Annotated in this window: 53 protein-coding genes, 1 pseudogene and 1 riboswitch (2 of these 55 only partly in view); of the genes and pseudogenes, 36 read left to right on the top strand and 18 right to left on the bottom strand. The window is 73.9% G+C overall.

Annotation, left to right across the window (positions count from 1 at the left end; genetic code table 11):
- The 5 genes from AB0L29_RS19715 to sucD form a co-directional block, all read left to right on the top strand.
- Positions 1-52, top strand: the 3' end of a protein-coding gene (locus AB0L29_RS19715) for a VWA domain-containing protein (protein ID WP_365828791.1). Its footprint begins 1,112 nt before the window's first position; only the last 52 of its 1,164 coding nucleotides appear in the window; its start codon lies off the left edge, out of view; its stop codon occupies positions 50-52.
- 253 nt (positions 53-305) lie between these two features.
- Positions 306-1,433, top strand: coding sequence for a hypothetical protein (locus tag AB0L29_RS19720; RefSeq protein ID WP_365828793.1), 1,128 nt, complete (start codon positions 306-308; stop codon positions 1,431-1,433).
- Between the two features lie 688 nt (positions 1,434-2,121).
- A complete protein-coding gene (locus tag AB0L29_RS19725; RefSeq protein WP_365828795.1) occupies positions 2,122-2,274 on the top strand; it encodes a hypothetical protein in 153 nt (50 codons plus the stop codon).
- Between the two features lie 655 nt (positions 2,275-2,929).
- The gene (gene sucC, locus AB0L29_RS19730; RefSeq protein WP_365828796.1) at positions 2,930-4,111 is read left to right on the top strand and encodes an ADP-forming succinate--CoA ligase subunit beta; all 1,182 of its coding nucleotides are present in this window, start codon (positions 2,930-2,932) and stop codon (positions 4,109-4,111) included.
- Positions 4,112-4,131: 20 nt separating this feature from the next.
- Complete coding sequence (gene sucD / locus AB0L29_RS19735) at positions 4,132-5,016, top strand: succinate--CoA ligase subunit alpha (RefSeq protein ID WP_365828798.1); 885 nt, start codon at positions 4,132-4,134, stop codon at positions 5,014-5,016.
- An 81-nt stretch (positions 5,017-5,097) separates the two neighbouring features.
- On the opposite strand, the gene AB0L29_RS19740 is transcribed toward sucD, so the two are convergent.
- Complete coding sequence (locus tag AB0L29_RS19740) at positions 5,098-6,261, bottom strand: helix-turn-helix domain-containing protein (RefSeq protein ID WP_365828800.1); 1,164 nt, start codon at positions 6,259-6,261, stop codon at positions 5,098-5,100.
- Between the two features lie 120 nt (positions 6,262-6,381).
- Here AB0L29_RS19740 and AB0L29_RS19745 point away from each other — a divergent pair, with 120 nt between their 5' ends.
- Positions 6,382-8,166, top strand: coding sequence for a DUF6350 family protein (locus tag AB0L29_RS19745; RefSeq protein ID WP_365828806.1), 1,785 nt, complete (start codon positions 6,382-6,384; stop codon positions 8,164-8,166).
- Positions 8,167-8,202: 36 nt separating this feature from the next.
- Here the strand turns inward: AB0L29_RS19745 and AB0L29_RS19750 are convergent, their stop codons facing one another.
- The gene (locus AB0L29_RS19750; RefSeq protein ID WP_365828808.1) at positions 8,203-8,967 is read right to left on the bottom strand and encodes a hypothetical protein; all 765 of its coding nucleotides are present in this window, start codon (positions 8,965-8,967) and stop codon (positions 8,203-8,205) included.
- 346 nt (positions 8,968-9,313) lie between these two features.
- Here AB0L29_RS19750 and purN point away from each other — a divergent pair, with 346 nt between their 5' ends.
- The 6 genes from purN to AB0L29_RS19780 all read left to right on the top strand — a co-directional run bounded on the left by purN (position 9,314) and on the right by AB0L29_RS19780 (position 16,390).
- Complete coding sequence (gene purN, locus AB0L29_RS19755; protein ID WP_365828810.1) at positions 9,314-9,952, top strand: phosphoribosylglycinamide formyltransferase; 639 nt, start codon at positions 9,314-9,316, stop codon at positions 9,950-9,952.
- Positions 9,949-11,535 carry a bifunctional phosphoribosylaminoimidazolecarboxamide formyltransferase/IMP cyclohydrolase gene (gene purH / locus AB0L29_RS19760; RefSeq protein ID WP_365828812.1) on the top strand — a complete coding sequence of 529 codons (1,587 nt, stop codon included), beginning with the start codon at positions 9,949-9,951 and terminating at the stop codon, positions 11,533-11,535. Before purN ends, purH begins: the two co-directional genes overlap by 4 nt.
- Positions 11,536-11,698: 163 nt before the next feature.
- Complete coding sequence (locus AB0L29_RS19765; protein WP_365828814.1) at positions 11,699-12,553, top strand: bifunctional methylenetetrahydrofolate dehydrogenase/methenyltetrahydrofolate cyclohydrolase; 855 nt, start codon at positions 11,699-11,701, stop codon at positions 12,551-12,553.
- Complete coding sequence (locus AB0L29_RS19770; RefSeq protein ID WP_365828816.1) at positions 12,543-13,154, top strand: DUF3017 domain-containing protein; 612 nt, start codon at positions 12,543-12,545, stop codon at positions 13,152-13,154. Before AB0L29_RS19765 ends, AB0L29_RS19770 begins: the two co-directional genes overlap by 11 nt.
- Before the next feature lie 576 nt (positions 13,155-13,730).
- The gene (locus tag AB0L29_RS19775) at positions 13,731-14,933 is read left to right on the top strand and encodes a DUF2690 domain-containing protein (RefSeq protein WP_365828818.1); all 1,203 of its coding nucleotides are present in this window, start codon (positions 13,731-13,733) and stop codon (positions 14,931-14,933) included.
- Between the two features lie 467 nt (positions 14,934-15,400).
- Positions 15,401-16,390, top strand: a complete 990-nt coding sequence (locus AB0L29_RS19780) for a malate dehydrogenase (RefSeq protein ID WP_365828819.1) — start codon at positions 15,401-15,403, stop codon at positions 16,388-16,390.
- Between the two features lie 99 nt (positions 16,391-16,489).
- Here the strand turns inward: AB0L29_RS19780 and AB0L29_RS19785 are convergent, their stop codons facing one another.
- Positions 16,490-17,398, bottom strand: coding sequence for a bifunctional helix-turn-helix transcriptional regulator/GNAT family N-acetyltransferase (locus AB0L29_RS19785; protein ID WP_365828821.1), 909 nt, complete (start codon positions 17,396-17,398; stop codon positions 16,490-16,492).
- Between the two features lie 262 nt (positions 17,399-17,660).
- Here AB0L29_RS19785 and AB0L29_RS19790 point away from each other — a divergent pair, with 262 nt between their 5' ends.
- From AB0L29_RS19790 to AB0L29_RS19825, 8 genes are all read left to right on the top strand, one after another.
- Positions 17,661-19,421: a hypothetical protein gene (locus tag AB0L29_RS19790; protein WP_365828823.1), complete on the top strand. Its 1,761-nt coding sequence runs from the start codon at positions 17,661-17,663 to the stop codon at positions 19,419-19,421.
- A 2-nt stretch (positions 19,422-19,423) separates the two neighbouring features.
- Complete coding sequence (locus AB0L29_RS19795; protein ID WP_365828825.1) at positions 19,424-19,780, top strand: hypothetical protein; 357 nt, start codon at positions 19,424-19,426, stop codon at positions 19,778-19,780.
- Between the two features lie 40 nt (positions 19,781-19,820).
- Entirely contained in the window at positions 19,821-20,816 is a 996-nt protein-coding gene (locus AB0L29_RS19800) for a hypothetical protein (protein WP_365828827.1), read from the top strand.
- A 192-nt stretch (positions 20,817-21,008) separates the two neighbouring features.
- Positions 21,009-22,529 carry an aldehyde dehydrogenase family protein gene (locus tag AB0L29_RS19805; protein ID WP_365828829.1) on the top strand — a complete coding sequence of 507 codons (1,521 nt, stop codon included), beginning with the start codon at positions 21,009-21,011 and terminating at the stop codon, positions 22,527-22,529.
- A gap of 134 nt (positions 22,530-22,663) precedes the next feature.
- Positions 22,664-24,193: a GMC oxidoreductase gene (locus tag AB0L29_RS19810; protein ID WP_365828831.1), complete on the top strand. Its 1,530-nt coding sequence runs from the start codon at positions 22,664-22,666 to the stop codon at positions 24,191-24,193.
- Positions 24,190-25,368, top strand: a complete 1,179-nt coding sequence (locus AB0L29_RS19815; protein WP_365828832.1) for a glycine betaine/L-proline ABC transporter ATP-binding protein — start codon at positions 24,190-24,192, stop codon at positions 25,366-25,368. The genes AB0L29_RS19810 and AB0L29_RS19815 overlap by 4 nt, the downstream gene beginning before the upstream one ends.
- Positions 25,368-27,311 (top strand): ABC transporter permease subunit, encoded by a 1,944-nt coding sequence (locus AB0L29_RS19820; RefSeq protein ID WP_365828834.1) that lies wholly within the window; start codon positions 25,368-25,370, stop codon positions 27,309-27,311. Before AB0L29_RS19815 ends, AB0L29_RS19820 begins: the two co-directional genes overlap by 1 nt.
- Position 27,312: 1 nt before the next feature.
- Positions 27,313-28,263: an ABC transporter substrate-binding protein gene (locus AB0L29_RS19825; RefSeq protein WP_365828836.1), complete on the top strand. Its 951-nt coding sequence runs from the start codon at positions 27,313-27,315 to the stop codon at positions 28,261-28,263.
- Positions 28,264-28,296: 33 nt separating this feature from the next.
- On the opposite strand, the gene AB0L29_RS19830 is transcribed toward AB0L29_RS19825, so the two are convergent.
- Genes AB0L29_RS19830 through AB0L29_RS19840 form a run of 3 tightly spaced genes read right to left on the bottom strand, consistent with a single transcriptional unit; the run spans position 28,297 to position 30,013 of the window.
- Positions 28,297-29,034, bottom strand: a complete 738-nt coding sequence (locus AB0L29_RS19830; RefSeq protein WP_365828838.1) for an isocitrate lyase/phosphoenolpyruvate mutase family protein — start codon at positions 29,032-29,034, stop codon at positions 28,297-28,299.
- The gene (locus AB0L29_RS19835; RefSeq protein WP_365828840.1) at positions 29,031-29,507 is read right to left on the bottom strand and encodes a carboxymuconolactone decarboxylase family protein; all 477 of its coding nucleotides are present in this window, start codon (positions 29,505-29,507) and stop codon (positions 29,031-29,033) included. The genes AB0L29_RS19830 and AB0L29_RS19835 overlap by 4 nt, the downstream gene beginning before the upstream one ends.
- Positions 29,504-30,013: a carboxymuconolactone decarboxylase family protein gene (locus AB0L29_RS19840; RefSeq protein ID WP_365828842.1), complete on the bottom strand. Its 510-nt coding sequence runs from the start codon at positions 30,011-30,013 to the stop codon at positions 29,504-29,506. Before AB0L29_RS19840 ends, AB0L29_RS19835 begins: the two co-directional genes overlap by 4 nt.
- A 47-nt stretch (positions 30,014-30,060) precedes the next feature.
- On the opposite strand from AB0L29_RS19840, the gene AB0L29_RS19845 reads away from it, so the two are divergent.
- The 6 genes from AB0L29_RS19845 to AB0L29_RS19870 all read left to right on the top strand — a co-directional run bounded on the left by AB0L29_RS19845 (position 30,061) and on the right by AB0L29_RS19870 (position 36,841).
- A complete protein-coding gene (locus AB0L29_RS19845; RefSeq protein ID WP_365828844.1) occupies positions 30,061-31,446 on the top strand; it encodes a PLP-dependent aminotransferase family protein in 1,386 nt (461 codons plus the stop codon).
- 160 nt (positions 31,447-31,606) lie between these two features.
- A complete protein-coding gene (locus AB0L29_RS19850; protein WP_365828846.1) occupies positions 31,607-31,951 on the top strand; it encodes a hypothetical protein in 345 nt (114 codons plus the stop codon).
- A gap of 45 nt (positions 31,952-31,996) precedes the next feature.
- On the top strand, positions 31,997-33,181 hold the full coding sequence (locus AB0L29_RS19855) for a glutathionylspermidine synthase family protein (RefSeq protein ID WP_365828848.1): 1,185 nt from the start codon (positions 31,997-31,999) through the stop codon (positions 33,179-33,181).
- 232 nt (positions 33,182-33,413) lie between these two features.
- A riboswitch (ZMP/ZTP riboswitch) is annotated at positions 33,414-33,500 on the top strand.
- A 31-nt stretch (positions 33,501-33,531) separates the two neighbouring features.
- Positions 33,532-34,980: a glycine hydroxymethyltransferase gene (locus AB0L29_RS19860; protein ID WP_365828850.1), complete on the top strand. Its 1,449-nt coding sequence runs from the start codon at positions 33,532-33,534 to the stop codon at positions 34,978-34,980.
- 97 nt (positions 34,981-35,077) lie between these two features.
- Positions 35,078-36,091: a tryptophan--tRNA ligase gene (gene trpS, locus AB0L29_RS19865; protein WP_365828852.1), complete on the top strand. Its 1,014-nt coding sequence runs from the start codon at positions 35,078-35,080 to the stop codon at positions 36,089-36,091.
- A gap of 168 nt (positions 36,092-36,259) precedes the next feature.
- Positions 36,260-36,841 carry a 2'-5' RNA ligase family protein gene (locus AB0L29_RS19870; protein WP_365828854.1) on the top strand — a complete coding sequence of 194 codons (582 nt, stop codon included), beginning with the start codon at positions 36,260-36,262 and terminating at the stop codon, positions 36,839-36,841.
- 44 nt (positions 36,842-36,885) lie between these two features.
- Here AB0L29_RS19870 and AB0L29_RS19875 read toward each other — a convergent pair whose 3' ends face one another.
- Positions 36,886-37,641, bottom strand: a complete 756-nt coding sequence (locus tag AB0L29_RS19875; RefSeq protein ID WP_365828856.1) for a decaprenylphospho-beta-D-erythro-pentofuranosid-2-ulose 2-reductase — start codon at positions 37,639-37,641, stop codon at positions 36,886-36,888.
- Between the two features lie 19 nt (positions 37,642-37,660).
- A complete protein-coding gene (locus AB0L29_RS19880) occupies positions 37,661-39,040 on the bottom strand; it encodes an FAD-binding oxidoreductase (protein WP_365828858.1) in 1,380 nt (459 codons plus the stop codon).
- 133 nt (positions 39,041-39,173) lie between these two features.
- On the opposite strand from AB0L29_RS19880, the gene AB0L29_RS19885 reads away from it, so the two are divergent.
- Genes AB0L29_RS19885 through AB0L29_RS19900 form a run of 4 tightly spaced genes read left to right on the top strand, consistent with a single transcriptional unit; the run spans position 39,174 to position 42,016 of the window.
- The gene (locus AB0L29_RS19885; RefSeq protein ID WP_365828860.1) at positions 39,174-39,710 is read left to right on the top strand and encodes a phosphatase PAP2 family protein; all 537 of its coding nucleotides are present in this window, start codon (positions 39,174-39,176) and stop codon (positions 39,708-39,710) included.
- A gap of 10 nt (positions 39,711-39,720) precedes the next feature.
- Positions 39,721-40,677 (top strand): decaprenyl-phosphate phosphoribosyltransferase, encoded by a 957-nt coding sequence (locus tag AB0L29_RS19890; RefSeq protein ID WP_365828983.1) that lies wholly within the window; start codon positions 39,721-39,723, stop codon positions 40,675-40,677.
- A complete protein-coding gene (locus tag AB0L29_RS19895; RefSeq protein WP_365828862.1) occupies positions 40,674-41,111 on the top strand; it encodes a GtrA family protein in 438 nt (145 codons plus the stop codon). The genes AB0L29_RS19890 and AB0L29_RS19895 overlap by 4 nt, the downstream gene beginning before the upstream one ends.
- Positions 41,099-42,016, top strand: a complete 918-nt coding sequence (locus AB0L29_RS19900; RefSeq protein WP_365828864.1) for a YihY/virulence factor BrkB family protein — start codon at positions 41,099-41,101, stop codon at positions 42,014-42,016. Before AB0L29_RS19895 ends, AB0L29_RS19900 begins: the two co-directional genes overlap by 13 nt.
- Here AB0L29_RS19900 and AB0L29_RS19905 read toward each other — a convergent pair.
- On the bottom strand, positions 41,964-43,268 hold the full coding sequence (locus tag AB0L29_RS19905) for a D-alanyl-D-alanine carboxypeptidase (protein WP_365828866.1): 1,305 nt from the start codon (positions 43,266-43,268) through the stop codon (positions 41,964-41,966). The two genes, AB0L29_RS19900 and AB0L29_RS19905, sit on opposite strands and share 53 nt — an antisense overlap.
- Positions 43,269-43,359: 91 nt before the next feature.
- Between AB0L29_RS19905 and AB0L29_RS19910 the strand changes: the two genes are divergently transcribed.
- A complete protein-coding gene (locus AB0L29_RS19910; protein WP_344602617.1) occupies positions 43,360-43,599 on the top strand; it encodes an SCO4848 family membrane protein in 240 nt (79 codons plus the stop codon).
- A 113-nt stretch (positions 43,600-43,712) separates the two neighbouring features.
- Positions 43,713-45,050, top strand: a complete 1,338-nt coding sequence (locus AB0L29_RS19915) for a metallophosphoesterase (RefSeq protein ID WP_365828868.1) — start codon at positions 43,713-43,715, stop codon at positions 45,048-45,050.
- Between the two features lie 200 nt (positions 45,051-45,250).
- On the opposite strand, the gene AB0L29_RS19920 is transcribed toward AB0L29_RS19915, so the two are convergent.
- The 8 genes and pseudogenes from AB0L29_RS19920 to AB0L29_RS19955 form a co-directional block, all read right to left on the bottom strand.
- Complete coding sequence (locus tag AB0L29_RS19920; protein WP_365828870.1) at positions 45,251-45,988, bottom strand: TetR family transcriptional regulator; 738 nt, start codon at positions 45,986-45,988, stop codon at positions 45,251-45,253.
- A gap of 82 nt (positions 45,989-46,070) precedes the next feature.
- Positions 46,071-46,481 carry a VOC family protein gene (locus AB0L29_RS19925; RefSeq protein WP_365828872.1) on the bottom strand — a complete coding sequence of 137 codons (411 nt, stop codon included), beginning with the start codon at positions 46,479-46,481 and terminating at the stop codon, positions 46,071-46,073.
- A gap of 279 nt (positions 46,482-46,760) precedes the next feature.
- Positions 46,761-47,385 (bottom strand): annotated as a pseudogene (locus AB0L29_RS19930) (Uma2 family endonuclease).
- A 146-nt stretch (positions 47,386-47,531) separates the two neighbouring features.
- Positions 47,532-48,293 carry a succinate dehydrogenase iron-sulfur subunit gene (locus tag AB0L29_RS19935; RefSeq protein ID WP_365828874.1) on the bottom strand — a complete coding sequence of 254 codons (762 nt, stop codon included), beginning with the start codon at positions 48,291-48,293 and terminating at the stop codon, positions 47,532-47,534.
- Positions 48,293-50,047, bottom strand: coding sequence for a succinate dehydrogenase flavoprotein subunit (sdhA, locus tag AB0L29_RS19940; RefSeq protein WP_365828876.1), 1,755 nt, complete (start codon positions 50,045-50,047; stop codon positions 48,293-48,295). Before sdhA ends, AB0L29_RS19935 begins: the two co-directional genes overlap by 1 nt.
- Positions 50,048-50,066: 19 nt before the next feature.
- A complete protein-coding gene (locus AB0L29_RS19945) occupies positions 50,067-50,549 on the bottom strand; it encodes a succinate dehydrogenase hydrophobic membrane anchor subunit (RefSeq protein ID WP_365828878.1) in 483 nt (160 codons plus the stop codon).
- Positions 50,550-50,554: 5 nt separating this feature from the next.
- Entirely contained in the window at positions 50,555-50,935 is a 381-nt protein-coding gene (sdhC, locus tag AB0L29_RS19950) for a succinate dehydrogenase, cytochrome b556 subunit (protein WP_365828880.1), read from the bottom strand.
- A 221-nt stretch (positions 50,936-51,156) separates the two neighbouring features.
- A complete protein-coding gene (locus AB0L29_RS19955; protein ID WP_365828882.1) occupies positions 51,157-51,630 on the bottom strand; it encodes a 2-oxo-4-hydroxy-4-carboxy-5-ureidoimidazoline decarboxylase in 474 nt (157 codons plus the stop codon).
- Between the two features lie 274 nt (positions 51,631-51,904).
- Here AB0L29_RS19955 and AB0L29_RS19960 point away from each other — a divergent pair, with 274 nt between their 5' ends.
- The 4 genes from AB0L29_RS19960 (at position 51,905) to AB0L29_RS19975 (ending at position 55,418) form a co-directional block, all read left to right on the top strand.
- Entirely contained in the window at positions 51,905-53,497 is a 1,593-nt protein-coding gene (locus AB0L29_RS19960) for a glycoside hydrolase family 20 protein (RefSeq protein WP_365828985.1), read from the top strand.
- Positions 53,498-53,592: 95 nt separating this feature from the next.
- On the top strand, positions 53,593-54,096 hold the full coding sequence (locus AB0L29_RS19965; protein WP_365828884.1) for a hypothetical protein: 504 nt from the start codon (positions 53,593-53,595) through the stop codon (positions 54,094-54,096).
- 96 nt (positions 54,097-54,192) lie between these two features.
- On the top strand, positions 54,193-54,777 hold the full coding sequence (locus AB0L29_RS19970) for a hypothetical protein (RefSeq protein WP_365828886.1): 585 nt from the start codon (positions 54,193-54,195) through the stop codon (positions 54,775-54,777).
- A gap of 245 nt (positions 54,778-55,022) precedes the next feature.
- Positions 55,023-55,418 (top strand): hypothetical protein, encoded by a 396-nt coding sequence (locus AB0L29_RS19975; protein ID WP_365828887.1) that lies wholly within the window; start codon positions 55,023-55,025, stop codon positions 55,416-55,418.
- A 67-nt stretch (positions 55,419-55,485) separates the two neighbouring features.
- On the opposite strand, the gene AB0L29_RS19980 is transcribed toward AB0L29_RS19975, so the two are convergent.
- Positions 55,486-56,512 carry the 3' portion of an N-acetylmuramoyl-L-alanine amidase gene (locus AB0L29_RS19980; RefSeq protein ID WP_365828889.1) on the bottom strand. It continues 170 nt past the right edge of the window, so only the last 1,027 of its 1,197 coding nucleotides appear in the window; its start codon lies off the right edge, out of view — the gene reads right to left on this strand; its stop codon occupies positions 55,486-55,488.

The following is a 56,512-nucleotide window of genomic DNA, read 5'->3' on the forward strand; positions in this document are numbered from 1 at the left end:
GATGGCGGCGGCGATCGAGAAGCGGCCGCTTCCGATACCGGACACGGCGTGACGGGACGGGCGGGCGCCGCGCGGCGACGGCCGTCGGACGGCGGCATGCCGACCCGTCGCCGTCCGACTTCGGCCAGCGGGACAGCCGGCGGGACGAGCAGCGGGACGATCGGTGAACGACCGGTGAAAAGGGACATGAGTACCCATCGGTAATACGGGGCTTGCGCAACCTCGGGAGTCCCGTGCAAGGATCAGCGCTCGTCCATGGGTGGCAACACGTCGATCGTCCCGCCGCACGGAGGAAGCTCCCTCTCTTGACCTGGTCGGCAGCTCTGTCCGGTGCCGCTCTGCGCAGGATGCGCACGGCGGCCGGGCGGCGTGCGCTCCAGGTGGCGCTGCTGGTGGGCGGAGTTCTCGCGCTCGGGCTGCTCTGCGGGGAGCGGGCGCACGCGGCGGACGGTGCGCCGCCGGCGGTCCCGGCCGAAGCCGTTCCGCCGGCCCCGGCGTCCGAGGCGTACAGGACGTACGGGGCCCGGCCGGTGACGCGGGGTGCGGCCGGGGAGCTGGTCGCCGCTCCGGCTCCCGTCGGGTCCGAGGGCGCCGGGCCGACGGCTCCGGGGGCGGGCGCGGTTCCGGGCGGTGCCCAGGGCGGCACCGTCTCCTCCGGTCCCGTCCTCCGGCCGGTGACCGAGCGCATGGTGCGGTCGATCGACGATCGTGTCGGGCGGCCGGTGGGTGAGGCCGTGGGCACGGCGACCGACGGGTTCGGCCGGCTGGGCGAGAAGGTGCCGCCGCTGGGCTCGCTGCCCTCGCCGCCGGTGCCACCCGACACCCCGTCACTGCCGGGCCTCCCGGGCCTTCCGGGTCTGCCCGGTGACTCTGGCCTCCCCGGTCTGCCCGGCGGCCCTGGCCTTCCCAGCCTGCCTGGCGATCCGGGCCTCCCCGGTCTGCCCGACGCCCCGGGTCTCCCCGGTCCGCCCGGTGAGCCCGGCCTTCCGGGCAGCCCCGCGCTCCCGGGCAGCCCCACGCTGCCGGAGCGCGCGTTGCCCGCGCCCGTCCCCGAGATCCCGCAGCAGGGCTCGACGACCAGGCCGTCGGCCGGCGAGACCACCTCCGGCGGGCGGACCGGTGCCGTCGCGGACGGCGTGCACGGGTCGAGGACGGTACTTGCCGCCACCGGCCGCGCCACGCACGGCGCACCGCACCTGCACCCCGCCGGCCACCACGTTCCCGCCGGTCACGGGCCCGCGCCCGCCGGTGCCCCGGGCGGTGCGACGGGTCAGGGTTCGGCGGCCGACAACGCAGGCCCGCGGCACGGTGACGCGCACGCCGTCACCCTGAACCACCGGGCGCCGCTGCGGCTCGTGCCCGGTGCCGTCGCGCGTACCGACGCGGCCGAGACCCGGGACCGCTACCGGGACATTCCCGTATCCCCCGCCTAGGGCCTGTCGTCGAACTCCCGCCTGCCCGCGACGCCCTGCACGCCCTCTCGCCGCACCGGGCGCAGACCCGAGTACATCCAGTACGAGGGTCCGCGCCCGGCACGCCGGGAGCACGCACCCGACGCCGCGGGGCCCGCCCTCCGGGCGGACGACGGGAATGTGACGACAGGCCCTGGAGCAGCCCTTCCCCCGCCGCAGACCTGCCGCGCGGGGGGCGGAACAGGACTGCCCGCCTGTCCGGACACCCCTGTCGTCCGGACGCAAGCGGCCGGGGCCGTACCGCCTCCGAATCCGCGTCCCTCACGTCCGCGTCCCTGCACATCGGCGTCCACTTCCGTGCCAGTGCCAGTGCCCGTGTCCGTCAGTTCCGGCTCCCCGGACACCGGCGGATCGCCACGGCCCTGGCCCGAAACGTCCCCAGCCCCACCGAGTCCCGGAACACCACGGATCCCGCGGCGCCCCACGGCAGTCCACGGCATTCCGGAACTCCGAGATCCAAGGATCGACGCACGCATGAACAAGAACACCCGCCGCTCCGTCGTGGGAGCCGCCGGTACCACCGGCGCCTGGGCGCCGGGCTCCGGCGTGGCCGGCGCCGCCGGGCAGGCCCGCCGGTACGCCGGGGCGGAAGTCGCCGTGCCGGACGCCGCCGAGGTCCGCGGAGCGGGCGGCGCCCTTCGCGTGGGGCGTGACCGGGACGGTCCGGGACGTGGCCGGGACGGTCCGGGGCGCGGCCGGACGGCTCGCCGGGTGCGCCGACTCCGGCGGCGGTGGCGTCGCCGGCCCGGTCGTCCCGGGCTACGTCCAGGACGTCCGGCACGGTTCCCCGCGCGACCCGTGACCGAGGTCGGGCCACCCGTACGGCGGCCCGCCGACGGCCCCGGGCCGTCGTACGCCCTCCGTCGTCGGCACACCGCTCACCGAGGCCCCGGCACACCGCTCACCGGTGGGCCGAGGCACTGCTCGCCGATGCGCCGAGGCGCCGGCGCACCGCTCACACGGCCGGCGCCGCCCGTCGGGCATCCGCCGCCGGCGCACCGCTCGCCGGGCCGTCGGTGAAGAACCGCACAGGCGCCGCGGGGACACCAGGTCCCGAACGGCCGAAAGCCGTCGGCCCGTCCGGCCGAGGCCCCCGCGGAAGGGGCCGGCCGGTCCCCATCGGGGTGGGGACCGGCCGCCCCGCACCCCGCAGGACAGGGCGTTTGCGTCCTCCGGGGTGTCCGACGGGCCTCACCGGGCCGACCCCAGCCCGGTGAGGCCTCTCACCCCCGGCACGCGGTGCCAGAGAAGGCGGCATCATGTGACAGGTATCACCGCTCACGTGTGACCCCTGATTTAGAGACCCTCCGCAAGCGGCGATAACCTGCGAGACGGACATGCCGCGCGCTCGGACACCGTGTGCGCCTCCCTTGTGACACATGCGGTCGTCACGTTGCCCTTCGCGGCACGCCCACGCATCCAACGAACCGCTAGATCACTGATAGGGACGGAAGCGCGTGGACCTGTTCGAGTACCAGGCGAGGGACCTCTTCGCCAAGCACGGTGTACCGGTGCTGGCCGGTGAAGTCATCGACACGCCTGAGGCGGCGCGCGAGATCACCGAGCGGCTGGGCGGCAAGTCGGTCGTCAAGGCCCAGGTGAAGGTCGGTGGTCGCGGCAAGGCCGGCGGTGTCAAGCTGGCCGCCACCCCGGACGAGGCCGTCGCCCGCGCGACGGACATCCTCGGCATGGACATCAAGGGCCACACGGTCCACAAGGTGATGATCGCCGAGACGGCTCCGGAGATCGTCGAGGAGTACTACGTCTCCTTCCTCCTCGACCGCGCCAACCGCACCTTCCTCTCCATCGCCTCCGTCGAGGGCGGCATGGAGATCGAGGAGGTCGCGGCCACCCGCCCCGAGGCCGTCGCCAAGATCGCGATCGACGCGATCGACGGTGTGGACGAGGCCAAGGCCCGCGAGATCGTCGAGGCCGCCAAGTTCCCGGCCGAGGTCGCCGACCAGGTCGTCAACGTCCTCGTCAAGCTGTGGGAGGTCTTCGTCAAGGAGGACGCCCTCCTCGTCGAGGTCAACCCGCTCGCCAAGGTCGCCTCCGGTGACGTCATCGCCCTCGACGGCAAGGTGTCCCTCGACGACAACGCCGAGTTCCGCCACCCCGACTTCGAGGAGCTCCACGACAAGGCCGCGGCCAACCCGCTCGAGGCCGCCGCCAAGGAGAAGAACCTCAACTACGTCAAGCTCGACGGCGAGGTCGGCATCATCGGCAACGGTGCCGGCCTGGTCATGTCCACCCTGGACGTCGTCGCCTACGCCGGTGAGAAGCACTCCGGCGTCAAGCCGGCCAACTTCCTCGACATCGGCGGCGGCGCCTCCGCCGAGGTCATGGCGAACGGCCTGGAGATCATCCTCGGCGACCCGGACGTCAAGTCCGTCTTCGTCAACGTCTTCGGCGGTATCACCGCCTGCGACGCCGTCGCCAACGGCATCGTGCAGGCCCTGGAACTTCTGGAGTCCAAGGGCGAAGAGGTCACCAAGCCGCTGGTCGTCCGTCTCGACGGCAACAACGCCGAGCTGGGCCGCAAGATCCTCGACGACCGCAACCACCCGCTCGTGCAGCGCGTGGACACCATGGACGGCGCGGCCGACAAGGCCGCCGAGCTGGCTGCTGCCGCGAAGTAAGGGACGAGGTACCAACAACCATGGCTATCTTCCTCACCAAGGAATCCAAGGTCATCGTCCAGGGCATGACCGGCTCGGAGGGTCAGAAGCACACCCGCCGCATGCTGGCGTCCGGCACGAACATCGTCGGCGGCGTGAACCCCCGCAAGGCGGGCACCAGCGTCGACTTCGACGGCACCGAGGTACCCGTCTTCGGCACCGTCAAGGAGGCCATCGAGAAGACCGGCGCCGACGTCACGGTCATCTTCGTCCCGGAGAAGTTCACCAAGGACGCCGTCGTCGAGGCCATCGACGCCGAGATCCCGCTCGCGGTCGTCATCACCGAGGGCATCGCCGTGCACGACACGGCGTCCTTCTGGGCGTACGCCGGCAAGAAGGGCAACAAGACCCGCATCATCGGCCCGAACTGCCCCGGTCTGATCACCCCGGGCCAGTCGAACGCCGGCATCATCCCGGCCGACATCACCAAGCCGGGCCGCATCGGCCTGGTGTCGAAGTCCGGCACGCTGACGTACCAGATGATGTACGAGCTGCGCGACATCGGCTTCTCCACCTGCGTCGGCATCGGCGGTGACCCGATCATCGGCACCACCCACATCGACGCGCTGAAGGCGTTCCAGGACGACCCCGACACCGACCTGATCGTCATGATCGGCGAGATCGGCGGCGACGCCGAGGAGCGGGCCGCGGCCTTCATCAAGGAGAACGTGACCAAGCCGGTCGTCGGCTACGTCGCGGGCTTCACCGCGCCCGAGGGCAAGACCATGGGCCACGCCGGCGCCATCGTCTCCGGCTCCTCCGGCACCGCCCAGGCCAAGAAGGAGGCCCTGGAGGCCGCCGGCGTCAAGGTCGGCAAGACGCCGACCGAGACGGCGAGGCTGGCGCGCGAGATCCTGGCCGGCTGACCCCCGGCCACGTACCGGTGGGCCCGGCCCCGTGACGGGGCCGGGCCCACCGGCCTGTCCGGGGCCGTGCGGGCCACCGGCCTATCCGGGATGGGGCACCAGCCGTTCCGGACCGTGCTGCCACTCCTGCCGCAGCTTGGCCCGCAGCTCCCGCTCCTGCTCCGACAGCGGCCCCGGCGCCACCGGCGGCGGCACCCCCTGGACCTTCTCGCCGGGCGGCACGGGCGGCTCGTACTTCGTCGGAGCCGTGTGGAGCGTGAGGGCCGTCGCGCCGATGAGGGCGACCGTGAAGGCGACGGCGGCCCGGGTCCAGAAGCGGGCGTGGCGCTCGCTGCCCGTCCGGACCGCCGACGGCCTGGCGGCCCGCAGCCGCTCGGCGGAGGCCAGTTCGGCCAGTCGCCGGTGGAGTACGGCCGGGTCCGCGAGCTCGGGCAGCCGCTCGGCGACGGCCCGGCGCGCGCGCAGCAGCCGGGCGGCGGTCGCCGGAGTGCTGGCCTCCGTCTCCGCCGCGGTCTCCGGCAGGTCGAGGCCGACGCCGTCGTACAGCACGAGGGTGCGGCGGCACGGCGGCGGGAGCCGCAGCAGGGCGTCCAGCAGGGCGCGGTCGCAGGCGTCGGAGGGCGGCGGCTCGGGGTGCCGGTGACGGGGGCGGAACCGGTGCCAGGGCGAGAGCGCGCAGTCGTACGCCGCCGCCCGCACCCAGCTCGCCGGGTCGCGGTCGCACGCCACCTCGGGCCAGCGCTGCCAGGCGAGCAGGAAGGCCCGCTCGACCGACTCGCGCGCCAGCTCGCGGCGCCCGGTCAGCAGGTACGCCTGCCGGACGAGGGCGGGGGCGCAGAACTCGTACAGCTCGTCGAAGGCCTGAGCGGGCGTCAGCGGGCGGGCCGGTGCCGGCCTCCGCTCCCGCTCCCGCTCCCGTCGCGGTACGGACCCGTACCCCGGAACCGCCGTCGGCATCGCCATCGCTTCGGACGGGGCGGGCTCGGCGGACGCCGTCCCGGGCGCGATCCCCCCGGTCCGCCCCGGCGGCCCTTGACGGGCCGACTCGGCGAGCGAGGCCAGGAGCCGCGCGTACGCCTCCCGTTTCCGGCCCTGCGGGGTGGCCCGGCCGGTCTCCCACGCGCGCACCCTCTCGCGGGAGACGCCCACCCGGCGGGCCACCTGAGCCTGCGTCAGCGCACCGGCCTCACGCAGGCGTCGGCGCTCCCCGGGCGGGGGAAGCGGGATCGCCGGACTCTCCGTCACAGGGCACTCCTCCGTCTGCGTCACCGGACGCCCCTCCGTACGAGAAAGTACATAAACGTATATTGGGCGACACAGCGGTGATTCGCCTGTTACGACCGTGCGGCGCGTGTCGTTGGGAGCATGGCGGGCGTGAGCCAGACGACCGTTCGCCGACCGTCCCTGTGGCCCCTGCCGACCCGGCTGCGCGACCGGGCGCCCGGACTGACCGCCGGCCTTCTCGCCGGTGCGGTCGCGGCGGGCCTGGGCCTCGCTTCGTCCGCCCTGCTCGCCACCCTGCTGTGGATCAGTTCGCCCTACCCCGACAGCGGGCCGGGCGGTGTGCTGCACGTCGCGGCGGCGCTGTGGCTGCTGGCGCACGGTGCCGAGCTGATCCGCGCCGACACGCTCTCCGGCCTCCCCGCGCCCGTGGGGGTCCCGCCGCTGCTGCTGCTCGCGCTGCCGGTGTGGCTGGTGCACCGGGCGGCACGGGACGTCGCGGACGGGGACGCCGCGGCGGACGGCGAGGACACCGGGCACCGGCGCGCGCCGGCGCCGGCTTCCGTCTCCGGCCGTACGGCGTGGCTGGGTGTCGTGCTCGGCTACCTCGCCGTCGGCGCGCTCGCCGCCCTGTACGCGGCGGGCGGTCCGCTGCGGCCGTCGTGGACGTCGGCGGGGGTGTGCGTGCCGCTGGTCGCCGCCGGCGCGGCGGGGGCCGGCGTGTGGACGGCGTACGGCCGTCCGGGCGGGCCGCTGGAACGGGTGCTGGGGACGCTGGTGCCCAGAGGGCTGCGGCACCTCCTCCTCGGCCCGGACGCGCACCTGGGCGGCGCGGCGCGCGCGGCCGGTGCGGGGGTGCTGGTGCTGGTCGGGGGCGGGGCGTGCCTGCTGGCGGCGTCGCTGGTGTGGCACGGCGGGGCGGCCCGGACGTCGCTGCTGCAGCTGACGGAGGTCTGGTCGGGGCGGTTCGCGGTGCTGCTGCTGTGCGTGGCGCTGGTGCCGAACGCGGCGGTGTGGGCGGCGGCGTACGCCCTCGGGCCCGGCTTCGCCCTCGGCGCCGGTCATCCCGTGACCCCGCTGGCCTCCGCCCCGGCCCCGCTGCTGCCCTCGTTCCCGCTGCTGGCGGCGGTGCCGGAGCCGGGGCCGGGGACGCCGGTGACCTGGGCGGCGGGGGTGCTCCCGGTGGTGGCCGGGGCGGTGGTGGGGTGCTGCGTGGGCAGGGACGCCTCCGAAAGCGCGCCTGGGGGGCCCGGGGTGCCCGGAGCGGGGGACGGGCGGGGCGGGGGTGCCGGGTGGTCCCGGTGGCGGACCGCCGGGGCGGCCGGGGTGGCGGCCGTGCTGTGCGCGGGCGCCCTGGCGGGGCTCGCGGAACTGGCGGGCGGGCCGCTCGGGACGGCCGCGCTGGCGCGGTTCGGCCCGATGTGGTGGCAGGTGGGGGGTGCCGCGCTGCTGTGGATCGGGGCGGTGGCGGTGCCCGTGGCGCTGTGGGTCCGTGCCGGGCGGCTGCGGGGGCGGGGGTGCCGCGAGTGGGTGGTGCGGATCGGACCGCCGCGCGCGGAGGCGGCGGGGGCCGGCGGCCCGGACGGGCGACGGCCGCGGAGGGCGTGGCGTCCGGGGAGCGGCTGGTTCTCGCGGGCGGGGGAGAAGGGGCGTGAGGGGGGAGGGGCGGTTCCCGGCGTTCCGGAGATCCCCGGTGCCCCGGAGACCCGCGACGCCGCTACCGCGTCCGGGACCGGACCGGAGCCCCGGGACTCCCGCGGTTCCTACGACTCGTACGACACCTACGACACCTACGATCACGACCTCTACGACTCGTACGACTTCCTGCCCGCCGGCCCCGCCTCCCCGGGAACGCGTGAGTCCCGCTCGCCGGAGCCGGAGCCGGAGCCGGAACCAGAGCCGCGGGAGGCGCCGGACGCCGGTGCGTGAACCCTGGCCGGCCGGCCCTCTGCCGGCCGGCCCCGGTCAGCCGTTCGTGCCCAGCAGGCCGCGCAGCTCCTTCGGCAGAAGGTCGGTGCAGGCCTGCCTCGCCTCGTTGGTGAGGGCGTCGTTGGCGCAGGTGTAGTAGTCGCGGTAGACCAGCTGCGCGGTGAAGGACATGGCGACCAGGACGAGGGCCAGGGACGCCGTGACCAGACCGCTCACCGCCGCCGTGGTCTGGGGGCGGCCGGTCTGCCCGGGGGCCGGGCCGTCCGGGTCGGGGGTGCGGGGCTTGGCGCGCAGGGAGCTGATGCCCCAGTACAGGGCGAGGGCACCCAGCAGCAGGGCCGCGTACGCCCAGCTGAAGAGGGCAAAGAAGAAGGCCCACATGCCGCACAGCAGGGCGTAGCGGGCGCGGCGCTGGGCCGGGTCCGCCGGGTCCCAGCGCGGGCCCGGGGGCTGGCCGCCGCCCGGGGTCTCGGGGCTGCGGGGACGCTCGCCGAAGCCGTCGGGGGAGCGGCCGGGCTGGCGGTCGCTCCACTGCCGGCCCCAGGGCGAGCGGCCGCCGCCCTCCTGGGAGCCGCCCTCGTCGCCCGACGGGTGCCGCGGCTGCCAGGGGCGGTCCGGCGTGCCCTCAGGCGGCGGGGCGAAGGGGTTGTCCTCCTGGGAGCCGCGGCCGCGCGCGTCGCCGTCGCCCGAGGGGGCGTCGGGCGGGGAGGCGGGGCGCTCCCGCAGCAACACGGCGCCGCGCTCCCCTCCCTGCGCCGACTGCTGGGGGAACGTGAGGAGTCGCAGGCTGCGGTCCGGCATCAAGTGAGCGTCTTCCCCTTGGTGAATCACGACGTGTCGACGACGACCGGGCCGAACGTCCCGGCGGCTTGCGGCCCGGATCCGGCCCGGGCCCGTCCTTCCGTGAACGCGCGGTGCGCGCACGACGTTCCCGAGCCTTCCCGGCCCGGTTCCTTCCAGACGCTACCTTCCGGCCACGCCCCCGTCCCGTGGGGGCCGCCAGGTGTGCCGGTATCGTTGCTGACGGTCGACCGCTTCGTAGGCTTCCCCGTATCGGGGGACGCGAAGCATTCGTAGGAATGCACAAAGCGGAGCCTCGTGCGCCGGTCGTCCACGCACAGACGCTTCCCCGAGAAAGGCCCCCACCGTGGCCGCCAAGCCCGCGGACCGGCGCGCCAAGCGCCTCGTCGTGCTGGTCTCCGGATCCGGCACCAACCTGCAGGCGCTCCTCGACGAGATCGCCGCCACCGGACCCGAGGCCTACGGTGCCGAGGTCGTGGCCGTCGGCGCCGACCGCGAGGGCATCGAGGGGCTCGCGCGCGCCGAGCGCGCCGGACTGCCGACGTTCGTGTGCAAGGTCAAGGACCACGGCACCCGCGAGGAGTGGGACGCGGCCCTCGCCGCGGCCGTCGCCGCCCACGAGCCCGACCTGGTCGTCTCCGCCGGGTTCATGAAGATCGTCGGCAAGGAGTTCCTCGCGCGGTTCGGCGGGCGGTTCGTCAACACCCACCCCGCGCTGCTGCCCAGTTTCCCGGGAGCCCACGGCGTGCGGGACGCGCTCGCGTACGGCGCCAAGGTCACCGGCTGCACCGTCCACTTCGTCGACGACGGCGTCGACACCGGACCCATCATCGCCCAGGGCGTGGTGGAGGTCCGGGACGAGGACGACGAGAGCGCGCTGCACGAGCGCATCAAGGAAGTCGAGCGAAGGCTGCTCGTCGAGGTCGTGGGGCGGCTCGCCCGCAACGGCTATCGCATCGAGGGACGAAAGGTAGTTATCCAGTGACCGCCGAGAGCAACAAGCGGCCCCTTCGCCGGGCGCTCGTCAGCGTCTACGACAAGACCGGGCTCGAGGAACTCGCGCGCGGCCTGCACGAGGCCGGTGTCGAGCTCGTCTCCACCGGGTCCACGGCCGCGAGGATCGCCGGCGCCGGCGTCCCCGTCACCAAGGTCGAGGAGCTCACCGGCTTCCCCGAGTGCCTGGACGGCCGCGTCAAGACCCTGCACCCGAAGGTGCACGCCGGCATCCTCGCCGACCTGCGGCTGGAGGACCACCGGAACCAGCTCGCCGAGCTCGGTGTCGAGCCGTTCGACCTCGTCGTCGTCAACCTGTACCCGTTCCGCGAGACCGTCGCCTCGGGCGCCTCGCCCGACGAGTGCGTCGAGCAGATCGACATCGGCGGCCCCTCGATGGTGCGCGCTGCCGCCAAGAACCACCCGTCGGTCGCCGTCGTCACCAACCCGGCCCGCTACGCCGACGTCCTCGCCGCGGTGCGTGACGGCGGCTTCGACCTGGCCACCCGCCGACGCCTGGCCGCCGAGGCCTTCCGGCACACGGCCGCGTACGACGTGGCGGTCGCGAGCTGGTTCGCGAGTTCCTACGCGCCCGTCGACGACTCGCAGTTCCCCGACTTCCTCGGCGCCACCTGGGAGCGCGCGCACACCCTGCGCTACGGCGAGAACCCGCACCAGCCCGCCGCCCTCTACCTCTCCACGGCGTCGGCCGGCGGCTCCGCCGCGGGCGGCGGCCTCGCCCAGGCCGAGCAGCTGCACGGCAAGGAGATGTCGTACAACAACTACACGGACACGGACGCCGCCCGCCGTGCCGCGTACGACCACGACGAGCCGTGCGTGGCGATCATCAAGCACGCCAACCCGTGCGGCATCGCGATCGGCGCCGACGTCGCCGAGGCGCACCGCAAGGCGCACGCCTGCGACCCGCTGTCCGCGTTCGGCGGGGTCATCGCCGTCAACCGGCCGGTGTCCAAGGAGATGGCCGAGCAGGTCGCGGAGATCTTCACCGAGGTCATCGTCGCGCCCGGCTACGAGGAGGGCGCCCTGGAGGTGCTCACCAGGAAGAAGAACATCCGCGTGCTGCGCTGCCCCGACGGCCCCTCCGACCGCGTCGAGGTCAAGCCGATCGACGGCGGCGCGCTGCTGCAGGTCACGGACCGGCTGCAGGCCGACGGCGACGACCCGGCGAACTGGACCCTGGCCACCGGCGAGGCGCTGGGCGAGGCCGAGCTCGCGGACCTCGCCTTTGCCTGGAAGGCGTGCCGGGCCGTCAAGTCCAACGCCATCCTCCTCGCCAAGGACGGCGCCTCGGTCGGCGTCGGCATGGGCCAGGTCAACCGCGTCGACTCCTGCAGGCTGGCGGTGGAGCGGGCGGGCGCCGAGCGCGCCCGGGGTTCGTTCGCCGCGTCCGACGCCTTCTTCCCCTTCCCCGACAACATCGACGTGCTGAGCGCCGCCGGGGTCAGGGCCATCGTCCAGCCGGGCGGTTCGGTCCGTGACGAGCAGGTCGTCGAGGCCGCCGAGAAGGCCGGCATCACGATGTACTTCACGGGCACGCGCCACTTCTTCCACTAGGAGCGCGCGCCGGACGGCCTCCGGTCCTCCCCCGCGGGGGAGGACCGGAGGCCGCCGTCGTGTGGGCCGGCCGACCGGCGGACAGGCCCGGGACGGGCGCCCGCGGGTGCCGGGCCGGGCCCGGATTGGAACCGGGACCCGGTCATCCGCGAGGATGGGGGCCATGACCGCCCAGATTCTCGATGGCAAGGCCACCGCAGCCGCGATCAAGTCCGATCTGACCGCCCGCGTGGCGGCGCTGAAGGAGAAGGGCGTCACGCCCGGCCTCGGCACGATCCTGGTCGGGGACGACCCCGGCAGCCAGAAGTACGTCGCCGGCAAGCACCGCGACTGCGCCCAGGTGGGCATCGCCTCCATCCAGCGCGAACTGCCCGCCACGGCCACCCAGGCGGAGATCGAGGCGGTCGTCCGCGAGCTGAACGAGGACCCGGCCTGCACCGGCTACATCGTCCAGCTGCCGCTGCCCAGGGGCATCGACGAGAACCGCATCCTGGAGCTGATGGACCCGGACAAGGACGCCGACGGCCTGCACCCGATGAACCTCGGGCGCCTCGTCCTCAACGAGCCCGCCCCGCTGCCCTGCACCCCCAACGGCATCCTCACCCTGCTGCGCCGCTACGGCGTGGAGCTCAAGGGCGCCGAGGTCGTGGTCGTGGGCCGCGGCGTGACCATCGGCCGCCCGATGCCGCTGCTGCTGACCCGCCGCAGCGAGAACGCCACCGTGACCCAGTGCCACACCGGCACCCGCGACCTGTCGGCGCACTTGAAGCGCGCGGACGTGGTCATCGCCGCGGCCGGCTCCGCCCACCTGATCCGGCCCGAGGACGTCAAGCCGGGCGCGGCCGTCCTCGACGTCGGCGTCTCCCGCAGCGCCGAGGGCAAGATCGTGGGCGATGTCCACCCGGACGTCGCGCAGGTCGCCGGCTTCCTGTCCCCGAACCCCGGCGGGGTCGGCCCGATGACCCGCGCCCAGCTGCTCGTCAACGTGGTCGAGGCGGCGGAGCGCAGTGTCGGCTGAGGGCAGGACCGGGGGCGGTCCCGAGCGGACCGGCACGGCCGACGGGACGGGCACGGCCGACGGGACCGCCGCGACCGCCGGCACCGACACGGGCGTCGGGACCGCCGCGACCGCCGGCACCGACACGGGCGTCGGGACCGACGAGACCGGCGAGATCACGGTCCGGGACCCCATCAGCGCGCCCGACGCCGAGGGGCGGCCGCGGCGCGTCACCCGCCGCTTCCCGCTGTTCACCAGGGACACCGCGCCCCCCGAGGGCGGCGGCCGGGCCGCGCCCGGTGACGCCCCGGCGCCCGCCCGGCAGTGGCCCGTCCTCGCCGTGCTGAGCGTGGCCGGGCTCGGCCTGCTGCTGACCGCGCTGGACCTGTTCCGCCCGGGCACGCTGCTGATCGGGACCGCGCTGCTCGGCGGCGCCGCGCTGCGCTGGCTCGTGCCCGACGTCGGCATGCTCGCCGTGCGCTCCCGCTTCACGGACATCGTCACGTACGGCGTGCTGGGCCTGGTGATCGTCCTGCTGGCGATGATGGCGCAGCCGACGCCGTGGCCGTGGCTGGAGGTCCCGTTCCTGAAGGACATGCTGCACTTCACGGTGAGCGGTTAGCGGTCGGCCGGGCGGCGGCCCGTCCCCTCCCCCGTGGGAGGACGGGCCGCCGCCGGGGACAACCCTGCTGCACCGCGAAGGGGCCGTTCAACGTCTGTCCGTGCGCTGTGGCACGGAAGTGACCGTTCCGCTACGTGCCTCCGACCCCCGTCCCGGTGTGCGCCGCGGTGCGCGGGGCCGCCGGGGCCCGTGTGTACGCATCTGTGGTTTCTGTGTGTCGATGTATTGACAGTATTGACAGTGTTGACAAGTTCGCGGATTCGGTGCGAAGTGGTCCGATGGCAGGGCTAACGTGGAAAACCGGGACGGTCCGGGGCGCCCCGAACGCCGGCCGAGGGCCCTGTGCGGTGAGGGGGACCGCCGATGGGACACTGGACCGCGAGCGGCCGGGCGTGCAACGGTGCGTGCCCGCGCCCCTGACGCTCCCGTGCGCCCCCACCCCGGGAACTGAGATCCTGGCCGGGCGCATCCCTGTGGGTAGCCAGACCGGGGACTCGGCCGAGGGCACCTTGCGCGGGGGAAACACCAGCACGAACCGGGGGGAAGAGGGGGGTAGCAATGCCTCGTTGGAGGGCCTTGCCCGATGAACTCGATCCGCAGATCAGGGAGTTCACCAGCCAGCTGCGGCGGCTCGTGGACCGCAGCGGCCTGAGCATCGCGTCGGTGGCCGACCGCACGGGCTACAGCAAGACGTCCTGGGAGCGCTACCTGAACGGCCGGCTCCTCGCGCCCAAGGGCGCGATCGTGGCCCTGGCCGAGGTCACCGGGACCAACCCGGTCCATCTGACCACCATGTGGGAGCTCGCCGAGCGCGCCTGGAGCCGCTCGGAGATGCGCCACGACATGACCATGGAGGCGATCCGGATCTCGCAGGCGCGCGCGGCGCTCAGCGAGTTCGGCGCGGCGCCCCGGACCGACGCCGGCGGCGGACCGGCCCGCAAGGGCCGCAGCGCCACGGTCACGCCGGGCGTCGCCGGTCCGGCGGGCGTGGTGCCCAGCGTGCCGCAGCAGCCGACGGCTCCGGAGGTCCAGGACTCGGCGGGCGGCGTGCGCGACGCACGGGAGGACGCCGGGCGGTCCGGTTCCCCGGAGGTCAATTCCTGGGGGATCGCCGGGTACCGGGGCCCTTCGGGCACGGCCGGACGCGCGGCGGGTGCCGGTGCCGGCGCCCGCCCGGGTGCCGTCCCGGGGTCCGGCGCCGCGCCCGCGGGGCCCGGCGGGGACGGCCGGACGCACGGCGGGCCGCCGCGCGGCGGCGTCCGGCCCCCGTCCGGCGCCGGCGGCGCTCCGGGCAAGGGGCGCATGACGATGTTCCTCGCCGGAGTGGTGGGGGTGCTGGTGGTGATCGCCGGCGCGTTCCTCCTCCTCGGCGGCGGGGACGGGAAGAACGAGGGCGGTGCCGAGCGGCCCTCCCCGTCCGTGAGCGCCGACCCGGACCTGCCGGCCGGGGTGAAGTGCAGCGGGGACGGCTGCACCGGCAAGGACGCGGAGCGCATGGGGTGCAGCGGTGACCTGGTCACCACGGCCAAGACCGCGACCGTCGGCACGACCGTCGTGGAGGTCCGCTACAGCGAGACCTGCCGGGCCGCGTGGGGCCGCATCACCCAGGCGGCGCAGGGCGACCAGGTCCGGGTGACCGCCGGGAAGGCCAGGCAGAGCGGGAGCATCACGGCGGTCGGGGACGCGATCGCGTACACGCCGATGGTCGCGGTGAAGGACGCGGACGAGGCCACGGCGTGCGTGACGCTGGCGTCCGGCCAGAAGGGCTGCACGGAGTGACCGGGCGGCCGGAACCGGTGTGATGACCGGCCGGACCCGGTGTGATGACCGGCTGGTGCCGGTGCGGTGACCGGCCGGACCCGGTGTGATGACCGGTCGGCGCCGGTGCGGGGCCGGCCGCGGACCGGCCGCCCGTCCGCCGGGGCCGGACAGGTCCCGGCCGCCCGCGAGGAAGAATCGGCGTTTCCCGGGAATGGGCCGGCCGGGGCGGGGCAGGCGGAAGGTACCCCCACGGGAGTCCGGCACGGTCGGTTCCCCTGTACGGCGGCCGCCTTCGTCCCCCCTCTCCCGGACGGGCGGCCGCCTCTCGTGTGCGGGGCCGGCTCTGTGGGGTGGGCCACACGGGCCCGGCCGTCCGGGATGCCGGATGCGCGATAGCCTGACCGCTGATCTCTCTTGACGCCAAGAGATCGATCAAACGCCCGGGGCAGGGACGCCCCACCGCCAGCTGTCATACGGAGAACGCCATGACCCGCACTCCCGTGAACGTCACCGTCACCGGCGCGGCCGGCCAGATCGGTTACGCCCTGCTCTTCCGCATCGCCTCCGGCCAGCTGCTCGGCGCGGACGTGCCGGTCAGGCTGCGCCTCCTGGAGATCACGCCCGCGCTGAAGGCGGCCGAGGGCACGGCCATGGAGCTCGACGACTGCGCGTTCCCGCTGCTCCAGGGCATCGACATCACGGACGACCCGAACGTCGCCTTCGACGGCGCCAACGTCGCCCTCCTGGTGGGCGCCCGCCCGCGCACCAAGGGCATGGAGCGCGGTGACCTCCTGGAGGCCAACGGCGGCATCTTCAAGCCGCAGGGCCAGGCCATCAACGCCCACGCCGCGGACGACATCCGCGTCCTGGTCGTCGGCAACCCGGCCAACACCAACGCGCTCATCGCGCAGGCCGCCGCCCCGGACGTCCCGGCCGAGCGCTTCACCGCGATGACCCGCCTGGACCACAACCGCGCCCTGACCCAGCTGTCGAAGAAGACGGGCGTCCCGGTCTCCGAGATCAAGAAGCTGACGATCTGGGGCAACCACTCCGCCACCCAGTACCCCGACATCTTCCACGCCACCGTCGCCGGCAAGAACGCCGCCGAGGCCGTCAACGACGAGAAGTGGCTGGCCGAGGAGTTCATCCCGACCGTCGCCAAGCGCGGCGCCGCCATCATCGAGGCCCGCGGCGCCTCGTCGGCCGCCTCCGCCGCCAACGCCGCCGTCGACCACATCTACTCGTGGGTCAACGGCACCCCGGAGGGCGACTGGGTCTCCATGGGCATCCCGTCGGACGGCTCCTACGGCGTCCCGGAGGGCCTGATCTCCTCCTTCCCGGTCACCTGCAAGGACGGCAAGTACGAGATCGTCCAGGGGCTGGAGATCAACGAGTTCTCCCGCGCCCGCATCGACGCCTCCGTCAAGGAGCTCGAGGAGGAGCGCGAGGCGGTCCGCGGCCTCGGCCTCATCTGAGCCGTCCACGGCTCTCCCGCCGGCCCCCGCACAGGCCCCGCCCCGGTTCCTCCGGAGCGGGGCCTGCGGCCGCTCGGGGGAACCCGGGCGGGCGGCCGGTCAGCTCCCGGGGGATGCCAGCCGCTTCTCGAACCAGTGGTGGGCGTAGACGTGGTCGGCGTACGCCGGGATCTCCGTGTAGCCACAGGACCGGTACATCGCCTGCGCCTCGGTGAGCACCGCGTGCGTGCCGAGCCGTACCAGCGTCCAGCCGCGGCCGAGGGACTCCGCCTCCAGCGCGGCCAGCAGGCGGCGGGCGAGGCCGAGGCGGCGGGCGTCCGGGTGGACCCACACGTGCCGGATCTCGCCGGCGTCCGCGTCCAGCCGGCGCAGCGCGCCGCACCCCACCGGGCGGCCCTCCTCGCAGGCGACGAAGAAGGCGCCCGCGTCCCCGGACACCTCCTGCGGCGCCACCAGGTCGGACCTGCCGAAGCCCTCGGGGAAGCGGGTGTCGAGGTCGGCGGCGTACGCGTCCAGGCAGGCGCGCGCGTCCGGGGCGTGGCCGTCGACGCGTTCGACGGTGACGGCCGCGAGCCGCAGCAGGCGCTGGGCGGTCGCCATGGCCTCGGTGAGCCGCCGGCGCTCGGAGGGGCCGAGCCCCGCCAGGACGCCGGTGGCGAGCGCGTCGGCGCGCCGGTTCTGCTCCTGGACCTCGACGCGTCCGGCCGGGGTCAGTTCGACCATGCGCAGCCGGTTGTCGTCGGGGTGCGCGCTCAGCCGGACCATGCCCTGCGCCTCCAGCGTCCTCGTCATGCGGCTGAGGTATCCGGCGTCCAGGCCCAGGCGGGTCCTGAGCTCGCGCAGGGACACCGCCCCGCCGGGGTGCCCGGCGATCTCGAACAGCAGGCGGGCCTCGCCGAGCGGGCGGTCCTGGCCCAGGTAGTGGTCGTTCAGAACACCGATACGGCGGGTGAAGTAGCGGTTGAAGCGGCGGAAGGCCGCCACCTGCTCCGTCGGCACCGACTCCATTCTTTGACTTTAGTCAAAGAACTCCGGGAGGTCCATGGCGACCCGGGTGCCGGAAAGGGCGGCGCGGAGGAAGGGGGTGGCGCTGGAGGGAGGCGGCACCGGAAGGGGGCGGCACCGGAAGGGGGCGGCCCCGCGGAGGGGCGGGTTTCACACGATCCCTCACTTGACAATCCGGTTCTGTGCGGCCCCACTCGTCCCCTAAGCTGATGGGGTTTCAGTCTCTGAGGTCCGCAAGGGACTTGTCGCGCATCGGGGGAGCGCCGTGAGCACCGCACACCTGCCGCAACAGCCGCCACACACGGACACCGGAACGCCGGCGGACCTTCCGCCGCCCACGCCGCCGCACGCCAGCGAGGCCACCCGGCTGCTGTGCGCGGGCGCGTACCTGGATTCCGGCTACCGGGACCGCGTCATCGACGAGCTGTACCTCAACGAGCAGCGGATCGTGGCCCCGTCCCTCGGCTTCGACGCGGCCCGGGTCCTCGCGCACGCGCTGCGGGCCAGGCGGCAGGAGCTGCTGTGGTCCGCGGCCGTCGTCGCGCTGTGGGTGGTCGGCATGCCGCTGAGCGGCTGGCTGCTGGCCCTCTTCCTGTGGCCCAGTGTGCTGCTCGCCCTGGCGCCCTGGGTCAGGGGCCGAGCGGAGCAGCCGCACCTGTACCGGCGGATCATCGCGTTCCTGATGCGCTGGTGGGGCCGTGCCACGTTCGTGGTGTTCCTGGCCGTCCTGGTCCTCGTCGCGTTCGGCGGCGGCGCGGACGACGGCTCCTCGTACGGGTCCTCCTCCGGTTCCTACGATCCCTACGGCTACGGCGGCTCCGGCGAGCTGGACGTCGGCGACGTGGTGGCCCCCTCCCTCGACGGCGCCACCGGGATGGCCGAGGTGTGGCAGGCCTGGTTCGGGATCGCGGTGCTCGTGCTCATCGCGCTGTGCGCGGCCGCGCAGCGCGACCAGTTCGCCCGCGCGCTCACCGCCGAACTGTCCCCGCGGCGCTTCCCGAACGCCTCCGAGGACCCCGCCGAACACGCGGAGGGCCACCGCTTCCGGCGGCTGATGGGGCGCATCCGGCTGGAACAGCACGCGCCGCTGGTCATGTACCACGAGGCGCGCCCGTTCTGCGGGGCCGGAGCGGCGTACGACACCTGGGTGCTCGCCGTCGAACTGCGGCCGGACCCGGAGAAGGAGCAGCAGCCGCTCAGCAACCGCGTCGTCCTCGACCGGGTCCGGCCCCTGCTCGAACAGCTGCGCACGCCCTCCGAGTACGCGGGTGCCGGGGTGCGCGACCGGCTGCGCCGGCTGGAGATCGACGAGTGCGTGTTCCTGCCCGCCGAGGGGCTCTCCCGCCGCGAGGAGGCCCCCTACGGCCCGCACGAGTTCGAACGGCACCGGGCGCGTGCCGTCGAGGAGGGCGCCGAGAAGCGGCGGCACTTCCTGCGCATCCGGGTCGGCGGCTGGGAGGAGGAGCTGGTCGTCACCGTCTTCGTACGGGTCCACACGCAGGGCCGCATGCTCATGCTGGAGATCGCCCCGCACGTGCTGACCCCGGTGCGCGCGGACTTCAAGGACGCCGACCGCGCCGCCCACCGGTTCCGCCACAACAGCGTGCTGGGCAAGGCGGCCGGGGCGTTCGCCCTGGTGCCCGGCTCCGCGGGCCGCTCCCTGGTCACCCTCGCCCGGGGCCTGGGGTACGCGTGGCGGCTGCTGACCGGCGGCCACGCGGGCGCGCTGCCCGACGGCCCCGCCGTCTCCGTGCGCGAGCTGGCCTCGGTGCCCGTCGGCTCCACCTTCCAGGAGATGGACGCCACCCGCTACCTCAGGAGCATCCAGGACCGCGTCGGCAACGGGGTGCGCCTGGCCCTGGCCGACGCCGGCTACCAGACCGGCGAGTTCGTGCAGAAGATCGTCAACTTCAGCAGGGGCGCCGTGCAGATCGACCACGCCGAGGGTGCCACGTTCGCCGTCGGCGGTGACGCCCGTGCCACCTCCACGACCGGCGGCCCCCGGCCGCAGAAGGGATCCGACTAGCCATGGCCTCCCAGGAGCCGAGCGTCCACATCGGCAACGCGTCGCACGCCACCTTCGCCATCGGCAGCCACGCGCACGCCGAGAGCCACCACCACGGCGCCCCGGCGGAGCGCGACGCGGCGGCCGAGGAGCTGCTGAACGCCGTACGCGAACTGCGCGCCGATCTGACCCGGGTGCGCGAGAGCGAGCAGACCGCACGGCTGGAGGCGGCCCTCGCGGAGACCGAGGAGGAGATCGCCCGCACCGGCACGGCCGGCGAGGGCCGCCTCCAGCGGCTGCGGGAACTGCTCGACGACGCCCAGGCCGTCCTGGCGCTGTTCGCGTCGGCGGGGACCGTCGCCGGGCTGCTCGGCATGTGAGGACCGGGGACGCGGCTCGTGGAGACCTGAGAGGAGTGCGATGAGCGGGGGACCGAGGTACTGGAACGAGGAGACCCAGCGCTGGGAGGACGGCACCGGGGGGACGGCCCCGGCCACCCCGCCCCCGCCGCCCCGCCCCGGCTCCCCGCCCCCCGTGCCGCAGGGCCGCGGCGGCGGGCAGCCGGACGGTGCGGCCTGGTCCGCCCCCGAGGTGCCGTACGACGACTCCTGGACCGTCGCCGACCGGGCGGCCCCGGGGCCGCCCGCCGCCCGCGGGCACAGCCGCCGGCTGGTGTGGTCCGTGCTGGGCGGGGCCGTCGCGGCCGGAGTCGCCGCGGCCCTGGTGCTGACCCTGCTGGTCGGTGACGGCGACGGCGCGGACGGTCCGGGCGGCGGCAGGGACGACGGTGCGGTGCCGGCGAGCACCTCCCCGACGGCCGGACCGTCGTCGCCGGGCACGCCGGGCACCGGGCCTACCACCGACGATCCGGGCACGCCGTCCGCCGACGACCCGGCCACGCCGTCCGACCCGGCCGCCGGGCTCCCCGCCGGATACGAGCTCCACGAGGACGCCGAGGGCTTCACCCTCGCCCGGCCGCCGGGCTGGACGCGCCGGGCGGTGCCCTCCCAGTACGGGATGGACGTGGTCCATTACCGCAGTGCGGACGGCGAACGGCGGCTGCAGGTGTTCGAGGTGGAGGAGGCGTCCCCCGAGGCGTCCTTCGACCTGTTCCTCTCCGACGCGACACCGAAGGCCGCGGGCTTCAGGAAGCTGTCCCTGCGGCAGCTGGACGACGGCGGCGTCACCGGCGCCCGGCTCGAGTACCTCGCCGCCTCGATCAAGGGCGAACCCGACGTCGGCACCTGGCACGTCGTCGACGACCGGTTCCGGGCCGCGGACGGCAGGGTGTACGCGATCGCCGCCTACGGTCCCGACGCGGACGGCCGCGAGGACGAACGCGAACTGCTCGACACGGCCCGCCGCCACTTCTGCCCGCCGCACACGACCTGCGCGGCGGACCCGGCACTGGACTGAGCCCGGCGACGGAGGCCAACCGGCTCGGCACCGCGGCCTTTTGTTCCGCTCCGCCCGCATTTCCCGTGACGCAGCGCACTTTCGGCCATGGATCGCGCATGCATCCCGGGGGCCAGGGCAGGTGCACCCGGTCCGTGAGTGACCCGCATGTCACACAGGGGCACTGAACAGGAACGGAAGGCTTGACCGAGCATGGCCGAAAGTACGGAACTCCAGGCGCGCGCCACCATCCACGCGGGAGGGGAGTGGCGAGCGGCCGTCTCCGGCGCCACGCGCGAGATCCTCGACCCCGCGGACGCCCTGCCGTTCGCCGTGGTCGCGGAGGGCGACGAGCGGGACGCCGACCTGGCGGTCGCCGCCGCCCGGCGCGCCTTCGACGAGGGCGAGTGGCCCCGCACGCCCGTCGCCGAGCGCGCCGCGCTGCTGCGCCGCGTCGCCGACCTGCTCGTCCGCGACCGGGAGCGGCTCGGCCTGCTGGAGAGCCGCGACGCGGGCAAGACCCTCGAGGAGGGCCGGATCGACGTCGACTGCGTCGCCGACGCCTTCCGCTACTTCGCCGACCTGGTCGCCGCCGAGGCCCCGGGCCGTGTGGTCGACGCCGGCTCGCCCGACGTCCACAGCGTGGTCGTGCACGAGCCGGTCGGCGTCTGCGCGATGATCACGCCCTGGAACTACCCCCTGCTGCAGGCCAGTTGGAAGATCGCGCCCGCCCTCGCCGCCGGGAACACCTTCGTCGTCAAGCCCAGCGAGATCACCCCGCTGACGACCGTCGAGCTCGTCGGACTGCTGGTGGAGGCGGGCCTGCCCGCCGGCGTCGCCAACATCGTCACCGGCCCCGGCCACACGGTCGGCGCCCGGCTCGCCGAGCACCCCGACGTCGACCTGATCTCCTTCACCGGCGGCCTGGCCAGCGGCGTCAAGGTGGCCCGGGCCGCCGCCCCGAGCGTGAAGAAGGTCGCCCTCGAACTCGGCGGCAAGAACCCCAACGTGGTCTTCGCCGACGCCTGCGCCACCGACGAGTCCTTCGACACCGCCGTCGACCAGGCGCTCAACGCGGCCTTCATCCACAGCGGCCAGGTCTGCTCGGCGGGCGCGCGGCTCATCGTCGAGGAGTCGGTCCGCGACCGCTTCGTCGCCGAGCTCGCCCGCCGCGCCCGCAGGATCAGGCTCGGCCGCGGCACCGAGGACGGCGTCGAGTGCGGCCCGCTCGTCTCCGAGCAGCATCGCGCCAAGGTCGAGGAGCACGTCGCCTCGGCGCTCGCGGAGGGCGCGGTGCTGCGCTGCGGCGGCAGGCGTCCCGAGCCGTCACCCCAGCGGCCGGAGCGCGGCTACTTCTACGAGCCCACCGTCCTGGACCGGTGCCACCGGGGGATGCGGGTCGTGCGCGAGGAGGTCTTCGGCCCGGTCCTCACCGTCGAGACCTTCCGCACCGAGGACGAGGCCGTCGCCCTCGCCAACGACACCGAGTACGGGCTCGCCGGCGCCGTGTGGACCGCCGACGCGGGCCGGGCCCGCCGGGTCGCGGGCCGGCTGCGCCACGGCACCGTCTGGATCAACGACTTCCACCCCTACCTCCCGCAGGCGGAGTGGGGCGGCTTCGGCAGGAGCGGAGTGGGCCGCGAGCTCGGCCCGGCCGGACTGGCCGAGTACCGCGAGACCAAGCACGTCTACCAGAACCTCGCGCCCAGGCCGGTGCGCTGGTTCGCGGGCTGAGCCGCCCCCTTTCGAGTGCGGCGCCCCCACGCACCGGGCCCGTCGAGACGCACCGAACGCACCGGGCCCTCCGAGACGCACCGAGAGAAGCACTTCGCCCACCTGTCCCCCATCCCCCCTGGAGTACCATGCCCATGGCCGATCACACCCACGAGTTCGACTACGTCGTCATAGGCGGCGGCACCGCCGGCTCCGTCATCGCCTCCCGGCTGACCGAGGACCCCGGCGTCACCGTCGCCGTCATCGAGGGCGGCCCCAGCGACGTCGGCCGCGACGACGTGCTGACCCTGCGCCGCTGGATGGGCCTGCTCGGCGGCGAGCTGGACTACGACTACCCGACCACCGAACAGCCCCGCGGCAACTCGCACATCCGGCACAGCCGCGCCCGCGTCCTGGGCGGCTGCTCCTCGCACAACACCCTCATCGCGTTCAAGCCGCTGCCCTCCGACTGGGACGAGTGGGAGGAGGCCGGCGCCAAGGGCTGGGGCGCGGCGCAGATGGAGGCGTACTACGCCCGTCTGCTCAACAACATCGTCCCGGTCGACGAGAAGGACCGGAACGCCATCGCCCGCGACTTCGTCGACGCCGCCCGGGCCGCGCTGGGCGTGCCGCGCATCGAGGGCTTCAACAAGGAGCCGTTCACCGAGGGCGCCGGCTTCTTCGACCTGGCCTACCACCCCGAGACCAACAAGCGCTCCTCGGCGTCGGTGGCGTACCTGCACCCGGTGATGGACGAGCGGCCCCACCTCACGCTCTTCCTGGAGACCTGGGCGTACCGGCTCCAGCTGAACGGCAGCCGCGCCGAGGGCGTCCACGTCCGCACCAAGGACGGTGAGGACCTGCTGGTCCGCGCCCGGCGCGAGATCCTGCTGTGCGCGGGCGCCGTCGACTCGCCCCGGCTGCTGCTGCACTCGGGCATCGGCCCCCGCGCGGACCTGGAGGCCCTCGGCATCCCGGTCGTCCACGACCTGCCCGGCGTCGGCGAGAACCTGCTCGACCACCCCGAGTCGGTGATCGTGTGGGAGACGAACGGCCCCCTGCCGGAGAACTCCGCGATGGACTCCGACGCGGGCCTGTTCGTGCGCCGCGACCCCGGCCGGCCGGGGCCCGACCTGATGTTCCACTTCTACCAGATCCCGTTCACGGACCATCCGGAGCGACTGGGCTACCGGCGGCCGGAGTTCGGCGTGTCGATGACCCCGAACATCCCCAAGCCGAAGAGCCGCGGCCGGCTGTACCTGAGGAGCGCGGACCCCGCCGAGAAGCCCGCGCTGGACTTCCGCTACTTCACCGACGAGGACGACTACGACGCCCGCACCCTCGTCGACGGCATCAGGATCGCCCGCGAGATCGCCGGCACCGAGCCGCTGGCCGGCTGGCTCAAGCGTGAGGTGTGCCCCGGCCCGGACGTCACGGGCGACGAGGAGCTGAGCGAGTACGCCCGCAGGGTCGCCCACACCGTGTACCACCCGGCGGGCACCTGCAAGATGGGCGCCCCGGACGACGAACTGGCCGTGGTCGACCCGGAGCTGAGGATCCGCGGCCTGGAGGGCATCCGCGTCGCCGACGCCTCCGTCTTCCCGACCATGACCACCGTGAACCCGATGATCGCCGTGCTCATGGTCGGGGAGAAGGCCGCCGACCTGATCGGGGGTGCCGCGTGACGACCACGACCGTGCGGACGCCCGCCGGGACGGCCCACCCCGTCTTCTCCGTCGAGGGCCTGTGGAAGATCTTCGGCCCCAAGGCCGACCGGATCCCCGGCGACCCCGAGCTCACCGCCCTCGACCCCGCCGAGCTGCGCGAGCGCACCGGCTGCACGGCCGCGGTGCGGGACGTCAGCTTCGACGTGCGCAAGGGCGAGGTCTTCGTCGTCATGGGCCTGTCCGGCTCCGGCAAGTCCACGCTGGTGCGCTGCCTGACCCGGCTGGTCGAGCCGACGGCGGGCACCATCGCCATCGACGGCGAGGACGTCCGCGCCATGGACAAGACCCGTCTGCGCGAACTGCGCCGGCACCGGGCCGCCATGGTCTTCCAGCACTTCGGCCTGCTGCCGCACCGCACGGTCCTCGACAACGTCGCCTACGGCCTGGAGATCCAGGGCGTCGGCCGGGCCGAGCGGCGCGAGCGGGCCGCCGAGGTCGTCGCCAAGGTCGGCCTGGAGGGCATGGAACAGCGCCGCCCCGGCCAGCTCTCCGGCGGTCAGCGCCAGCGCGTCGGCCTCGCCCGCGCCCTCGCCGTCGATCCCGAGGTGCTGCTCTTCGACGAGCCGTTCAGCGCGCTCGACCCCCTCATCCGGCGCGAGATGCAGGAGGAGGTGGTCCGGCTGCACCGCGAGGAGGGCCGCACGATGGTCTTCATCACCCACGACCTCACCGAGGCCCTCAAGCTCGGCGACCGCATCGCCCTGATGCGCGACGGCCGGGTCGTCCAGCTCGGCACCCCCGAGGAGATCGTGGGCTCGCCCGCCGACGCCTACGTCCGGGAGTTCGTCCGGGACGTGCCGCGCGAGCAGGTCATGACGGTCCGTACGGCCATGCGCAGCGCGACGGCCGACGAGGCGGGCAGCGGCCCTGCGGTCCGTCCCGACGCGACCGTCTCCGAGGCGATCGAGGCGGTCGCCCGGGCGGGCGCCCCGGCCCGTGTCGTGGACCACGGCCGCTGCCTGGGCGTGGTCGACTCCGACGCGCTGCTCGGGGTGGTGGCCGGGACGGAACAGCCCGTGGCCGCCGGCGGGGAGCGGCTCCCCGCGACGGGGACCGGCAGGGCGCCTTCCGGGGTGGTGAGGACGGCACCGCCCCTCGTGCCCGGAACGGAGCAGCCCAAGGAGGCGGTCTGATGGCGACGATCACCGCACAGGTCCCCCGCCCCGCGCTCCCCGGCGCCCTCAAGCACCCGGCCGTCCGCAAGCTGCTGCTGCTCGCCGTGGCCGCCGCGATCCTGGTGCCGCTCGCGGACGCCCGCTGGGCGAGCGGCAGCTGGCCCGGCGCGCTGACGGTCGACGTCTCCGGGCCGCTCACCGCGGCCAGCGACTGGATCATCGACAACCGGGACAGCCACCCGCTGTTCCTGTACTTCTTCGGCCACCTCAGCAACGCCGTCGTCATCGCCGTACGGGCCGTCTACCTGGCCCTGCTGGCACTGGGCTGGGCGGGCGTCACGGCGCTGGGCGCCCTCGTGGCGTGGCGCGTCGCCGGGCTCCGGCTCGCCCTCGGCACGGCGGTCGCGTTCCTCGCCTGCGGCGCGCTGGGCATGTGGGTGCCGACCATGCAGACGCTCGCCCTGATGGTGGTGGCCGTCGCCGCGTCCGTCGTCGTCGGCGCGCTGCTCGGTCTCGCCGCCGGGCTGTCCGGCCGTATGCACCGCGCGCTGCGCCCGGTGCTGGACACCATGCAGGTGCTGCCCGCCTTCGCCTACCTCCTGCCGGTGGTGCTGGTCTTCGGCATCGGCGTCCCCGCCGCCGTGCTGGCCACGGTCGTCTACGCCGCCCCGCCCATGGCCCGGCTCACCGCGCTCGGACTGCGCGGCGCCGACAAGGAGGTGCTGGAGGCGGTCGAGTCGCTGGGCGCCACCGCCCGGCAGCGGCTGCTGACCGCGCGCCTCCCGCTGGCCCGCAGGGAGATCCTCCTCGGCGTCAACCAGGCGATCATGATGGCGCTGTCCATGGCGGTCATCGCGTCGGTCATCGGCGCGGGCGGCCTCGGCGACCGCGTCTACCAGGCGCTCGCGACGGTCGACGTGGGCGCGGCGCTCGCGGCCGGCGTCCCGATCGTGCTGCTCGCCGTGGTCCTGGACCGGGTGACGGGCGCGGCGGGGGAGAGGATCGGCACCGCGCGCAGGGCCCCTCTGAAGTGGGTGTCCGCCCTGGCCGCCGCCGTCGCCGTCGCGGTGGCCGGACGCCTGGCGGGCCGTCTCGACTGGCCCGACGCCTGGACCGTCGGCATCGCCGGGCCCGTCAACCGCGCCGTCGACTGGATGACCGCGCACCTCTACTCGGGCGTGCCCGTCGTCGGCGGCACCGCCGACTGGGCGGGCCGCTTCACCGCCTGGGTGCTCGATCCGCTCCGGGACGGCCTGCACGGGCTGCCCTGGTGGTCCGTCCTGCTGATCGTCGCCGCCCTGGCCTGGCTGATCGGCACCTGGCGCACCGCGCTGACCGCCGTCCTCGCCATGACCGCGATCGGCGTGCTCGGCGTGTGGAAGCCGTCGCTGGACACGCTCTCGCAGGTGCTGGCGGCCGTCGCCGTCACCCTCGTCACCGGCTTCGCGACCGGTGTCGCGGCGGCCCGCAGCGACCGCGTCGAACGCCTGCTGCGGCCCGCCCTGGACGTCTTCCAGACGATGCCGCAGTTCGTGTACCTGATCCCGGTCGTCGCCCTCTTCGGCGTCGGCCGCGCCCCCGCCGTCGCCGCGGCCGTCGTCTACGCGCTGCCGGCCGTGGTCCGCATCACCGCCCAGGGCCTGCGCCAGGTCGACCCGGCCGCCCTGGAGTCCGCCCGCTCGCTCGGCGCGAGCGGCTTCCAGCAGCTGCGGCAGGTCCAGCTGCCGCTCGCCCGGCCGGCGCTGCTGCTCGCCGTCAACCAGGGCGTCGTCCTGGTCCTCGCCGTCGTCATCATCGGCGGCCTGGTCGGCGGCGGCGCCCTCGGCTACGACGTCGTCTTCGGTCTCGCCCAGGGCGACCTGGCCACCGGCCTGGTGGCCGGCGCGGCCATCGTCTGCCTCGGCCTGATGCTGGACCGGGTGACGCAGCCGACGGACCGCCGTACGAGGAGGGGAGCCTGAGATGTTCCGCACGCGCATCACGGCGGCCCTGGCGGTGCTGGCGCTGACCACCGGCTGCGGCGCCGCCGACATGACCCGGCAGGCCTCGCCGTTCGCGGACGCCCGGGGCGCGAGGACGGTCACCCTGTCCGTGCCCTCCTGGGTCGGCGCCCAGGCCAACGTGGCCGTCGTCGAGTACCTGCTGGAGCACGAACTCGGCTACCGCGTCGACACCGTCCAGATGGACGAGGTCCCCGCCTGGGACGCGCTCAGCCAGGGCCGGATCGACGCGCTCCTGGAGGACTGGGGCCACCCCGAGCAGGAGAAGCGGTACGTCGAGGAGAAGAAGACCATCGTGCGCGGCGGCGACCTCGGCGTCACCGGGCACATCGGCTGGTTCGTCCCGGACTACTTCGCCGAGCGGCACCCGGACGTGACGGACTGGAAGAACCTGAACAAGTACGCCGACCGGTTCCGCACCGCGGAGAGCGGCGGCAAGGGGCAGCTCCTGGACGGCTCGCCGGCGTACGTCACCCACGACAAGGCGCTGGTGAAGAACCTGAAGCTGGACTACCAGGTGGTCTTCGCCGGTTCGGAGGCCGCGCAGATCACCCAGATCGAACAGTTCGCCAAGGAGAAGAAGCCCTTCCTGACCTACTGGTACACGCCGCAGTGGCTGTTCGAGAAGGTGCCGATGACCGAGGTGAAGCTGCCGCCCTACAAGAAGGGCTGCGACGCCGACCCGGAGAAGGTCGCCTGCGCCTACCCGCACACGCCGCTGCAGAAGTTCCTCAACGCCGGCTTCGCGAAGGACGGCGGCAAGGCGGCGGCCTTCCTGCGGAAGTTCAAGTGGACGACCGAGGACCAGAACGAGGTCTCCCTGATGATCGCCGAGCGGAAGCTGCCGCCCGAGGAGGCGGCGAAGAGGTGGGTGGACGGCCACGCGTCCACGTGGAAGGCGTGGCTGCCCTGATCCCGGCGTCCTTGATCCCGGCGTCCTTGATCCTTACGCCCTTGATCCCTGGGCCCGCAGGGCCGCCGCGGTCTCCCGCAGCGCCGTGGCCGCCCGGCGCTGCAGTCCCGGCCCGAAGGTGATCCGGGTGGCCCCTCGCGCGCCGAGTCCGGCGGGCGAGGGGCCCTCGCCGTCCAGCCGGGCGAACACGTTGAGCGGTCCCTGGATCCCGGCCCGCAACAGCGGCAGCACCTCGGGCGGGGCGCCGATCGGGTACACGCAGTCGGCGCCCGCCGCCACGTACCGCGCGGCCCGCTCGACGGCACGCTCCGGGTCGGTGACCCCGCAGAGGAACGTGTCGACGCGCGCGTTGACGAAGAGCCGGCCGGCGGCCTCGGCCCGCACCTCGGCGAGCCGGTCGGCGTGCGCACGCGGGTCCTGGAGCACCCCGTCGGCGGAGTCCTCCAGGTTGCACCCCACGGCCCCCGCCTCCAGCAGCCGCTCCACCAGCTCCTTCGGCGCCAGGCCGTACCCTCCCTCGACGTCCGCCGACACCGGCACGTCCACGGCCCGTACGATCCGGGCGACCGCCGCGAACATCTCGTCGGCCGGCGTCCGCCCGTCCTCGTAGCCGAGGGAGGCGGCGACACCCGCACTGGGCGTCGCGAGCGCCGGGAACCCGGCCTCCTCGAACACCCGGGCACTGGCCGCGTCCCAGGGGCCGGGCAGGACCAGGGGGTCGCCGGGCGGCCGGCCGTGGTGCAGCTTCCGGAACGTCTCGGCCTTGCTCACGGTGTGTACCCCCCGGGCGGGATCCGGCGCGCGACCATCACCCGGTTCCAGTTGTTGATGGCGACGATCAGCGCGATGAGGCAGGCGAGCCGGACCTCGTCGAAGTGCCGGGCGGCCTCCTCGTACACCTCGTCGGGCACGTGGCCCGCCCCGGAGCCGGAAGCCCGAGAGGCGCCCCCGGCCAGGACCGTGACCGCCTCCGTCAGCGCGAGGGCCGCCCGCTCCCGCTCGTCGAAGACGCCCTCGGCCTCCTCCCGGGCGGCCAGCAGGCCGAGCTGCCGCTCATCGACCCCCTGCTTCCGGGTGATGGTCAGGTGCATGTCCAGGCAGAAGGCGCAGTGGTTGAGCTGGGAGGCCCGGATCATCACGAGCTCGGCGAGCGCGGGGTCGCCGAGCCCTCTCTTCGCGGCGGCGCTGAGGTCGGACATGGCCTGTCCGACCTCGCGGTCGAGGAGCGTCGTACGAGGGGTCACTTGTGCTGCCCCGGCCGGTAGTGGCCCGGCGTCATACGGCAGGTCACCCCGAACCGGTTCCAGGCGTTGATCACCGCGATCGCGGAGATCAGCTGGGCCAGTTCGGCCTCCTCGAAGTGCCGGGCGGCCTTCTCGTACACCTCGTCGGGCACGAAGCCGTCCGTCAGGACGGTCACGGCCTCCGTCAGCTCCAGCGCCGCGAGCTCCTTTTCGGTGTAGAAGTGCCGCGACTCCTCCCAGGCGCTGAGCTGCACGATGCGCTCGACGCTCTCGCCGGCCGCGAGCGCGTCCTTGGTGTGCATGTCCAGGCAGAAGGCGCAGCGGTTGATCTGGGAGGCGCGGATCTTCACCAGCTCGTACAGCGTCGGGTCGAGGCCCCGGCGGGCCGCCGCGTCGAGCCGGACCATCGCCTTGTAGACGTCCGGGACGAGCTTGGCCCACTCCAGGCGCGGGGTGGGTTCGGGGGCGTACTCCACGGTCGTGGCCTGCGGTGCGTGCGTCGTCATGCCTTCGACCCTAGGAACGAAGCAGCCCAGGAGTATGGTCCATTTCCATGGCGAGTCCGTGGGCCACTTTGGGTATCGACCTCCATCTGGAGCCGCGCGGTCCGGGCGTGCGCCGGGGCCTGACCGACGCGCTGCGCGAAGCCGTCCGCTCGGGCCGGCTGGCGCCCGGCACCCGGCTGCCGTCCTCCCGCGCGCTCGCCGCCGACCTCGGCATCGCCCGCAACACCGTCGCCGACGCCTACGCCGACCTGGTCGCCGAGGGCTGGCTCACGGCCCGGCAGGGCTCGGGCACCCGGGTCGCCGGCCACGCGGAGCCCCGGCCGGCCGGCCCGCCCGCCGCCCCGCACCGGAAGCCCGGCCGGCTCCCGTACAGCCTCGTCCCGGGCACCCCCGACCTGGCCTCCTTCCCGCGCGCCGAGTGGCTCAAGGCGGCCCGCCGCGCGCTCGCCGCCGCACCGAACGACGCCCTCGGCTACGGTGACCCGCGCGGCCGTGCCGAACTGCGCACCGCGCTCGCCGGCTATCTCGCCCGGGTGCGGGGCGTGCGCGCCGACCCCGAACGCATCGTCGTCTGCTCCGGGTTCGCGCACGGCCTGAAGCTGCTCGGCGAGGTGCTGCGCGCCCGCGGCCCGCGCACCCTGGCCGTCGAACCGTACGGCCTGGACGTGCACTGGAACCTCCTGGAGCGCACCGGTCTGCGCACCGTGCCGCTGCCCTTCGACGCGCTCGGCCCCCGCACGCAGGACCTGGACGGCGTACCGGCCGTGCTGCTCAACCCGGCGCACCAGTTCCCGATGGGCGGCGCCCTGCGCCCCGAGCGCCGCGCCGCCGCCGTCGACTGGGCGCGCCGCACCGGCGGGCTGATCCTGGAGGACGACTACGACGGGGAGTTCCGCTACGACCGCCAGCCCGTGGGCGCGCTCCAGGACCTCGACCCGGACCACGTGGTGTACCTGGGGACCGCCAGCAAGTCCCTCGCCCCGGGGCTGCGCCTGGGCTGGATGGTCCTGCCGCCGCGGCTCGTCCCGGAGGTCACCCGGTTCGGCGGCGGCTGGTCGCCGGGCGTCCTCGACCAGCTGACCCTCGCCGAGTTCATCACCTCCGGTGCCTACGACCGCCACGTCCGCGCGGCCCGGCTGCGCTACCGGCGCCGCCGCGACGCCCTCGTCCGGGCCGTCGCGGCCCGGGCGCCGGAGGTGCGGGTCGGCGGCATCGCGGCCGGCCTGCACGCCGTACTGCACCTCCCGCCCGGCACCGAGCGGTCGGTGGTCCAGGCGGCCGCCTGGCAGGGCCTGGCCGTCCACGGCCTGTCCCGCCACCGCCACCCGTCCGCCGCGGTGGACCCGCCCGACGCCCTGGTCGTCGGCTACGGCACCCCGCCGGACCACGCCTGGGCGGCCACCCTGGAAGCGCTGTGCAAGGCACTGCCGTGACCACACCGGGGCAAAACCCGCGAAACGGCGGGTGCCGGAGCGGTGTGCCAGGGGGTCCGTGCGCGCCCGCGGACCCCCCTCTCTAGGCTGGCCGTCCGCGGACCGGTGCGCACACGCCGGACCGCGCGCATCCGGTGGCGCACCAGGGGGAGACACGGACATGGCGGAGACACGGCGGCGGCTGCGTTCGAGCACGGTGGTGCTCGGGGGCATGGGTGTCCTCGCGGCGGCCCTGTCGGCGTGCGGGTCCGAGCCGGACCGCCGCTGCGTGGACCGCGACAGCTACACCTACGACGGTTACAAGATCATCGGGGACAAGAACTGCAAGTCCGGCTCCGTGGGCAAGGGCCGCAAGAAGACCGGCGCGGGCAGGAGCGCGGACGCCGCCTGGTACTACGACGCCGAGGTCAGCAACGGCTACGCCGACCACGGCACCTTCAGCCGCAGCGAGGCCGTCGACCGGGGCGGCTTCGGCTGCTCCGGCTCCGGCAGCGGCGGCGGCTGAGGGCGGCCCGGGGACGTACCGGTCGCACGGGAGCGCACGCACGCCATGGAACGCCGCACCATCGACCCCCGGCCCGGCTGGCAGCGGACCGTCGAGGAGCAGGGGCTCGTCTACCCCCTCACCCGCCACCCCGACGGCTCCCTGCGCCCCTACTGGGACGAGAGCGCCTACTACGTCTTCTCGCTGCCCGAGGTGGAGGCGCTGGAGGAGGTCGTCGAGGAACTGCACGGCATGTGCCTGGCGGCCGCCGACCACATCGTCACCGCGGACCGCTTCGCCGACCTCGGCATCACCGACCCGCGGGTGGCCGGTGCGGTCGCCGAGGCCTGGCGGCGCCGCGCCGAACTGCCCTCCGTCTACGGCCGGTTCGACCTGCGCTACGACGGCACCGGCCCGGCCAAGCTGCTGGAGTACAACGCCGACACGCCCACCTCGCTCGTCGAGGCCGCCTCCCCCCAGTGGTTCTGGATGGAGGAACGCTTCCCCGGCGCCGACCAGTGGAACTCCCTCCACGAACGCCTGATCGACGCCTGGCGCGGGCAGGCCGCGCTCCTCCCGCCGGGCGGCCCCCTGTACTTCGCGCACTCCTCGGCCGACGAACTCGGCGAGGACCTGATGACGGTCGCCTACCTGAAGGAGACCGCCGAACAGGCGGGCCTGGACACCGACTGGATCTCCATGGAGGAGATCGGCTGGGACCGCCTCTCCGGCCGCTTCGTGGACACGAAGCTCCGCTTCATCCGCAGCATCTTCAAGCTCTACCCCTGGGAGTGGCTCACCACCGACCGCTTCGCCGGCCACGTCCTGGACACCCTCGACAACGGCGGCGGCACCGGCACCACCCTGTGGATCGAGCCGGCCTGGAAGATGCTGCTGAGCAACAAGGCCCTGCTGGCGATCCTCTGGGAGCTCTACCCCGGCCACCCGAACCTGCTCCCCGCCTACCTGGACGGCCCCCGCGAGCTGGCCGCGGCCCACGGCTACGTCGCCAAGCCCCTGCTGGGCCGCGAGGGCGCCGGAGTCACCGTCCACGAGCCCGGCGCGGCCCCGGTCCTGCGCGACGAGCCCTGCTGCTACCAGCGGCTGGCCCCCCTGCCCGACTTCGACGGCAACCGCGTCGTCCTCGGCGCCTGGGTCGTGGCGGACGAGCCGGCCGGCCTCGGCATCCGCGAGTCCTCGGGTCTGGTCACCGACGAGTACGCGCGCTTCCTGCCGCACGTCATCCTCTGAACCCTCCGGCCGCCCCGGCCGCCCCGGCGGCCCCCGCACCCCCCGGGCGCCTCCCCGGCGCCGGTCCCCGCCTGCCGGGGCTGCGGTCCCGCCCCGCGCCGGTCCCGCCCCGCGCGGCCGAGGCGGGACGGTGCGTCGAGCACCGGCGCGTCCCGGCCGGCGACCGGCCTCCGCGGACCCGGCCGCATGGTGGACGCGGCGGCCCCGCACCCCGGCGCGCCCGGTAGGCTGGCCGACGGGCCGTGACTGGCGCGCTGGGATGGGACCGACCATCGGGGAGCGGCCCGAGCGACGAGTGCCGTGCGCCTGGGCCGTACCGTGAACGCCGAACGCACCGTCCGGAGGTCCCCATGCCAGCCGAGTCCCTCTCCACCGCTTCCACCGCCTACCGCGCCGCCCTCGACGTGATCCGCGCCGTCGAGCCCCGCGTCGCCGACGCCATCGGCCAGGAGGTCGCCGACCAGCGCGAGATGCTCAAGCTGATCGCCTCCGAGAACTACGCCTCCCCGGCCACCCTGCTGGCGATGGGCAACTGGTTCAGCGACAAGTACGCCGAGGGCACCGTCGGCCGCCGCTTCTACGCCGGCTGCCGCAACGTCGACACCGTGGAGTCGCTGGCGGCCGAGCACGCGCGCGAGCTGTTCGGCGCCCGCCACGCCTACGTCCAGCCGCACTCCGGCATCGACGCCAACCTCGTCGCCTTCTGGGCCGTCCTCGCCGACCGCGTCGAGGCCCCGTTCCTGCAGAAGACCGGCGTCCGCCAGATCAACGAGCTGACCGACGCTGACTGGGCCGAGCTGCGCCAGGCCTTCGGCAACCAGCGCATGCTCGGCATGTCCCTGGACGCCGGCGGCCACCTCACCCACGGCTTCCGCCCGAACATCTCCGGCAAGATGTTCGACCAGCGCTCCTACGGCACCGACCCGGCCACCGGTCTGATCGACTACGACGCCCTGCGCGCCCAGGCCCGCGAGTTCAAGCCGCTGATCATCGTCGCCGGCTACTCCGCCTACCCCCGCCTGGTGAACTTCCGGATCATGCGCGAGATCGCCGACGAGGTCGGCGCCACCCTCATGGTCGACATGGCCCACTTCGCCGGCCTCGTCGCCGGCAAGGTCCTCACCGGCGACTTCGACCCGGTCCCGCACGCCCAGATCGTCACCACCACCACCCACAAGTCGCTGCGCGGCCCGCGCGGCGGCATGGTCCTGTGCGACGACTCCCTCAAGGACCAGGTCGACCGCGGCTGCCCGATGGTCCTCGGCGGGCCGCTCCCGCACGTCATGGCCGCCAAGGCGGTCGCCCTCGCCGAGGCCCGGCAGCCCTCCTTCCAGGACTACGCCCGGCGCATCGTCGACAACTCCCGCGCCCTGGCCGAGGGCCTGACGCGGCGCGGCGCCACCCTCGTCACCGGCGGCACCGACAACCACCTCAACCTGATCGACGTCGCCTCCTCCTACGGCCTCACCGGCCGCCAGGCCGAGGCCGCGCTGCTGGAGTCGGGCATCGTCACCAACCGCAACGCCATCCCGGCCGACCCCAACGGCGCCTGGTACACCTCCGGCATCCGCGTCGGCACCCCCGCCCTGACCACCCGGGGCCTGGGCACGGCCGAGATGGACGAGATCGCGGCCCTCATCGACCGCGTCCTGACCGCCGCCGAGCCCGGCACCACCAAGTCGGGCGCCCCGTCCAAGGCCTCCCACGTCCTGGACGGGAAGATCGCGGACGAGATCTCCCGCAGGGCGACGGACCTGGTGGCGGGCTTCCCGCTGTACCCCGAGATCGACCTCGGCTGAACCGCCCCGGGGACGCGGGGAACCGCGCGACCGGCCCCACCGGGCCCGCGGTTCCCCGTGCCCCGGCCCGCCCGGGCTCTCTGAGACAATGATGGGCATGGCCTCTGATCGACCCCGCGTGCTCTCCGGAATCCAGCCCACCGCAGGCTCGTTCCACCTCGGCAACTACCTCGGCGCCGTCCGCCAGTGGGTGGCCCTGCAGGAGACCCACGACGCGTTCTACATGGTCGTCGACCTGCACGCGATCACGGTCCCGCAGGACCCGAAGGAGCTGCGCGCCAACACCCGCCTGGCCGCGGCCCAGCTGCTGGCCGCCGGACTCGACCCGGAGCGCTGCACCCTCTTCGTCCAGAGCCACGTCCCCGAGCACGCCCAGCTCGCCTGGGTCATGAACTGCCTCACCGGCTTCGGCGAGGCCTCCCGCATGACCCAGTTCAAGGACAAGTCCGCCAAGCAGGGCGCCGACCGCGCGAGCGTCGGCCTGTTCACGTACCCGATCCTGCAGGTCGCGGACATCCTGCTGTACCAGGCGCACGAGGTGCCGGTCGGCGAGGACCAGCGCCAGCACATCGAGCTCACCCGCGACCTCGCCGAGCGCTTCAACGGCCGCTTCGGCCCCACCTTCACCGTCCCCAAGCCGTACATCCTCAAGGAGACGGCGAAGATCTACGACCTGCAGGACCCGTCGATCAAGATGAGCAAGTCGGCGTCCACGCCGAAGGGCGTGATCAACCTCCTGGACGAGCCGAAGGCCACCGCCAAGAAGGTCAGGAGCGCGGTCACCGACACCGACACGGTCATCCGCTACGACGTCGAGAACAAGCCCGGTGTGAGCAACCTCCTCACCATCTACTCGACCCTCACCGGGGCGGGTGTCGCGGAACTGGAGGAGAAGTACGCCGGCAAGGGCTACGGTGCGCTCAAGACGGACCTCGCCGAGGTGATGGTCGAGTTCGTGACGCCGTTCCGGGAGCGCACCCAGAGTTACCTGGACGACCCCGAGACGCTCGACTCGATCCTGGCCAAGGGCGCGGAGAAGGCGCGCGCCGTCGCCGCGGAGACCCTCTCCCAGGCGTACGACAAGGTGGGATTCCTGCCCGCCAAGCACTGAACCCGCCCGGGCGCGGCGCCGTACCACCGGACAGCGCTGCACATCACTCCGCTTGCGCCTGCCCGCGGCACACCTGTGGCCGTACAGTCGATAGCCGGGTGACGCTTCGGCGGCCGAGCCCGCTCCACCAACCGGACGAGCTTCACCGACAGAACGACAGGAGACGACGTGGGGACCGTAACGATCGGTGTGTCGATCGCGGTCCCGGAGCCGCACGGCAGCCGGCTTCAGCAGCTGCGCGCGGGCTTCGGCGACGCCGCGGCTCACGGTATCCCCACGCACGTCACCCTGCTGCCGCCGACGGAGGTCGACGACGCCGACCTGCCGGCCATCGAGGCGCACCTGACCGAGGTCGCCGCGGCCGGCCGGCCCTTCCCCATGCGACTGTCCGGCACGGGCACCTTCCGGCCCCTGTCACCGGTGGTGTTCGTGCAGGTCGCCGAGGGCGGCGAGGCCTGCACCCGGCTGCAGAAGCAGGTCCGCGACGCCTCCGGGCCCGTGGCGCGCGAACTGCAGTTCCCCTACCACCCGCACGTCACGGTGGCCCACGGCATCGACGAGGCGGCGATGGACCGGGCGTACGAGGAACTGGCCGACTACGAGGCCGAGTGGCCGTGCACCGGGTTCGCGCTGTACGAGCAGGGCGCCGACGGGGTGTGGCGCAAGCTGCGCGAGTTCCCCTTCGGGTCGACCGTGGTGCCGCCCCAGGCGTCGGCGCCCGGGAACCGGGGATCGCTCCGGGCGGGCTGAACGGCGGCGGACCCCGCCGGCCCCGCCCGGCCGCCGCGGCCGGGTCAGACCGGCAGCCGGCGGAACACCCCGCGCGGCAGGTGCCGCAGCGCCGACATCACCACGCGCAGCGCGCCCGGCACCCACACCGTCTCCGAGCGGCGCCGCAGGCCCAGCTCGATCGCCGTCGCGACCGCCTCCGGCGTCGTCGCGAGCGGCGCCTCCTCCAGCCCGGCGGTCATCCGCGTGCGGACGAACCCGGGGCGTACGACCATGACGTGCACGCCCGTGCCGTACAGCGCGTCCCCCAGGCCCTGGGCGAAGGCGTCCAGGCCGGCCTTGCTGGAGCCGTAGATGAAGTTGGCGCGGCGGGCCCGCTCGCCCGCCACGGAGGACAGCACGACCAGGGAGCCGTGGCCCTGGGACTGCAGCGCGCGGGCGCACACCAGGCCCGCCGAGACCGCGCCGGTGTAGTTGGTCTGCGCGACCCGCACCGCGGACTCCGGCTCCCGCTCGTCGCGCGCCTGGTCGCCGAGAAGTCCGAAGGCGAGCAGCACCATGTCGACGTCGCCCTCGGCGAAGACCTTCCCGAAGATGTCCTCGTGGGCGGCGGGGTCGAGCGCGTCGAAGGCGACGGTGTGCACCTCGGCCCCGAGGCGGCGCAGCTGTCCGGCGGCCTCCTCCAGGGCGGGCGACGGACGGCCCGCCAGCCAGACCGTGCGGGTGCGCCGGGCGATCAGACGGCGCGCGGTGGCCAGCGCGATCTCGGACGTACCGCCGAGGACGAGCAGGGACTGGGGGAGGCCGAAGGCGTCCTTCACGACAGCTCCTAGAGGTTGCCTAGAGATGGAGGCGGCGGGACAGGTCCGAGGTGAACACCCCGCGCGGGTCCAGCTCCGCGCGCAGGGCGCGGAAGTCGTCCAGCCGCGGGTACATGGCGGCGAGCAGTTCCGGTCGCAGCCGGGAGTCCTTGGCGAGGTACACGCGCCCGCCGGCCGCGGCGACCTCCTCGTCGAGCTCGTCGAGGAAGGCGCCGAGGCCCGGCAGGTTCGCCGGGACGTCCAGGGCCAGCGTCCAGCCGGGCACGGGGAACGACAGCCAGCCCGGATCGGCCTCCCCGAAGCGCTTGAGGACCGCCAGGAACGACGGGCAGCGGCGTTCGGAGATGCGCCGCACGATCCGGCGCAGGGCGTCCTCCTGGCCGTGCCCGACGACGAACTGGTACTGCACGAAGCCGCCGCGGCCGTAGACCCGGTTCCAGTGGGGCACCCCGTCCAGGGGGTGGAAGAAGGCGGGGATCCGCTGGAGTTCGCCGGTACGCGCGCGGGGCGCCTTCCGGTACCAGAACGCGTTGAACAGGCCCACCGTCGTCCGGCTGAGCAGGCCCTCCGGGAGGAAGGCGGGGGCGGCCGGGAAGCGCGGGGTGCGGAAGGCGAGCGGGTCCCTGCGGGCGCGGGTGCCCTCGGGCAGCGCCTCCAGGGGCGCGTGGTCGCCGCGGGTGAGCACCGCGCGGCCGGTCGCCGCGCCGCGGGCCAGCAGGTCGATCCAGGCGACCGAGTAGCGGTAGCGGTGGTCGGTGGCCGCCAGGCGGGCCATCAGGTCGTCGAGGTCCGTGGCGCGCTCGGTGTCGACCGACATCAGGGAGGTCTCGACGGGCTGGAGCCGGACCGTCGCCGTCAGGATCACGCCGGTCAGGCCCATGCCGCCCGCGGTGGCGTCGAACAGCGCGGTGCCGGGCCGCACGGTGCGGATCGCGCCGTCGGCGGTGAGCAGCTCCAGCGACAGCACGTGGCGGGAGAAGGAGCCCGAGACGTGGTGGTTCTTGCCGTGGATGTCGGCGCCGATGGCCCCGCCGACGGTCACGTACCGCGTGCCGGGCGTCACCGGCACGAACCAGCCGAGCGGCAGCAGGACCTCCATCAGCCGGTGCAGGGAGACGCCCGCGTCGCACAGCACGGTGCCGCCCTCGGCGTCGATCGCGTGGATGCGGTCCAGACCCGTCATGTCGAGCACGGCCCCGCCGGCGTTCTGCGCCGCGTCCCCGTACGCCCGCCCCAGACCCCGGGGGATGCCGCCGCGCGCTCCGCAGTCCTGCAGGGCGGCCACGGCCTCCTGGTACGTCCGGGGGCGGATCAGCCGGGCGGTGGTGGGGGCGGTGCGGCCCCAGCCGGTCACGGTGGCGCGGTCCTCGCCCGGGACGGAAACGGTGTGGGCAGACATGTCGGTGACCGTATCGTCCCTTTGTCGAGGCTCAGTTCCGGAACATGGCCTCTCTCCCCGAAATGGGTGATTAATGGGATGTCGCCCAATATTGCCGGAGTTCCGGCCCGGTCGGCGTGAACAGTGGGTCCACATGGACGACATGGACGACATGGACGGCGTGGACGGCCTCGACGACATGGACCACCGGATCCTCGCGGTGTTCCGCGCCCGCGGCGGCGACCCCCGGGTCGCCGCCGCCGCGCGTGCCCTGTCCTGGGCCGGCGAGCACGGGGCGCTGTGGCTCGCGGCCGGTCTCGCCGGAGCCGCCGCGGACGGCGCGCGGCGCGGCGCCTGGCTGCGCGGCACCGCGCTCATCGCGGGCGCGCACCTGGCCAGCATGGGGGTGAAGCGGATCGTGCGCCGTCCGCGGCCCGCACACGTCGATCCCCTGGTGCGCACCGCCGGCCGGCACTCCTTCCCGAGCTCGCACGCCACCTCCGCCGCGGCCGCCGCCGTCGCCTTCGGCGCCCTGGGGGCGTACGCGGTGCCGCCGCTGGCCGCCGCGATGTGCCTCTCCCGGCTGGTCGTCGGCGTCCACTACCCGTCGGACGTGGCGGCAGGGGCGGCCCTCGGCGCGCTCACGGCACGCGCGGGCGCGCGCTGGATGCGAGGGGGCGGCCGTGACTGAGACCACGCCGATGACGAACGCCACGCGCGGCCCGGCCCTCCTGGAGCAGCGCGGCCCCCGCCGCCCGGCCGCGCCGCCGCGCAAGGGCTCGCTCCCGGGCGGGCTGCTGCGGACCGCGCGCCCCAAGCAGTGGGTCAAGAACGTCCTGGTGCTCGCCGCCCCGGCGGCGGCCGGCGAGCTGTTCTCCCGGCACGCCCTGGTCCGACTCCCGCTCGTCTTCGTCCTGTTCACGGCCTGCGCGGCGGCCGTCTACCTCGTCAACGACGCCCGCGACGCCGACGCCGACCGCGCCCACCCCGTCAAACGGCACCGTCCCGTCGCCGCCGGACAGGTCCCCGTGCCCGTCGCGTACGCCGTCGGCGCCGCCCTCGCCGTCCTCGCGCCCGCCGCCGCGGCCTGGCTGTGCTCCCCGGCCGTCGCCGCCCTGCTGACCGCCTACCTGGGCCTGCAACTGGCGTACTGCGTCAGCCTCAAGCACGTCCTCGTCGTCGACCTCGCCGTCGTCACCACCGGCTTCCTGATGCGGGCGGTGGCCGGCGGGCTGGCGCTCGGCATTCCGCTGTCGCGCTGGTTCCTGATCACCACCGGCTTCGGCGCGCTGTTCATGGTGTCGGCCAAGCGCTACTCCGAAGCCGTGCAGATGGCCGGAAAGGCGGGTGCCACCCGCGCGTTGCTCACCGAGTACACCACCGGCTACCTCCGCTTCGTCTGGCAGCTCGCGGCCGGGGTCGCCGTCCTCGGCTACTGCCTGTGGGCCCTGGAGGAGGGCGGCGTGCCGCACACCGGCCTGCTGCCCTGGCGGCAGCTGTCCATGGTGGCCTTCGTCCTGGCGATCCTGCGGTACGCCGTCTTCGCCGACCGCGGCACGGCCGGGGAACCCGAGGACGTCGTCCTGCACGACCGCGCGCTCGCGCTGATCGGCCTGGTGTGGGCGGCGATGTACGGCCTGGCGGTGGCGGACTGGTGAGCCGCCGGCCGGCCGTCCGCCGCCGCGAACTGCTCGGCTTCGCCGCCGTCGGCCTGGTCGCCTACGCCTGCGACCTGGCCCTGTTCAGCTACCTGCGCGGCCCCGCCGGACTCGGCCCGCTCACCGCCAAGGCGCTCTCCTTCGCGGTGGCCTGCACGGTGGCGTACGCCGGCAACGCGCTCGGCACCTACCGCGGCGCACGTGCGCGCGGCCTGCGCCCGTACGCCGTCTTCTGCGCGGTGAACCTCGCCGGCGCCGCCCTGCAACTGCTCTGCCTGGCCGTCAGCCACTACGGCCTGGGCCTCACCTCGCAGCGTGCCGACACCGTCTCCGGCGCGGTCGTCGGCATGGCCCTGGCCACCGTCCTGCGGTTCTGGGGAACCCGGACATGGGTCTTCCGCGAAGAGGGCAGGGTCGGGTCATGGACTGGCTGAAAAAGCTCCCGGTCGTCGGGCCGTGGGCGGCGCGCCTGATGATCACGCACGCGTGGCGGTCGTACGAGCGGCTGGACCGGGTGAAGTGGGCGCGCCTGGCCGCCGCGATGACGTTCACCAGCTTCGTCGCGCTCTTCCCGCTGCTGACCGTGTCCGCCGCGGTCGCCGCCGCCACGCTCGGCACCCGGCGGCAGAACACGCTGGAGGACAAGCTCGCCGAGCAGGTGCCCGGCATCTCCGACCGGCTGGACGTCGACGGCCTGGTGCAGAACGCCGGCACCGTCGGCCTCATCGCGGGCGCCCTGCTGCTGCTCACCGGCATCGGCTGGGCCGGCTCGATGCGCGAGTGCCTGCGGGCGGTGTGGGAACTGCCCGAGGAGGAGGAGAACCCGGTCCTGCGCAAGGGCAAGGACGTGGGCACCCTGATCGGCCTCGGCGGTGCGCTGCTCGTCACCATCGCCGCCTCCGCCGTCGCCTCCGCGATGGTCGGCTGGATCACCCGGCGGATCGGCATCGAGGAGGACGGCTGGGGCGGGGTCCTGCTGCAGGCCGCCGCCTTCGCCGTCGCCGTCCTCACCGACTTCCTGCTCCTGCTGTACGTGCTGACCCTGCTGCCCGGCGTCGAACCGACGCGCCACCGTCTCATGGTCGCCGCGCTGACCGGCGCGATCGGGTTCGAACTGCTGAAACTGCTGCTCAGCGGCTATCTGCAGGGCGTGGCCGCGAAGAGCATGTACGGCGCGTTCGGCGTGCCCGTGGCGCTGCTGCTGTGGATCAACCTCACGTCCAGGCTGGTGCTGTTCTGCGCCGCCTGGACGGCGACGCAGAGCAAGGAGGCCGAACTCGCCAAGGTCACGGACGACCGCGACGGCGCACCAGATCCGGCAGCGGCCAGCGGCGGTTGACCAGGAACACCCCGCCCGCGAGCAGCACCAGCGCCCCGCCGACGACGGCGAGCGCGACGCCGACGCCGCTGGAGCCGTTTGCGGTCGCGGTCCCGGCCACCGGCTTCGCGCCGGTACCCGCGGCCGCCGCGCCGTCCCCGACGCCGCCCGCCTCGCCGGAGGCGCCGGCGTCCGGCTGCGCGCCGGACCGCGCGGCGCCCTTCGGCGGCACCAGCTCACCCACCGGCCGCACCTTGCCGACCGCCTTGAAACCCCAGTCGAACAGGCGGGCGGTCTCCTTGTAGACCTCGTTGTGCCCGCTCCTGGCCGGATTCATCACCGTGACGAGCAGCACCTTGCCGTTGCGCTCGGCGACACCGGTGAAGGTGGCGCCGGCGTTGGAGGTGTTGCCGTTCTTCACGCCCGCGATGCCCTGGTACTGGGCCATGTCGTAGTCGCCGGTCAGCAGCCGGTTGGTGTTCTGGATCTCGAAGGACTCGCGGACCGCCTCGCCCTTCTTGTTCTTCTTCGTCTCGCCCGGGAACTTGGCGGAGACCGTCGAGCAGTACTCCCGGAAGTCCTTCTTCTGCAGCCCGGAGCGGGCGATCAGCGTCAGGTCGTACGCCGAGGAGACCTGCCCCTCGGCGTCGTAGCCGTCGGGGCTGACCACGTGCGTGTCGAGGGCCTGCAGCTCCTCGGCGTGCTCGTTCATCTCCCGGACGGTGTTCTCGACGCCCTTGTTCATCGCCGACAGCACGTGCACGGCGTCGTTGCCGGAGCGCAGGAAGACACCGAGCCACAGGTCGTGCACGGTGTACGTCTCGTCCTCCTTTATCCCGACCATGCTGGAGCCGGGTCCGATGCCGGCCAGGTCGGAGGGGACGACCTTGCGCTTCGTCGACCGGGGGAACTTCGGCAGCAGGGTGTCCGCGAACAGCATCTTCAGCGTGCTCGCCGGAGCCAGCCGCCAGTGCGCGTTGTGCGCGGCGAGCACCTGGCCCGACTCGGCGTCGGCGACGATCCACGAACGGGCCGTCACGTCCTTGGGCAGCACGGGCGCCCCGCCCGCGAGATCGACCTGCGTGCCCGGCCTCCCGAGCCGGACGCCGCCCACGGTCGACATCGTCGCCGGGGGCGTGACCGACGGGCTCGCCGACGGACTGCCCGAAGGGCTCGGGGCGGCGAAGGAGACGGGCGCGGTCAGCGCGGTGGACAACAGGGCGGCGGAGGCGACCAGCAGGGATCGCCGGACGGTCTTCTTGGGTGCGGGCACGACCGAGAACGTACCTGGCGTGTGCGGGGAAGTCCCGCCTCCGCCCCCACCCCGCGAACGGAACCGGACAGGCGGCGGCGATACTGGACGCATGAAGCTCAGCCGCCCCGTCTCCTGGTTCCTGCTCGCCTTCGGGGTGTGGAGCTGGGTCATCTGGATCACTTTCGTCAAGAACCTGATCAAGGACAGCAGCGGGCTCGCGTTCGACGACGGTCACCCGACGGCGTACTTCTGGGTGCACCTGCTGCTCGCCGTCGTTTCCTTCGTATTGGGGACGGTCGTCGGGGTCATCGGGTTGCGCGGTCTGCGCGCACTGCGCCGGACGTCATAGCGGTCCGCACCCGGGAACTGCGTCGTACGTCACAGCGACCGCGCCGCGTCACCGGAACCGGGGGGAGTCCCCGGACGTTCACTCGGCACACCACCGGAAGGGAACCCGTCGGCGTGGCCATCGTCTTCGTGCTCGTCGCACTGCTGGTCGTGGCCGTCCTGGCGACGGCCAACTGGTACGTGTGGCGCCGCCTGTTCCGCGACACGACCCGCGGGCCGGGCGCCGTGCGCCGGGCGGGCGCGGTGCTGATCGCCGGCGGCTGGGCGCTGACGATCGCGGCCGTCGTCGCCGAGCGCGCCGGCGCGCCCTTCTGGCTCCAGCGCGTCCTGGCCTGGCCGGGCTTCCTGTGGATGGCCCTGTCGCTGTACCTGCTCCTGGCGGTGCTGGCGGGCGAGGCCGTACGACCCCTGCTGCGCCGGTTCCTGGAGCGGCGGGCGCGCGCGACGGCGGCCGTACCGGAGGAGGGGCCCGAGCCGGAGACGGTCGCGGCGGGAGCGCCGGCGAAGGCGGCGGAGCAAAAGCCCGCGGCGGCGCCCGGGCAGGGGCGGCCCGCCGCGGCCGTCTCCGGGCCGCAGCCGGACCCGGACCCGGCCGCCGGTCACGGCGCGCCCGGCGCCCCCGCCGGCCCCTCCCGCCGCCTCTTCGTCTCCCGGGTCGTCGCCGGTGCCGCCGCGGCGGCCGCCGTCGGAACCGTCGGACACGGCACCTACGGCGTGCTGAGCGGCCCGAAGGTGAAGCGGGTCACCGTCCCGCTGGCCAAGCTGCCGCGCGGGGCGCACGGTTTCCGCATCGCGGTGGTCAGCGACATCCACCTGGGCCCGGTCCTGGGCCGGGGCTTCGCGCAGAAGGTCGTCGACACTATCAACGCCACCCAGCCCGACCTCATCGCGGTCGTCGGCGACCTGGTGGACGGCAGCGTGAAGGACCTGGGCCCGGCGGCGGCCCCGCTGGCCGGGCTGACGGCCCGTCACGGCGCCTACTTCGTCACCGGCAACCACGAGTACTTCTCCGGCGCCGAGCAGTGGGTCGAGGAGGTGCGCCGCCTGGGCCTGCGCCCCCTGGAGAACGCCCGCACGGAGCTGCCGCACTTCGACCTGGCCGGGGTCAACGACGTGGCGGGCGAGGAGGAGGGCCAGGGCCCCGACTTCGCCCGGGCCCTCGGCGACCGCGACCCGGCACGCGCGTGCGTGCTCCTCGCCCACCAGCCGGTCCAGATCCACGAGGCCGTCGAGCACGGCGTCGACCTCCAGCTGTCCGGCCACACCCACGGCGGGCAGCTCTTCCCCGGCAACCTGGTCGCCTCCGCCGCGAACCCGACCCTCGCGGGACTGGAGCGCTACGGCGACACCCAGCTGTACGTCAGCCGGGGCGCGGGCGCCTGGGGCCCGCCCACGCGGGTGGGGGCGCCCTCCGACATCACCGTCGTGGAGCTGGCGTCCCGCCGGGCCTGACCGCGGACCGCGGCGCCCGGCGGGCCCGCTACGCCGGAAGCCGCGCCCCGGACGGCAGCGTCACCGTGACCGCCGGCCCCTCGCCCGGGGCCGTCCGCCCCCCTCCCGGACGGCGCACGTCACCGTGACGGACGGGCCGCCGGTCCACGGCGTGGAGCCGGCGGAGCGGGAGGCGGACGCCGTCAACCGACCCGGGGCGCTCAGCGGACGGGCTTCCTGCCGGGACCGGGCAGTTGCCGGGTCATCCCCGGCAGGAAGTCCGTGAACAGCTCGTGCACCTCGCGCACGAGGGGCCGCAGCACCCGGAAACGGGCCAGCGCCACGCCCCGCGCGGTGAGCCGGGCACCGCGTTCGGCGAGCCGGTAGCTGCGCTCGCGCCCTTCCGTGCGGTCGAAGATCCAGTACAGCACGAGTCCCATCTGGGACAGCCACATCAGCTCGGGAAGGACGTCCCGCAGTTCGTCGGGGACCTTGGTCCTCGCGCCGGCCAGCACCTGCCGGTGGACGCCGATCGCCGCCTCGCGCGCCTGCTCGGACTCCGGGGAGAAGGGGCTGAGCGGGCTGTCCGGGTCGGCGGCGTTCTTGAAGAACTGCACCGCGAACTCGTGGTAGGGCGCGGCGATGTCCAGCCACGCCTTCAGCACGCCCGCCAGCCGTGCCTCCAGGTCGGTCTCCCGGGCCAGGATCTCCCGGACGGCCACCTGGTGCTCGGCGGCTATCCGGTCGTAGAAGCCCTGGATCAGGTGCTCCTTGCCCTCGAAGTAGTAGTAGGCGTTGCCGACGGAGACCCCGGCCTCCTGGGCGATGGCCCGCATGGTCGTCCTGTCGTAGCCGCGCTCCCGGAACAGCCGCATGGCCGTCTCCAGGATCAGGGCGCGGGTCTGCCCGGACCTGGGGGTCGCGGACCCCGTTCGCGGGCTGTCGTTCCTGGCGGGCACGGAAAGAGCCTAGCCAGTGCCGCGGGCGCCGCCGCGGGGGCCGCCGGCCCGCGCCCCGGCCGAGGGGCGGCCCGGCCCCGCGTCACGGCCGCCGGCCGAGCTCCGGGCGCTTGGAGTAGTCCGTGAACCCGATGACGTTCCCCCACGGGTCGGCGATCTCGACGCTCCAGCCGGTGGCCACGGCGAACGGCTCGTCGAGCAGGGCGACGCCCGACTCCCGCAGCGCCCGCGCCGCCGCCCGTGCGTCCGGCACCTCCAGCCACACCCGCGCGGAGGGCCACGGCGGCGGCCGGTGCCCCAGCCCGTCCTCCAGCCGCAGCAGGATCCCCGGCGTCTCGCCCCCGGCCTTCAGCAGCGCGATCCCGGCCTCGTCGAACCGGAAGCCCAGCGGGAACCCGGCCCGCCGGTAGAAGGCGACGGCCTCGCCGACGTCCCCGACGGGCAGCAGCACGTTGTCGAACCCGAGCAGTTCGTAGGACTCGTCATCTGACATGTCGTCAGGTTAGAACGACCGCCTCGGCGGAGCGGCGCCATGACACAGCGGGGGCCGGCCGCGTCACCCGCGGCCGGCCCGCGGCACCCTCCCCCCCCGGTCGGCCCGGACGCCGGGCGTCGCTCCGACGGGCACCGGCAAGGGGTGCACGGCCTCGAGCAGCGCCGCCCGGGGGCACCGCACCGGCCGCGCGGCCTCCTCCGGCCCGGCGGCCGAGGCCGCGGACGCGGCGAGCGGCACCTCCGGACCGGCCGGCCCGCGGCCGTCTCCGGCCGCCGGTCAGTCGCTCCTGCGGGGTTCTCCTGCCCTGAGGACCTCGGCGACGTCCAGGGTGACCTCGGCGCCGACGGAGTCGGGGAGGGCGACGATCTCGCCGGAGGCGTGCGGACGGTGGTTCCCGTACGTGCCCCCGGCCGGGTCGGTGAGGACGTGCAGGCGCTGGTGCCTGCGGTCCACGATCACGTGGACCGGCACCTCGGCCTCGGCGTAGGCGACGGCCTTGGTCCTGAGGTCGTCCTTCCAGTTCCCGGAGGTGACCTCCAGCACGAGGCGGAAGCAGGCCGGGTCGTACGCGTTGTTCCCGACGCGGTGGTCGTCGATGTCGGCGTCCACCACCACGAGGTCCGGAACGGCGTGGTCCTCGGCGCCCGTGGGGAGCCGGAGCCCCACGTTCTGGAGGACCTCGGTCTCGCCGCCGTGAAGCCCTGCCGCGATGAACGGGCGCATGAGCTTGGTCAGGGCGCGGGCGTGGGGGGGCGTCCCGGGGCGGGGGCACGAGGAGACGGCCTCCGATGATCTCGACGCGGTGGCCCGGATGGCGTTCCGTGATCTCGTCGGCGATGGCCGTCAGGGTGACCGGCTCTTCGGGGCGGCAGGGCTGCTCGACGGAGGCTGCGGACGTCAGGTGCCTCCTGAAGGGCTGGTGTCGAGACCATCGTCGTGGGCCGGGCGACGCCCGGGCACCTGTCCCGGAGGTGTTCACCCGATGGGGTGGCATATGCCGGAGGGCCCCGTTCCCGGCGGGAACGGGGCCCTCGTGGGCGGGCGGGCTCAGTAGCGGCGCGTGATCAGCGCGCGCTTGACCTCGGCGATCGCCTTGGTGACCTCGATGCCGCGCGGGCAGGCGTCCGTGCAGTTGAAGGTCGTGCGGCAGCGCCAGACGCCGTCGCGGTCGTTGAGGATCTCCAGGCGCTGCTCGGCGGCCTCGTCACGCGAGTCGAAGATGAAGCGGTGCGCGTTGACGATGGCGGCCGGGCCGAAGTACTGGCCGTCGTTCCAGAAGACCGGGCAGGACGTGGTGCAGGCGGCGCACAGGATGCACTTCGTGGTGTCGTCGAAGCGCTCGCGGTCCTCGGCCGACTGCAGCCGCTCGCGCGTGGGCTCGTTGGTGTCCTTCGTGATGAGGAAGGGCATGACGTCCCGGTACGCCTGGAAGAACGGCTCCATGTCCACGACCAGGTCCTTCAGGACCGTCAGGCCCTTGATGGGCTCGATCGTGATCGGCTTCTCGGGGCTGATGTCCTTGATCAGGGTCTTGCACGCCAGGCGGTTCTTGCCGTTGATCCGCATGGCGTCCGAGCCGCAGATGCCGTGGGCGCAGGAGCGGCGGAAGGTGAGCGTGCCGTCCAGGTCCCACTTGATCTTGTGGAGGCCGTCGAGGACGCGCTCCTTGGGGTCGATCTCCAGCTGGAAATCCTCCCAGGTCGCCTCCGCCGAGACCTCGGGGTTGAAGCGGCGGATCCGGAAGGTGACCGTGATGTACGGCGAGGCCGCGGACGCCGCTTCCGCCTTGTCCAGAACAGGGGTTGCCATCAGTACTTACGCTCCATCGGCTGGTAGCGGGTCTGGACGACCGGCTTGTAGTCGAGACGGACGGTTTCGGAGCCGTCGGCGCCGACCTCGCGGTACGCCATGGTGTGGCGCATGAAGTTGACGTCGTCGCGGTTGGGGTAGTCCTCGCGGTAGTGACCGCCGCGGGACTCCTTGCGGGCCAGCGCGGAGACGGCCATGACCTCGGCCAGGTCCAGCAGGTTGCCCAGCTCGATGGCCTCCAGCAGGTCGGTGTTGTACCGCTTGCCCTTGTCCTGGATCGCCACGTTCTTGTAGCGCTCCCTGAGCTCGGCGATCTTCTCGACCGCCGTCTTGATCGTCTGCTCGGTGCGGAAGACCATGACGTTGGCGTCCATGGTCTCCTGCAGTTCCCGGCGGAGCGTGGAGACCCGCTCGTTGCCCGTCGAGTTGCGCAGCCGCTCGATCTGCCCGACGACGAAGGACTCCGGGTCCTCGGGCAGCTCGACGAAGTCCGCCTTCTGCGAGTACTCCGCCGCCGCGATGCCGGCCCGCTTGCCGAACACGTTGATGTCCAGCAGCGAGTTGGTGCCGAGGCGGTTGGCGCCGTGGACGGAGACGCAGGCGACCTCGCCGGCCGCGTACAGGCCCGGGACGACGGTGGTGTTGTCCGCCAGGACCTCGCCCATGACGTTCGTCGGGATGCCGCCCATCGCGTAGTGCGCGGTCGGCTGGATCGGGATCGGGTCCGTGTACGGCTCGATGCCGAGGTACGTACGGGCGAACTCGGTGATGTCCGGGAGCTTGGCGTCCAGCTGCTCCGGCGGCAGGTGGGTCAGGTCCAGGTAGACGTGGTCGCCCTCGGGACCGCAGCCGCGGCCCTCGCGGATCTCCGTGTAGATGGAGCGCGAGACGACGTCGCGGGAGGCGAGGTCCTTCATGACCGGCGCGTACTTCTCCATGAAGCGCTCGCCGTCCTTGTTGCGCAGGATGCCGCCCTCACCGCGGGCGCCCTCGGTGAGCAGGATGCCCATGCGCCAGATGCCGGTCGGGTGGAACTGGAAGAACTCCATGTCCTCCAGCGGGATGCCCCGCCGGTACACGGCCGCCTGGCCGTCGCCGGTCAGCGTGTGCGCGTTGGAGGTCACCTTGAAGAACTTGCCGCAGCCGCCGGAGGCGTAGATCACGGCCTTCGCCTGGAAGACGTGGATCTCGCCGGTGGCCAGCTCGTACGCCACCACGCCGGCCGACTTCTTGACGCCGTCGACCTCGGTGATCAGCTGGTCCAGGACGTAGAACTCGTTGAAGAACTCCACGCCCTGCTTGACGCAGTTCTGGTACAGCGTCTGGAGGATCATGTGGCCGGTGCGGTCGGCCGCGTAGCAGGACCGGCGGACCGGGGCCTCGCCGTGGTTGCGGGAGTGGCCGCCGAAGCGGCGCTGGTCGATGGTGCCGTTCGGGGTCCGGTTGAACGGCAGGCCCATCTTCTCCAGGTCGAGGACGGAGTCGATGGCCTCCTTCGCCAGGATCTCGGCGGCGTCCTGGTCGACCAGGTAGTCACCGCCCTTGACCGTGTCGAAGGTGTGCCACTCCCAGTTGTCCTCCTCCACGTTGGCCAGCGCGGCGGCCATGCCGCCCTGCGCGGCGCCCGTGTGGGAGCGGGTCGGGTAGAGCTTGGTGAGCACGGCGGTGCGGCTGCGCTTCGTCGACTCGATGGCGGCGCGCATACCGGCGCCACCGGCGCCGACGATGACGGTGTCGTACTTGTGGATCTTCATGATTCTCGCAGCCCCGTGCCTAGCGGATGTTCGGGTCGAAGGTGAAGATCACCAGCGTGCCCAGCAGGATGGTGAACACCGTGGCGGTGTAGAGCAGGCCCTTGAGCCACAGCCGGGTGTTCGCGCGCTCCGCGTAGTCGTTGATGACCGTGCGCAGGCCGTTGGCGCCGTGCAGCATGGCGAGCCAGAGCATCAGCAGGTCCCAGACCTGCCAGAAGGGGCTCGCCCAGCGGCCCGCCACGAAGGCGAAGCCGATCTTGGAGACGCCGCCGTCCAGCACGAGCTGGATCAGCAGGTGGCCGATGACGAGGACGACCAGCACCACGCCGGACAGGCGCATGAACAGCCACGCGGCCATCTCGAAGTTGCCCCGGGTCGACCTCGGGGTCTTCTTGGTGCGCTTGCGCGGGGCCTCGATGAAGGGTGCCGGGTTGTCGACGGTGTAGACGGGCCCGCCCTCGACGGGGCCGACACCGGCAGTGGTCTTTTCAGTCGTGGACATTGGCGTCAGCTCCCGAACAGTTCACGAGCGGCGTGGCCGAGGACGGGGTAGATCGCCCCGAGCATCAGCACGACCCAGAGCACGACGACGGTCCAGAGCATCTGCTTCTGGTAGCGCGCGCCCTTGTACCAGAAGTCGACGGCGATGACGCGCAGACCGTTGAGCGCGTGGAAGAGGATGGCGGCGACGAGGCCGTACTCCAGCAGCGCGACGACGGGCGTCTTGTACGTGGCCACGACCTTGTCGTAGGCCTCGGGGGACACCCGGACGAGTGCGGTGTCCAGCACGTGAACGAACAGGAAGAAGAAAATGAGGACGCCGGTGACTCGGTGAGCCACCCAGGACCACATTCCTTCCCGGCCGCGGTACAGCGTTCCAGCCGGCACGGAAGTTTCCTCCGGAAGCGGTGATGGGGGCCGCGCCGGCTTTCCTTGTCGGTCGGGCCCGGCCGGGTACGGTCCACCGGCCCCCAGCATCGTAGCGATGCGCTGTCGCCGGCCGGAGAGGGGGCCCGACGGTGTGATCAAACTGGCACCCAAAGGGGGCCGGGTGGGCTATCGGGGCCGGTGGGGCGGGTGGTGCGGGGTGATATGCCTGGTGCGCCCCGTCAGTGACCGGGTGCGAGGTTCCCCGCGCTCCCCAGGCTCCTCACCAGTCTGCCCCGGGCCAGGCGGCGGAGTTCCTCGGCCGCCACCACCCGTTCCTCCTCCGGATCGTTGGACAATCGTGACCGGATGGCCTCCAGGACGTGATCCAGGCACTCCTGGGGTGTCACGCCGTCCAGGGAGATGACGAAAACGTGGCCGAACCGCGCCTCGTAGGCCGCGTGGGCCGCGCTCAGGGCCGTGTGGGCGGCGGAGTACGTGTCCGCCGGGAGGGCCGGCAGCGACTCGGCCGCCAGGGCCCTGGCCAGATCCGCCGCCGTCAGGTCGTAGGCGGCCTCGTCCGCCGCGGCCAGCAGGGCGTCCACGTCCGGGTAGGGGCGGTGGGCGGTGAGGCGGTCGGCCCACAGGGGGCTGTGCAGGCAGGTCAGCAGGGTGCGCCGGACGTCTTCGGCGGGGGCGGTGTTGAAGTGTTCCACCGGTATGGCGAGCCGGCCGGGGGAAGGGGGGAGGCGGTGCGCAGGCAGCGTGGGTCCTTGTGGGCGTCACGTGTGTCGGCAGGAGGTGTGGTGAGAGATGTGACGACACGTTACCGAGTACGTCCATGACATGTCCGAGGTATGTCGGAGATTCACTCGGAGGGGAGAGTTTCGGAATGTGTGGTGGACGCGGCTTGTCGGCGCGGGGCCGTAGGTTGGCGTCGTGAGTCAGCACAGGCGCCGGGTACCGGCGCAGAAGGTGAAGCAGCGGCGGGTGCTGATCGCGGCGGTGGCCGCGGCCCTGGCCGTGGTCGCCGTCGGGGTGAGCCTGGGCCTCTGGGCCTCCTCCGGGGACGACGGCGGGCCGGCGGGTTCGGCGGCCACGGCCACCGCGCGGGAACCCGGGGGCCCGGGCCGCAGTCCGGGGCCCACCCGCTCCTACCCCCTGTCCAGCGCGCCCCGCACGATCCCCGCCGTGCGCGCCCACACCCCGGCGCGCGGCCCGGGCTGGAAGCCCGGACGCGGCCACCGGGTGGTCGTGAACGACGCCCGCCTGGCCGACGAGGGGCGGCTGATCGCCGACGAGCTCGGGCTGACGTACGCGGGCGAGAAGGACGACGTGCGCACCGGGGACGTCCGGCTGGCGCTCGGCGGTGACGAGGGCGCGGACCGGGAGTCGTACCGCATGACTGTGCGCGACGGGCGGGTGACCATCAGCGGGCCCGCCGACGCGGGCGTCTTCTACGGCACCCGCACCCTGAAGCAGGCGGTGCGCGGCGGCGGGAGCGCGCCGGAGGGCGTCGTGCGCGACGAGCCGGCCAAGCCGCAGCGCGGGCTGATGTTGGACATCGCGCGCAAGCACTTCACGGCCGGCTGGATCGAGGACCGGATCCGGGAACTGGGCGACCTGAAGTTCAACCAGCTCGGCCTGCACTTCTCCGACGACCAGGGCTTCCGGATCGAGTCCGACACGCACCCGGAGGTCGTCTCCGCGCAGCACCTGACCAAGGCGCAGGTCAGGAGGATCGTCGAGCTGGCCGCCAGCCGGCACATCACCGTCGTGCCCGAGATCGACTCGCCCGGCCACCTCGGCGCGGTGATCGCCGCCCATCCCGACCTCCAGCTGCGCACCGCGCGCGGCACGGCGGTGCGCGGGGCGATCGACATCTCCCGGGCGGAGTCCGCCCGGATCGTCGACGACCTGCTGAACGAGTACGCCGGCCTCTTCCCCGGCGGGCAGTGGCACCTCGGCGGCGACGAGTACCAGGCCCTGACCTACTCCGACCCCGAGGCCTCCTTCCCGCGGCTGGCCGCCGCCGCGCGGAAGGCCCACGGCCCCGGCGCGACCGTCGCCGACCTCGCGACCGGCTGGCTCAACGACCGGGCCGGCACCGTCCGCGCCCACGGCCGCGTCCCGCGCGCCTGGAACGACGGCTTCCTGCGGGACACGTCCGTCCGGCCCGCCCAGGACATCCAGGTCGCCTACTGGACCGGCAAGGAGATCGGCGCCCGGCAGCCCGCCGAGTACCTGAGCGCCGGCCGCAAGGTCGTCAACTACAACGACGAGTTCCTCTACTACGTGCTCGGAGAGCCGCAGACCTTCGTCTACCCGACCGGGCAGCGGATCTACGAGCAGTGGAACCCGCGGGTCCTGCGCGGCACCGCGGCCGTGCCGGCGGCCTACGACGACCAGATCCTCGGCGGGTCCTTCGCCGTCTGGTGCGACCTCGCCGGCTCCCAGACCCAGGAACAGGTCGCCGCCGGGATCCGGCTGCCGCTGCGGGCGACCGTCCAGAAGCTGTGGGACCCGGGGCGGCCGGAGCTGCCGTGGACGCGGTTCCGGGCGCTGGCGGACCGGCTGGGCTGAACGTGTGCGGGTCGCCCCGTACGGCTGCGCACCCCCGCACGGCTGTGGTGGTGTTCCGGTGCGGGCCGAACCGAGACACCGGGAGGAGCCGGGCCATGGGCTACTGGGGGTACTTCGTGGTGGGACGCGACCGGCGGCCGCTGGCCGGGCTGGAGGCGCTGTCGGGGGCCGGGGACGGCATGACGCTGCGCACGTCCGCGCCCGGCGGGTGGCAGGTCTGGGAATTCCCGGGCAGTGGCGACGTCGGCAGCATGAACGACCTGGCGCGGGAGACCGGGGCCCCCGCGCTCTTCGGGTACGTCATGAACAGCGACTGCGTGGTGGTGGAGGCGGCGGCGCCGCGGGGCGGGGCCTGGACGACCTGCCTGGCACGGGCCGCGACGGCCGGGTACCTCGGCGCGGACCGGGAAGGGCTCACGCTCGAGGACTACTTCCTGGAGCCCCGCGACGCCGCCGAGCGCGCGGTCGGCTGGGCCGCCGAGGCCGGGCACACCGCGGACGCCGACGCCCTGGTCGAGGTGCTGACCGCCGACCCCGACCCGGTGGCCGAAAACCTTTTCTTCCGACTGCTCGACCGGCTCGGGGTGGTACCCGAGTGACACTCCCGGGCCGTCGCACGCAGTAAGGGAAAATGCGGGCTCCGTCAGGGAAGGCGCCCGGTGAGGGCCCTGCGGAGGCCTGCTGAGGAGGCGTGGATGAGCCTGGTGGAACTGATCGCGCAGGCCGACGAGCGCGCACTGGCCGTGAGCGGGTTGGCTTGTTTGGATCGGTGCGTGCCCCTGCTGGGCGGCGACGACGAGACCCTGCGGCCCCTGTGGGCGAGCCTCACCGACACCGCCGACGCCGGTGACTGGGGCAGGGGGCTGGAGCAGGCGCGCGGGAGGCTGGACGCCCGCGAGGCCGGGGAGGAGGCCGCCCTGCTCGCCCGCCGGATGCTGGCCGCCGCCCCGGCCGAGCGGTCCCGCGCCGAGGTGCGGGCGTGGGCCGACGCCTGCTCGGTCGCCGCGCTGCAGATCCACCGGCTGCTCGACCCCGCCGAGGACGAGACGCCCCCGGCCGGCGCCCTCCCCGAGGCACTCCGGTCGGGGGTGGCCCCCGTCGAGGGCCGTACGGAGGGCGTGTCGCCGCTCGTAGCCGCCGAGCTGCGCCGCCAGATCACCGTCCTGGAGGTCGTCACCGGTCACGGGACGGCCGGGCTGCGCCGGGCGCTGGAGGTGTCCACGGAGGGACGGCGCGTCCTGCGCGCGGTGGTGTCACGCCGGATCCGCCGACAGGGCTGAGGCCGGCGGCTTCGGGGCACCGGCCCTCTCACCCGCCACCGCCTCGCCGCGCGGGCGGCTCGCGCCGCCGGCCCGCGCCGCCGGCCCGGGCGGGCGCGAACGTCACCGCCGGGCAAACCTGCGCGGGTGGGGGAGTCCTGTGACCGTTGTGGGGCGGGGTGCGGCGGTTCCGCGCCGGTCCTGGGGAGCCGCCGGATCCCGGTGACGAATCCCGCCCGCGCCGCGCTCTTGCGACTGTGACGACTGTGACGACCCAGCAGGAGACCAGGCCCCCGGCCGCGGCGAAGCCGGTGCGGTGGGCGGCGGACGCGGTGGCGACGATGCGCGAGGGCGCACGGCTGCGGCTCGACTACTCGGTGCAGAGCCTGTGGAGCGTCGACCGCATGATCGAGGGCATCCGGCGCGAGGACCCGCCGCGGGACGCCGTGGAACACGTGCTGCGCGGACTCGGCGCCTACGCCGGTGAGGTGATCGCCCGCCGGACCGGCGCCGAGTGGTGGGCGACGGGCGGCGACCACTGGATCCGCACCCCCGACGGCCACCTGTGGGACCCCATCGACGAGGCCCGCCGCTGCTTCGCCGGGCAGGGCTCGCTGCGGCTGCTGTGCCGGGACGCGATGAACGCGGCGCCGCGGCCGTAGGGAACGCGCGGCGGGCGGGCGGGGCAGGGCCGGCCGCCGGCCCCTCCCGGCCGTCTCCCGCGTCCGGTCAGGGCGCCGGCACGACTCCGAGGCCCGGGAGGGCGGGCACCACGCCCTTGCCGGCGCCGGTGCCGGTGCCGGCGGCGAGGGCGCGGATCGCGGGGAGGTCGGCGTACAGATGGGCGCCCGGGCACTCGGTCGGGTAACCGTCGCGGTGGCCGGGGACGCGGTGCAGGACGACCTTCTGCCCGGTCGTGTACTTGCCGTTGTCGGCTCCGGCGGTCAGCGTGACGGTCCCGGACGGGTCGGCGCCGTACAGGCCGAGCTTCCAGGCGGCGACCTTCGCGACCGCCTCGCGCACGGCCGTGCCGGTGGCCGCGGTGTTGTAGTCGCCGAGCACCGAGACGCTGCTGGTGTCGGTGTTGAAGCCGTAGGCGTGCGCGCCGAGGACGGGCTTGTCGATGCCGCCCGCGCGGCCCTCGAAGACGGTGCCGCACTTGTCGACGAGGAAGTGGTAGCCGATGTCGTTCCAGCCGTTGCCCTGCACGTGGTAGAGGAAGATCCCGCGCACGATCGCCGCCGACTCGGCGCAGGTGTAGCTGTTGGTTCCGGCCGTGTGGTGGACGAACACCGCCTTGGTGTCGCTGGTGTACGTGGGCGGGTTGCGCACCAGGGACTCGTCGGCGCCCCAGCCGGAGCGCGGGGTGACCGCGGGACGGCCGGCGGCGGGCTCCGCCGTGCCGGGCCGCACCTCCGGCCCGGCACCGCTTTCGTGGGGGCCGCTCCCGTGGGGGTCCACCAGCTCGACCCGCAGCCCTTCGGGCAGCCCTTCGCCCGTCACCCGGACCTGGATGCCGTCGGACGGGCCGGTCCACAGCGGCTGGGTGCCGCCGCGCACGCCTGCGCCGTCCCGGTCGGAGCCCGTCTCGGGCGCGCGGCCGTCGCTGTCGAGCGTGCGCCAGGGGCTCCACTCGCCGCTCCCCGCGGACCGGGTGCGGACCTCGGCGGTGCCGCCGAGGGGGGCGTCCGGGTCGTCCCAGGTGACACCGACCATGCTGAACGGCTCGGTGGTGCGGGGAGCGAGCGCCCGCGCG

The organism is Streptomyces sp. NPDC052701, assembly GCF_040678355.1.
GTDB lineage: Bacteria > Actinomycetota > Actinomycetes > Streptomycetales > Streptomycetaceae > Streptomyces.

Excerpts from the sequence above, each read along its gene's own strand:
- sucD (WP_365828798.1), top strand. The coding sequence starts at position 4,132 with ATGGCTATCTTCCTCACCAAGGAATCCAAGGTCATCGTCCAGGGCATG.
- AB0L29_RS19745 (WP_365828806.1), top strand. The coding sequence starts at position 6,382 with ATGGCGGGCGTGAGCCAGACGACCGTTCGCCGACCGTCCCTGTGGCCC.
- AB0L29_RS19750 (WP_365828808.1), bottom strand. The coding sequence starts at position 8,967 with ATGCCGGACCGCAGCCTGCGACTCCTCACGTTCCCCCAGCAGTCGGCG.
- AB0L29_RS19765 (WP_365828814.1), top strand. The coding sequence starts at position 11,699 with ATGACCGCCCAGATTCTCGATGGCAAGGCCACCGCAGCCGCGATCAAG.
- AB0L29_RS19780 (WP_365828819.1), top strand. The coding sequence starts at position 15,401 with ATGACCCGCACTCCCGTGAACGTCACCGTCACCGGCGCGGCCGGCCAG.
- AB0L29_RS19785 (WP_365828821.1), bottom strand. The coding sequence starts at position 17,398 with ATGGAGTCGGTGCCGACGGAGCAGGTGGCGGCCTTCCGCCGCTTCAAC.
- AB0L29_RS19795 (WP_365828825.1), top strand. The coding sequence starts at position 19,424 with ATGGCCTCCCAGGAGCCGAGCGTCCACATCGGCAACGCGTCGCACGCC.
- AB0L29_RS19800 (WP_365828827.1), top strand. The coding sequence starts at position 19,821 with ATGAGCGGGGGACCGAGGTACTGGAACGAGGAGACCCAGCGCTGGGAG.
- AB0L29_RS19805 (WP_365828829.1), top strand. The coding sequence starts at position 21,009 with ATGGCCGAAAGTACGGAACTCCAGGCGCGCGCCACCATCCACGCGGGA.
- AB0L29_RS19810 (WP_365828831.1), top strand. The coding sequence starts at position 22,664 with ATGGCCGATCACACCCACGAGTTCGACTACGTCGTCATAGGCGGCGGC.
- AB0L29_RS19820 (WP_365828834.1), top strand. The coding sequence starts at position 25,368 with ATGGCGACGATCACCGCACAGGTCCCCCGCCCCGCGCTCCCCGGCGCC.
- AB0L29_RS19825 (WP_365828836.1), top strand. The coding sequence starts at position 27,313 with ATGTTCCGCACGCGCATCACGGCGGCCCTGGCGGTGCTGGCGCTGACC.
- AB0L29_RS19840 (WP_365828842.1), bottom strand. The coding sequence starts at position 30,013 with ATGACGACGCACGCACCGCAGGCCACGACCGTGGAGTACGCCCCCGAA.
- AB0L29_RS19845 (WP_365828844.1), top strand. The coding sequence starts at position 30,061 with ATGGCGAGTCCGTGGGCCACTTTGGGTATCGACCTCCATCTGGAGCCG.
- AB0L29_RS19850 (WP_365828846.1), top strand. The coding sequence starts at position 31,607 with ATGGCGGAGACACGGCGGCGGCTGCGTTCGAGCACGGTGGTGCTCGGG.
- AB0L29_RS19855 (WP_365828848.1), top strand. The coding sequence starts at position 31,997 with ATGGAACGCCGCACCATCGACCCCCGGCCCGGCTGGCAGCGGACCGTC.
- AB0L29_RS19860 (WP_365828850.1), top strand. The coding sequence starts at position 33,532 with ATGCCAGCCGAGTCCCTCTCCACCGCTTCCACCGCCTACCGCGCCGCC.
- trpS (WP_365828852.1), top strand. The coding sequence starts at position 35,078 with ATGGCCTCTGATCGACCCCGCGTGCTCTCCGGAATCCAGCCCACCGCA.
- AB0L29_RS19880 (WP_365828858.1), bottom strand. The coding sequence starts at position 39,040 with ATGTCTGCCCACACCGTTTCCGTCCCGGGCGAGGACCGCGCCACCGTG.
- AB0L29_RS19885 (WP_365828860.1), top strand. The coding sequence starts at position 39,174 with ATGGACGACATGGACGACATGGACGGCGTGGACGGCCTCGACGACATG.
- AB0L29_RS19890 (WP_365828983.1), top strand. The coding sequence starts at position 39,721 with ATGACGAACGCCACGCGCGGCCCGGCCCTCCTGGAGCAGCGCGGCCCC.
- AB0L29_RS19900 (WP_365828864.1), top strand. The coding sequence starts at position 41,099 with ATGGACTGGCTGAAAAAGCTCCCGGTCGTCGGGCCGTGGGCGGCGCGC.
- AB0L29_RS19910 (WP_344602617.1), top strand. The coding sequence starts at position 43,360 with ATGAAGCTCAGCCGCCCCGTCTCCTGGTTCCTGCTCGCCTTCGGGGTG.
- AB0L29_RS19925 (WP_365828872.1), bottom strand. The coding sequence starts at position 46,481 with ATGTCAGATGACGAGTCCTACGAACTGCTCGGGTTCGACAACGTGCTG.
- AB0L29_RS19935 (WP_365828874.1), bottom strand. The coding sequence starts at position 48,293 with ATGGCAACCCCTGTTCTGGACAAGGCGGAAGCGGCGTCCGCGGCCTCG.
- sdhA (WP_365828876.1), bottom strand. The coding sequence starts at position 50,047 with ATGAAGATCCACAAGTACGACACCGTCATCGTCGGCGCCGGTGGCGCC.
- AB0L29_RS19945 (WP_365828878.1), bottom strand. The coding sequence starts at position 50,549 with ATGTCCACGACTGAAAAGACCACTGCCGGTGTCGGCCCCGTCGAGGGC.
- AB0L29_RS19965 (WP_365828884.1), top strand. The coding sequence starts at position 53,593 with ATGGGCTACTGGGGGTACTTCGTGGTGGGACGCGACCGGCGGCCGCTG.
- AB0L29_RS19970 (WP_365828886.1), top strand. The coding sequence starts at position 54,193 with ATGAGCCTGGTGGAACTGATCGCGCAGGCCGACGAGCGCGCACTGGCC.